Annotated in this window: 55 protein-coding genes and 1 tRNA gene (2 of these 56 running past the window's edge); 18 read left to right on the forward strand and 38 right to left on the reverse strand. The window is 70.6% G+C overall.

Going from position 1 to position 55,663, the window contains the following annotated elements; all coding sequences use genetic code 11:
• The 15 genes from MQN93_RS12515 to MQN93_RS12585 all read right to left on the reverse strand — a co-directional run.
• On the reverse strand, window positions 1-526 hold the 5' portion of the coding sequence (locus MQN93_RS12515; RefSeq protein WP_242709534.1) for a Uma2 family endonuclease. The gene continues 77 nt to the left of window position 1, outside the view; only the first 526 of its 603 coding nucleotides appear in the window; it begins with the start codon at window positions 524-526; its stop codon lies beyond the left edge, outside the window.
• Window positions 527-612: 86 nt separating this feature from the next.
• On the reverse strand, window positions 613-1,833 hold the full coding sequence (locus tag MQN93_RS12520; protein WP_242709535.1) for a cytochrome P450: 1,221 nt from the start codon (window positions 1,831-1,833) through the stop codon (window positions 613-615).
• Between the two features lie 19 nt (window positions 1,834-1,852).
• Window positions 1,853-2,518 carry a response regulator gene (locus MQN93_RS12525; RefSeq protein WP_016437240.1) on the reverse strand — a complete coding sequence of 222 codons (666 nt, stop codon included), beginning with the start codon at window positions 2,516-2,518 and terminating at the stop codon, window positions 1,853-1,855.
• Entirely contained in the window at window positions 2,515-3,909 is a 1,395-nt protein-coding gene (locus MQN93_RS12530; protein ID WP_037783395.1) for a sensor histidine kinase, read from the reverse strand. The genes MQN93_RS12525 and MQN93_RS12530 overlap by 4 nt, the downstream gene beginning before the upstream one ends.
• A 96-nt stretch (window positions 3,910-4,005) precedes the next feature.
• Complete coding sequence (locus tag MQN93_RS12535; protein WP_016437238.1) at window positions 4,006-4,890, reverse strand: alpha/beta hydrolase family protein; 885 nt, start codon at window positions 4,888-4,890, stop codon at window positions 4,006-4,008.
• Between the two features lie 189 nt (window positions 4,891-5,079).
• Entirely contained in the window at window positions 5,080-6,327 is a 1,248-nt protein-coding gene (gene kynU, locus MQN93_RS12540) for a kynureninase (RefSeq protein ID WP_016437237.1), read from the reverse strand.
• Window positions 6,320-7,150 carry a tryptophan 2,3-dioxygenase family protein gene (locus MQN93_RS12545; RefSeq protein ID WP_016437236.1) on the reverse strand — a complete coding sequence of 277 codons (831 nt, stop codon included), beginning with the start codon at window positions 7,148-7,150 and terminating at the stop codon, window positions 6,320-6,322. Before MQN93_RS12545 ends, kynU begins: the two co-directional genes overlap by 8 nt.
• A gap of 152 nt (window positions 7,151-7,302) precedes the next feature.
• Window positions 7,303-7,716: a DUF3151 domain-containing protein gene (locus MQN93_RS12550; protein ID WP_037783394.1), complete on the reverse strand. Its 414-nt coding sequence runs from the start codon at window positions 7,714-7,716 to the stop codon at window positions 7,303-7,305.
• 109 nt (window positions 7,717-7,825) lie between these two features.
• Window positions 7,826-9,292, reverse strand: coding sequence for an MFS transporter (locus tag MQN93_RS12555; protein WP_242709536.1), 1,467 nt, complete (start codon window positions 9,290-9,292; stop codon window positions 7,826-7,828).
• Window positions 9,293-9,368: 76 nt separating this feature from the next.
• Window positions 9,369-10,391: a class II fructose-bisphosphate aldolase gene (fbaA, locus tag MQN93_RS12560; protein WP_016437233.1), complete on the reverse strand. Its 1,023-nt coding sequence runs from the start codon at window positions 10,389-10,391 to the stop codon at window positions 9,369-9,371.
• Window positions 10,392-10,530: 139 nt separating this feature from the next.
• A complete protein-coding gene (gene pyrE, locus MQN93_RS12565) occupies window positions 10,531-11,079 on the reverse strand; it encodes an orotate phosphoribosyltransferase (protein ID WP_242709537.1) in 549 nt (182 codons plus the stop codon).
• Window positions 11,080-11,089: 10 nt separating this feature from the next.
• Complete coding sequence (locus tag MQN93_RS12570) at window positions 11,090-11,896, reverse strand: aldose epimerase family protein (protein ID WP_242709538.1); 807 nt, start codon at window positions 11,894-11,896, stop codon at window positions 11,090-11,092.
• A 61-nt stretch (window positions 11,897-11,957) separates the two neighbouring features.
• Window positions 11,958-12,839 carry an SRPBCC domain-containing protein gene (locus MQN93_RS12575; RefSeq protein ID WP_242709539.1) on the reverse strand — a complete coding sequence of 294 codons (882 nt, stop codon included), beginning with the start codon at window positions 12,837-12,839 and terminating at the stop codon, window positions 11,958-11,960.
• 105 nt (window positions 12,840-12,944) lie between these two features.
• Window positions 12,945-14,576 (reverse strand): polyamine aminopropyltransferase, encoded by a 1,632-nt coding sequence (locus MQN93_RS12580; RefSeq protein WP_242709540.1) that lies wholly within the window; start codon window positions 14,574-14,576, stop codon window positions 12,945-12,947.
• A 98-nt stretch (window positions 14,577-14,674) separates the two neighbouring features.
• The gene (locus MQN93_RS12585) at window positions 14,675-15,211 is read right to left on the reverse strand and encodes a DUF2617 family protein (protein ID WP_016437228.1); all 537 of its coding nucleotides are present in this window, start codon (window positions 15,209-15,211) and stop codon (window positions 14,675-14,677) included.
• Between the two features lie 728 nt (window positions 15,212-15,939).
• On the opposite strand from MQN93_RS12585, the gene MQN93_RS12590 reads away from it, so the two are divergent.
• Window positions 15,940-17,142, forward strand: a complete 1,203-nt coding sequence (locus MQN93_RS12590) for a pyridoxal phosphate-dependent aminotransferase (RefSeq protein ID WP_242709541.1) — start codon at window positions 15,940-15,942, stop codon at window positions 17,140-17,142.
• A gap of 74 nt (window positions 17,143-17,216) precedes the next feature.
• On the opposite strand, the gene MQN93_RS12595 is transcribed toward MQN93_RS12590, so the two are convergent.
• Window positions 17,217-17,753, reverse strand: a complete 537-nt coding sequence (locus tag MQN93_RS12595; RefSeq protein WP_016437226.1) for a YbjN domain-containing protein — start codon at window positions 17,751-17,753, stop codon at window positions 17,217-17,219.
• A gap of 141 nt (window positions 17,754-17,894) precedes the next feature.
• Between MQN93_RS12595 and MQN93_RS12600 the strand changes: the two genes are divergently transcribed.
• Complete coding sequence (locus MQN93_RS12600) at window positions 17,895-18,401, forward strand: hypothetical protein (RefSeq protein WP_016437225.1); 507 nt, start codon at window positions 17,895-17,897, stop codon at window positions 18,399-18,401.
• Window positions 18,402-18,506: 105 nt separating this feature from the next.
• On the opposite strand, the gene clpB is transcribed toward MQN93_RS12600, so the two are convergent.
• Entirely contained in the window at window positions 18,507-21,104 is a 2,598-nt protein-coding gene (clpB, locus tag MQN93_RS12605; protein ID WP_016437224.1) for an ATP-dependent chaperone ClpB, read from the reverse strand.
• Window positions 21,105-21,239: 135 nt separating this feature from the next.
• Here clpB and MQN93_RS12610 point away from each other — a divergent pair, with 135 nt between their 5' ends.
• On the forward strand, window positions 21,240-21,653 hold the full coding sequence (locus MQN93_RS12610; protein WP_242709542.1) for a pyridoxamine 5'-phosphate oxidase family protein: 414 nt from the start codon (window positions 21,240-21,242) through the stop codon (window positions 21,651-21,653).
• A gap of 148 nt (window positions 21,654-21,801) precedes the next feature.
• On the opposite strand, the gene MQN93_RS12615 is transcribed toward MQN93_RS12610, so the two are convergent.
• Window positions 21,802-22,137, reverse strand: coding sequence for a Rieske (2Fe-2S) protein (locus tag MQN93_RS12615; RefSeq protein WP_016437222.1), 336 nt, complete (start codon window positions 22,135-22,137; stop codon window positions 21,802-21,804).
• A 421-nt stretch (window positions 22,138-22,558) separates the two neighbouring features.
• Between MQN93_RS12615 and MQN93_RS12620 the strand changes: the two genes are divergently transcribed.
• Window positions 22,559-23,503 (forward strand): helix-turn-helix domain-containing protein, encoded by a 945-nt coding sequence (locus tag MQN93_RS12620; protein WP_242709798.1) that lies wholly within the window; start codon window positions 22,559-22,561, stop codon window positions 23,501-23,503.
• 4 nt (window positions 23,504-23,507) lie between these two features.
• Window positions 23,508-24,509 (forward strand): helix-turn-helix transcriptional regulator, encoded by a 1,002-nt coding sequence (locus tag MQN93_RS12625; RefSeq protein ID WP_242709543.1) that lies wholly within the window; start codon window positions 23,508-23,510, stop codon window positions 24,507-24,509.
• On the opposite strand, the gene MQN93_RS12630 is transcribed toward MQN93_RS12625, so the two are convergent.
• From MQN93_RS12630 to MQN93_RS12660, 7 genes are all read right to left on the reverse strand, one after another.
• Window positions 24,472-25,515, reverse strand: coding sequence for a helix-turn-helix transcriptional regulator (locus tag MQN93_RS12630; RefSeq protein WP_016437218.1), 1,044 nt, complete (start codon window positions 25,513-25,515; stop codon window positions 24,472-24,474). The genes MQN93_RS12625 and MQN93_RS12630 overlap by 38 nt on opposite strands.
• Window positions 25,516-25,892: 377 nt before the next feature.
• Window positions 25,893-27,011, reverse strand: a complete 1,119-nt coding sequence (locus MQN93_RS12635) for a sugar ABC transporter substrate-binding protein (protein ID WP_242709544.1) — start codon at window positions 27,009-27,011, stop codon at window positions 25,893-25,895.
• A gap of 207 nt (window positions 27,012-27,218) precedes the next feature.
• Window positions 27,219-27,668: a heat shock protein transcriptional repressor HspR gene (locus MQN93_RS12640; protein WP_016437216.1), complete on the reverse strand. Its 450-nt coding sequence runs from the start codon at window positions 27,666-27,668 to the stop codon at window positions 27,219-27,221.
• 5 nt (window positions 27,669-27,673) lie between these two features.
• Window positions 27,674-28,855, reverse strand: a complete 1,182-nt coding sequence (dnaJ, locus tag MQN93_RS12645) for a molecular chaperone DnaJ (RefSeq protein ID WP_016437215.1) — start codon at window positions 28,853-28,855, stop codon at window positions 27,674-27,676.
• Window positions 28,856-28,888: 33 nt separating this feature from the next.
• Entirely contained in the window at window positions 28,889-29,536 is a 648-nt protein-coding gene (gene grpE / locus MQN93_RS12650; protein ID WP_016437214.1) for a nucleotide exchange factor GrpE, read from the reverse strand.
• A complete protein-coding gene (gene dnaK, locus MQN93_RS12655) occupies window positions 29,533-31,380 on the reverse strand; it encodes a molecular chaperone DnaK (protein WP_016437213.1) in 1,848 nt (615 codons plus the stop codon). Before dnaK ends, grpE begins: the two co-directional genes overlap by 4 nt.
• 94 nt (window positions 31,381-31,474) lie before the next feature.
• A complete protein-coding gene (locus MQN93_RS12660; RefSeq protein ID WP_242709545.1) occupies window positions 31,475-32,590 on the reverse strand; it encodes an MraY family glycosyltransferase in 1,116 nt (371 codons plus the stop codon).
• 215 nt (window positions 32,591-32,805) lie between these two features.
• On the opposite strand from MQN93_RS12660, the gene MQN93_RS12665 reads away from it, so the two are divergent.
• A complete protein-coding gene (locus tag MQN93_RS12665) occupies window positions 32,806-35,088 on the forward strand; it encodes a heterodisulfide reductase-related iron-sulfur binding cluster (protein WP_242709546.1) in 2,283 nt (760 codons plus the stop codon).
• Window positions 35,089-35,181: 93 nt separating this feature from the next.
• Here the strand turns inward: MQN93_RS12665 and MQN93_RS12670 are convergent, their stop codons facing one another.
• On the reverse strand, window positions 35,182-35,463 hold the full coding sequence (locus tag MQN93_RS12670) for a hypothetical protein (RefSeq protein ID WP_242709547.1): 282 nt from the start codon (window positions 35,461-35,463) through the stop codon (window positions 35,182-35,184).
• Entirely contained in the window at window positions 35,463-35,756 is a 294-nt protein-coding gene (locus MQN93_RS12675) for a hypothetical protein (protein WP_242709548.1), read from the reverse strand. The genes MQN93_RS12670 and MQN93_RS12675 overlap by 1 nt, the downstream gene beginning before the upstream one ends.
• A 164-nt stretch (window positions 35,757-35,920) precedes the next feature.
• Here MQN93_RS12675 and MQN93_RS12680 point away from each other — a divergent pair, with 164 nt between their 5' ends.
• Window positions 35,921-36,175, forward strand: a complete 255-nt coding sequence (locus MQN93_RS12680) for a GntR family transcriptional regulator (protein ID WP_242709549.1) — start codon at window positions 35,921-35,923, stop codon at window positions 36,173-36,175.
• Between the two features lie 37 nt (window positions 36,176-36,212).
• On the opposite strand, the gene MQN93_RS12685 is transcribed toward MQN93_RS12680, so the two are convergent.
• The 3 genes from MQN93_RS12685 to MQN93_RS12695 are packed head-to-tail and all read right to left on the reverse strand — an operon-like array spanning window position 36,213 to window position 38,310.
• Window positions 36,213-36,539, reverse strand: a complete 327-nt coding sequence (locus MQN93_RS12685; RefSeq protein WP_242709550.1) for an antibiotic biosynthesis monooxygenase family protein — start codon at window positions 36,537-36,539, stop codon at window positions 36,213-36,215.
• A 20-nt stretch (window positions 36,540-36,559) separates the two neighbouring features.
• Window positions 36,560-37,384: an ABC transporter permease subunit gene (locus MQN93_RS12690; RefSeq protein WP_242709551.1), complete on the reverse strand. Its 825-nt coding sequence runs from the start codon at window positions 37,382-37,384 to the stop codon at window positions 36,560-36,562.
• A complete protein-coding gene (locus tag MQN93_RS12695; RefSeq protein WP_242709799.1) occupies window positions 37,381-38,310 on the reverse strand; it encodes an ABC transporter ATP-binding protein in 930 nt (309 codons plus the stop codon). Before MQN93_RS12695 ends, MQN93_RS12690 begins: the two co-directional genes overlap by 4 nt.
• Window positions 38,311-38,491: 181 nt before the next feature.
• Between MQN93_RS12695 and MQN93_RS12700 the strand changes: the two genes are divergently transcribed.
• The 6 genes from MQN93_RS12700 (at window position 38,492) to MQN93_RS12725 (ending at window position 44,617) form a co-directional block, all read left to right on the forward strand.
• Window positions 38,492-39,466 carry a sensor histidine kinase gene (locus MQN93_RS12700; RefSeq protein WP_242709552.1) on the forward strand — a complete coding sequence of 325 codons (975 nt, stop codon included), beginning with the start codon at window positions 38,492-38,494 and terminating at the stop codon, window positions 39,464-39,466.
• Complete coding sequence (locus MQN93_RS12705; RefSeq protein WP_242709553.1) at window positions 39,382-39,732, forward strand: sensor histidine kinase; 351 nt, start codon at window positions 39,382-39,384, stop codon at window positions 39,730-39,732. Before MQN93_RS12700 ends, MQN93_RS12705 begins: the two co-directional genes overlap by 85 nt.
• Window positions 39,729-40,406, forward strand: coding sequence for a response regulator (locus tag MQN93_RS12710; protein ID WP_242709554.1), 678 nt, complete (start codon window positions 39,729-39,731; stop codon window positions 40,404-40,406). The genes MQN93_RS12705 and MQN93_RS12710 overlap by 4 nt, the downstream gene beginning before the upstream one ends.
• Window positions 40,407-40,548: 142 nt before the next feature.
• Complete coding sequence (locus tag MQN93_RS12715; RefSeq protein WP_242709555.1) at window positions 40,549-41,811, forward strand: FG-GAP repeat domain-containing protein; 1,263 nt, start codon at window positions 40,549-40,551, stop codon at window positions 41,809-41,811.
• 225 nt (window positions 41,812-42,036) lie between these two features.
• The gene (locus MQN93_RS12720) at window positions 42,037-43,515 is read left to right on the forward strand and encodes an FG-GAP and VCBS repeat-containing protein (RefSeq protein WP_242709556.1); all 1,479 of its coding nucleotides are present in this window, start codon (window positions 42,037-42,039) and stop codon (window positions 43,513-43,515) included.
• 130 nt (window positions 43,516-43,645) lie between these two features.
• Window positions 43,646-44,617 (forward strand): Yip1 family protein, encoded by a 972-nt coding sequence (locus MQN93_RS12725; protein WP_242709557.1) that lies wholly within the window; start codon window positions 43,646-43,648, stop codon window positions 44,615-44,617.
• Window positions 44,618-44,687: 70 nt separating this feature from the next.
• Here MQN93_RS12725 and MQN93_RS12730 read toward each other — a convergent pair whose 3' ends face one another.
• Window positions 44,688-45,185: a phosphoribosyltransferase gene (locus MQN93_RS12730; RefSeq protein ID WP_242709558.1), complete on the reverse strand. Its 498-nt coding sequence runs from the start codon at window positions 45,183-45,185 to the stop codon at window positions 44,688-44,690.
• A 12-nt stretch (window positions 45,186-45,197) separates the two neighbouring features.
• The gene (gene dcd / locus MQN93_RS12735; protein ID WP_016437198.1) at window positions 45,198-45,773 is read right to left on the reverse strand and encodes a dCTP deaminase; all 576 of its coding nucleotides are present in this window, start codon (window positions 45,771-45,773) and stop codon (window positions 45,198-45,200) included.
• A 525-nt stretch (window positions 45,774-46,298) separates the two neighbouring features.
• Between dcd and MQN93_RS12740 the strand changes: the two genes are divergently transcribed.
• Window positions 46,299-46,372: transfer RNA gene (locus tag MQN93_RS12740), tRNA-Gly, on the forward strand.
• Window positions 46,373-46,764: 392 nt separating this feature from the next.
• Here the strand turns inward: MQN93_RS12740 and MQN93_RS12745 are convergent.
• The 5 genes from MQN93_RS12745 to MQN93_RS12765 all read right to left on the reverse strand — a co-directional run bounded on the left by MQN93_RS12745 (window position 46,765) and on the right by MQN93_RS12765 (window position 50,569).
• The gene (locus MQN93_RS12745) at window positions 46,765-47,919 is read right to left on the reverse strand and encodes a helix-turn-helix domain-containing protein (RefSeq protein WP_242709559.1); all 1,155 of its coding nucleotides are present in this window, start codon (window positions 47,917-47,919) and stop codon (window positions 46,765-46,767) included.
• A gap of 35 nt (window positions 47,920-47,954) precedes the next feature.
• On the reverse strand, window positions 47,955-48,605 hold the full coding sequence (locus tag MQN93_RS12750) for a hypothetical protein (RefSeq protein WP_242709560.1): 651 nt from the start codon (window positions 48,603-48,605) through the stop codon (window positions 47,955-47,957).
• Window positions 48,606-48,805: 200 nt separating this feature from the next.
• Window positions 48,806-49,957 carry a tyrosine-type recombinase/integrase gene (locus tag MQN93_RS12755; RefSeq protein ID WP_242709561.1) on the reverse strand — a complete coding sequence of 384 codons (1,152 nt, stop codon included), beginning with the start codon at window positions 49,955-49,957 and terminating at the stop codon, window positions 48,806-48,808.
• Complete coding sequence (locus MQN93_RS12760) at window positions 49,957-50,169, reverse strand: helix-turn-helix domain-containing protein (protein WP_242709562.1); 213 nt, start codon at window positions 50,167-50,169, stop codon at window positions 49,957-49,959. The genes MQN93_RS12755 and MQN93_RS12760 overlap by 1 nt, the downstream gene beginning before the upstream one ends.
• A gap of 142 nt (window positions 50,170-50,311) precedes the next feature.
• Window positions 50,312-50,569 carry a helix-turn-helix domain-containing protein gene (locus MQN93_RS12765; RefSeq protein ID WP_242709563.1) on the reverse strand — a complete coding sequence of 86 codons (258 nt, stop codon included), beginning with the start codon at window positions 50,567-50,569 and terminating at the stop codon, window positions 50,312-50,314.
• A gap of 477 nt (window positions 50,570-51,046) precedes the next feature.
• Here MQN93_RS12765 and MQN93_RS12770 point away from each other — a divergent pair, with 477 nt between their 5' ends.
• The 4 genes from MQN93_RS12770 to MQN93_RS12785 all read left to right on the forward strand — a co-directional run bounded on the left by MQN93_RS12770 (window position 51,047) and on the right by MQN93_RS12785 (window position 55,426).
• Complete coding sequence (locus tag MQN93_RS12770) at window positions 51,047-51,892, forward strand: helix-turn-helix domain-containing protein (RefSeq protein ID WP_242709564.1); 846 nt, start codon at window positions 51,047-51,049, stop codon at window positions 51,890-51,892.
• 7 nt (window positions 51,893-51,899) lie between these two features.
• Entirely contained in the window at window positions 51,900-52,589 is a 690-nt protein-coding gene (locus tag MQN93_RS12775) for a zinc finger domain-containing protein (protein ID WP_242709565.1), read from the forward strand.
• Between the two features lie 786 nt (window positions 52,590-53,375).
• Window positions 53,376-53,717, forward strand: a complete 342-nt coding sequence (locus MQN93_RS12780; RefSeq protein ID WP_242709566.1) for a plasmid mobilization relaxosome protein MobC — start codon at window positions 53,376-53,378, stop codon at window positions 53,715-53,717.
• Window positions 53,714-55,426: a relaxase/mobilization nuclease domain-containing protein gene (locus tag MQN93_RS12785; RefSeq protein ID WP_242709567.1), complete on the forward strand. Its 1,713-nt coding sequence runs from the start codon at window positions 53,714-53,716 to the stop codon at window positions 55,424-55,426. Before MQN93_RS12780 ends, MQN93_RS12785 begins: the two co-directional genes overlap by 4 nt.
• A 22-nt stretch (window positions 55,427-55,448) precedes the next feature.
• On the opposite strand, the gene MQN93_RS12790 is transcribed toward MQN93_RS12785, so the two are convergent.
• Window positions 55,449-55,663, reverse strand: partial view of a hypothetical protein gene (locus tag MQN93_RS12790; RefSeq protein ID WP_242709568.1) — the 3' portion only. Its footprint extends 124 nt past the window's final position; 215 of the gene's 339 nt are visible here — the last part of the coding sequence; its start codon lies beyond the right edge, outside the window; its stop codon occupies window positions 55,449-55,451.

The raw sequence follows: 55,663 nt of genomic DNA on the forward strand, positions 1-55,663 counted from the left end.
AGGGTGCCCTGCGGCAGTGGCTGTACCCCACATCCGGGTTCGGGTCGCTGTAGAGATCGACAGTGCAGGTGTCGCGGTCGATGAGCAGATAGAACGGGATGCCCGCCATGCCGTACGCCACCAGCTTCTTCTGTCGGTGGCGTCGGTCGGTGTCCGAGTCGCACGAGGTGACCTCGACGACCAGCAGGACGCCACTCGGGTCCGCCCATTCACCGTGCCCCGCGAAGTGCCCCTCCGGTACAAGTACTGCGTCCGGACGAGCACGGCCCTCTCGGTACTTTTCGACGCGCAGCCCTCGGCCTTGGTAGAGGTCAAGGTCAGGTCGCGCCTGCATACAGCGCTTGCCGATCCACACGATGATGGTGTCGTGGTCCCCATCGGCCACTTGCTTGACCCCGATCCGTCCGTTGATGAACTCGAACCTGACGGCGTCGTCGGTCTCCTTGGCCGCGAACTCGGCGATCCTCTCGAACACCTCCACCGACATCTGGGACGTCTGCGAGGCGTGTTCTGCCGAAACCGTCATGGTGCCCCCTTCGCAGGCGGGCACCAGCTTGGCCAGGCAAGCGCGACGGTCGCCCGGGTTCGCCACATGATCATCCGAACGGGTGATCACCCCACGTCGACGGTCAGCCCCTCCAGCCCCCGGATCACGAAGTTCGGCTTCCTCTTCGGCTCCGCCGTCAGGCGCAGTCCCGGGGCCTTCTGCAGCAGGGCCGTCATCGATGCCGCCAGTTCGATACGGGCCAGGGGGGCGCCGATGCAGTAGTGGATGCCGGCGCTGAAGGAGATGTGGGGGTTGTCGCGGCGGGTGAGGTCGAGGCGCCCGGGGTCCCGGAACACCTCGGGGTCGTGGTTGGCGGAGCCGAAGAGCATGGCGATCTCCGCACCCCGCGGGATCGTGGTCCCGGCGATCTCGATCTCGTCCAGCACCCAGCGCTCGAAGAGCTGGAGCGGGGTGTCGTAGCGCATCAGCTCCTCGACGGCGGAGGGGATGAGGGAGTGGTCGGCGCGCAGGGCGGCCAGCTGGCCGGGGTTGCGGAACAGGGCGTACCAGCCGTTGACGGTGGCGTTGACCGTCGCCTCGTGACCGGCGTTGAGGAGCAGCACGCAGGTCGAGATCATCTCCTGCTCGGTGAGCCGGTCGCCCTCCTCGTACGCGGCGATCAGCCCCGAGATCAGATCCTCGCCGGGCTGCTTGCGCCGCTCGGCGATCAGTTCGCGCAAGTAGTCGCTGAACTCGACCGAGGCACGGACCGCCTTGCGTGCGGTCTCCTCCGGGGGGTTCAGCTCGTACATCCCGCAGATGTCGGCCGACCAGGGCCGCAGCGGGGCCCGGTCGGACTCGGGGATCCCCAGCATCTCGGCGATGACGGCGACGGGCAGCGGCTCGGCGACGTCGGTGAGCAGGTCGCCGCCACCGTTCTCGACGAGCCGGTCCACCAGTTCCCCGGCCAGCCGGGTCACGTACGGCCGCAGCTGCTCGACCGTCCGCGGCGTGAACGCCTTCGACACCAGCCGCCGGATCCGGGTGTGGTCCGGCGGCTCCAGGTCCAGCATCCCGTGGTCGTTGAGCGTGTGGAACGGCTCGTGTTCCGGGGGCGGCGCGGTCCGCCCGAAGTCCTCGTGCGTGAACCGGTGCTGATACGTCCGCCCCAGGCGCCGGTCGCGCAGCAGCGCCGAGACGTCGGCGTGGTGCGCGACGAGCCACTGGTTCGTGGGCTCGTAGTAGTGCACACGTCCCGCGGCACGCAGCTCGGCGTAGGCGGGATACGGGTCGGCGACGAACGCCGGGTCCCACGGGTCGAAGGCGAGGTCGAAGGCAGCTCCCATGCCGGGACGCTAGCCCGGCTCACCCCGGCGTGACCAGCCTCGCCTCGTACGCGAACACCGCCGCCTGGGTGCGGTCCCGCAGGCCCAGCTTCACCAGGATGCGGCTGACGTGGGTCTTGATCGTCGACTCGGCGACGACCAGGCGGCCGGCGATCTCGGCGTTGGACAGGCCCTGGGCGATGAGGACGAGGACCTCGGTCTCGCGTTCGGTCAGGTCGCCGTAGGCCGCCTGGGCGGATGCCAGGTGGCGTGGTGCTTCCGCCAGCTTCGAGAACTCCGTGATCAGCCGCTTCGTCACGGTCGGCGCGAGGAGTGCCTCGCCCGCGGCCACCACCCGTACGCCGTCGGCCAGTTGGCGCGCGGAGGCGTCCTTGAGCAGGAAGCCGGAGGCGCCCGCGCGCAGGGCCTGGTACACGTACTCGTCGAGGTCGAAGGTGGTCAGGACGAGGACCTTGGCCGTGGTGTCGGCGGCGACGATCTCCCTCGTCGCCTCGATGCCGTTCAGTTCGGGCATGCGGATGTCCATCAGGACGACGTCGGGGGCGAGTTCGCGGACCCGGTCGATCGCCTGGCGGCCGTTGACCGCCTCGCCGACGACCTCGATGTCCGGCATCGCGTTCAGCAGGACGGAGAAGCCCTCACGCACCATCATCTGATCGTCCGCGATCAGGACGCGGATGGTCATGCGTCACCTTCCCTGACCTCGGCGACCGCGACCGGCAGGAACACCGCCACCTCGTAGCCTCCGTCGTCGGTCCGGCCCGCGGTCATCTCGCCGCTCAGCATCGAGACGCGCTCCCGCATGCCGGTGATGCCGTGTCCCGCGCCCGGCGAGGGCTTGATCAGGCTCGGCTCGGGCGGCGGGCCGTTGACGACGCGCACGCCCAGGCCGCCGAGGACGTAGCCGATCTCGACCCGGGCGTCGGCGCCGGGCGCGTGGCGCAGGCTGTTGCTGAGCGCCTCCTGGACGATGCGGTACGCCGACAGCTCCACGCCCTGCGGCAGCTCGCGGACCGCTCCGGTCACCACCTTGTCGACGCTCAGGCCCGCCTCGCGGACGTTGGCCAGCAGCGCGTCGAGGTCCGCGAGCGTGGGCTGCGGGGCGTCCGGGGCCTCGTAGTCCTCGGCGCGTACGACACCGAGGACGCGGCGCAGCTCGGTGAGCGCGGCGACCGCGTTCTCCCGGATGGTGGCGAAGGCGCGCTCCAGCTCCGGCGGCGGGTTCTCCACGCGGTAGGGGGCGGCCTCCGCCTGGATGGCGACGACCGACATGTGGTGGGCGACCACGTCGTGCAGTTCGCGGGCGATGGTGGTGCGCTCCTCCAGGAGGGTGCGCCTGGACCGCTCGTGCGCGGTCACCGTCCGCTGGGCGGTGACCTCCTGGCGGGCGTCGCGGCGGATGTGCCAGACCGTGACGGCGAGCAGGGCGATGGCGGAGACGAACAGCATCTCCACGGTGTTGGGGCCGAAGTAGTGGCCGTAGCCGTCGTAGTTTCCGTAGCCGCCGAGGATGCTCTCGGCGACGAGGCCGTACACCCCCGTGAGCAGCCACATCCAGGCGGTCGCCCGCGGCCGGGTGCGTATCGCCACGATCGTCAGCACGAACAGCTGGCAGGCGAAGGCGCCGGCCGGCCACGGCCACTCGGAGTCGCCGCTGCTGTCGAGCGCGGCGGCGAGCGGGGTCGCGGCCATCGACAGCCAGAACGCGCCGACGGGGCGGGCCATGGTCAGCAGGACCGGGGCCAGGGCCAGCAGACCGACGACCAGACTGACGCCGGCGTCGAGGAACCCGCTGGTCGCGATCAGCATCGCGAGCAGACCGGCCGCCGTGATCAGGGCGTGCGGGGTCCAGGTCGCGTACTCCCGCATCCGCCCCGACATCCGGCGCGCGAGCGGGCCGTCGCCGCTCGCGCGGGGCAGGGGGCGATAGGCGAAGGCGTCGTGGAACAGGTCCTGCCGCAGCCCGCGCAGGGCGTCCATGGCCGCCCGGAACTCGGGGCTGCGCGGTTTGTACGGCTCGTACGCGCCCTCCGGCGGCTCGGGGGGCGTCGACTGCGTCTGGGTCGTGTCGGTCACGGGTAAGACGGTAGGCGCAGGCGGGTCTGCGGGCGTCACCAGTGAGAAGGGTCCTGCGGTCTCCCTCTCAGGTACTACGGCCGCCGGGGCCCGGTGTCACCACGCCAGCTGGGCGATCTCCTCGGCGACCACCGCGCACGCGTCGGCGGCCGGGTCGATCAGGGGGAAGTGGCCGACGTCCTCCAGGAGCGTGAGGCCCACCACCTCGCCGGCCTTCGCGGCGGCGTCGGCGTACGACTCGGCCACCGCCTGCGGGACCGTGAGGTCGGTGCGGCCCTGGACGAGGGTGGTCGCGATGCCGGTGGGCAGCAGCAGGGAGGGGTCGGCGTACGGGCGGCGCTCGGCGAACTTCTCGTCGCCGCCCAGGAGTTGACGTGTGGCGCCGGCGCACACGTCGAGCTTGTCGGCGACCTCGAAGTCGGCGATCGGCGCCAGCGCGACGACTCCGCGCAGGGGCGAGGGACGGTCGAGGTGCCAGGGGGCGTCGGCGGGCAGCAGATGGCGGGCCGCCGCCCACAGGGCGAGATGGCCGCCGGCCGAGTGCCCGGTGACCACCGTGCGGCGCACGTCGGCCTGCACGGGGGTCTCGCGCACCAGCCGGGGCAGCGCGTCCAGCGCGGCCGCGACGTCGTCGAAGGTCTCCGGCCACCGGCCCGCGACGGGACCGCTCCCGCCCTGGGCCGGGATCGCGCTCCCCCGCCGGTACTCGACACTGGCCACGGCGAAGCCCCGCCGGGCCAGGAAGTCCGCGAACGGAGAGATGTGCCGCCGGTCGTACGCCGCCCGCCACGCACCCCCGTGCACGACGACCACCAGCGGCGCGAGGGCGCCCGGGATCACCTCGACGCGCGGCGTGTAGAAGTCGACCAGCTGGTCGGGATGGTCGCCGTACGCCACGGTCAGGTCGGGATCGACCACCGGGTGCGAGAAGACCGACTCCTCCTCGGCGGCGGCCCGCGCTGCTGCGACGTCGTCCGGCATGCTCCAACCTCTCAGCGTCGTAACCTGCTTGGCGGACCAGATCCGATCCGGGCCGTTGGCGGGGACGGTACCAGCCCGGTGACGTGCACGGACACGGGGATGTGACGCTCGGTGAGGGGGGAACGGTTCTGTAGCCGTGCAAGCCGGGCGGTCCGCGGGACCACCCGGCCGTGCGGCGGGGCGCTGGGGCTACCCGGCGAGCGTCCCGGCCAGTACCCGCGCCGCCCGTTCCACGTCCGTGAAGCCGATGTACAGGGGGGTGAAGCCGAAGCGGAGGACGTCGGGGTTGCGGTAGTCGCCGACGACGCCCTGGGCGATGAGGCGTTTCATCACCTCGCCCGCGTCCGGGCAGCGCAGGGCCACCTGGCTGCCGCGTTGGGCGTGGGCCGCCGGGGTCAGGGACTCGACGCGGCCCGGTGGGACGTACTCCGCCACGCAGTCCAGGAAGAAGTCCGTCAGGGCCAGGGACTTGGTGCGTACGGTCTCGACCGTGACGCCGTCCCAGACCTCGAGGGCCGCCTCCAGGGCGAGCATCGAGAGGATGTCCGGTGTGCCGACGCGACCGCGCAGTGCGCCCGCCGCAGGCTCGTACTCCGACCGCATTCCGAAGGGCTCCGCGTGGGAGTTCCAGCCGGGCAGCGGGGAGTCGAAGCGGTCCTGGAGGTCGCGGCGCACATAGAGGTACGCCGGTGAACCCGGGCCGCCGTTCAGGTACTTGTAGGTGCAGCCGACCGCGAGGTCCACGCCGTGCTCGTCCAGGCCGACCGGCAGGGCGCCCGCGCTGTGGCACAGGTCCCAGACGGCCACCGCGCCCGCGGCGTGGATCGCGGCCGTGAGGGAGGGCAGGTCGTGCAGTCGGCCGGTGCGGTAGTCGACGTGGTTGAGCAGGACCGCGGCCGTACGGTCGGACAGGACGTCAGGGACCTCGGACGGGGTGACCGGGCGCAGGGTGCGGCCCGTCATACGGGCCGCGGACTCGGCGATGTAGCCGTCGGTGGGGAAGGTCGTCGCGTCCACGACGATCTCGTCCCGGCCGTCCCCCGCGAGCCGTACCGCGGCCACAAGTGCCTTGAAGACGTTGACACTTGTCGAGTCGCCGACGACGATCTGCCCCGGCGCCGCCCCGACCAGCGGCGCGATACGGTCGCCGATCCGCTCGGGCGCCGTCCACCAGCCGCTCTCGTCCCAGGACCGGATGCGCAGCTCGCCCCACTGGCGCCGTACGACGTCGTCCACCCGGCCCGGCACCGCCACGGGCAGCGCGCCGAGGGAGTTGCCGTCCAGGTACACCACCTCGTCGAGCACGAACTTCGCGCGTACGGCGGCCAGTTCGTCGGAGGCGTCCGCCTTCGCGGCCCGGGCCGCGAGGGATCGTGTGATGGCAGGGGTGGTGTCGGGGGTGGTATCGGGGGTGGTGTCGGGGGTGGTGTCAGACATGCGACCTCGCCGTCCACAGCTCGGGAAAGACGTTCTTCTGCGCCCGCTTCTCCAGCCAGGCCACTCCGGCCGAGCCGCCCGTGCCCGCCTTGGCGCCCATCGCACGGCGGGTGGCGACGAGATGGTCGTTGCGCCATCGCCACACCAGCTCGGCGACGTCCGTCAACGCCTCGCCCAGGCGGGCGAGTTCGCCGTGCTCGTCACCGGAGTAGATCGCGGTCCAGGCGGCCTCGACGGCCGGTGAGGGCTCGTAGCGCTGGGACACGTCGCGCCGCAGGACGGAGGCGGGGATCGGGTGGCCGCGGCGGGCGAGCAGGGCCAGCACCTCGTCGTACAGGCTCGGCTCGTGCAGCGCCTTCTCCAACTCGGCGTGCACGCGCGGGGCGCCGCGGTGCGGGACCAGCATGGACGCGGACTTCTCGCCGAGCAGGAACTCCATGCGCCGGTACATCGCCGACTGGAAGCCGGAGCCCTCGCCGAGGGCCGAGCGGTAGGAGTTGAACTGGGCCGGGGTGAGCTGCCCGAGGGGCCGCCAGGAGGCGTTCAACGCCTCCAGCTCGCGCACCGAGCGCTTCAGAGCGGCCACGGCCGTCGGCACGTCGTCGGACCGCAGGGCGTGCGCGGCGGTCTCCCACTCGTGGACGACGACGGTGAACCACAGCTCCATGACCTGGGTCGTGACCAGGAAGACCATCTCTCCGGGGTCGTCGGAGAGGGTGTGCTGGAGGTGGGTGAGCACGTCCGCCTTGACGTAGTCCTCGTACGGCGTGGTGCCCTGGAAATCGAGATGCGGGGTCTCCGGCTCGGAAGCCTGGTGGGACATCGCTGTCTCCTGATGTGTACTCCGGGTAGCGGTCCGCCCCTGCCGTTACCGGCACGGGGGCCCCGGTCCCCACGGGCATCCTCCGCAATCACTCCGGCCCGCCGCAAGGCCCGCCCGGTCGGACCGGGCGGACCCGCGGAGCACCGTACGCGCTAACCCAGCGTCTGGGCTGCGGTCGGCGAGGAGTCCTTCAGGAACTGGGAGCAGCGCTCGTACTCCTCCTGCTCGCCGATCGCCTGTGCGGCGCGGGCGAGGGCGTGCAGGGCGCGCAGGAAGCCGCGGTTGGGCTCGTGCTCCCAGGGCACCGGGCCGTGCCCCTTCCAGCCGTTGCGGCGCAGGGCGTCCAGGCCCCGGTGGTAGCCCGTGCGGGCGTAGGCGTACGACTCCACGACGCTGCCCCGCTCGAACGCCTCGTCGGCCAGCTGCGCCCAGGCCAGCGAGGACGTGGGGTACTTGGCGGCGACGTCCGCGGGCGCCGTGCCGTTCGCCAGCAGCTCTCGGGGCGCGGGGTCGTCGGGCAGATGGGTCGGGGGCGGGCCCCCCAGAAGGTTCTCGTGAATCGACATGCCCCAAGTCTGCGCCATCCCCCCACCCCCGGCTCCCACGGCGCCCCTCGACTACGGGGCCGGCACTACGGCACAGATCAACGAAGCTCACCGTGCCCCACACCCAGGCCTACGCGATCCGCCGCCCCGCGCGCTCCCCCTCCAGGGGTGGTGCGGTGATTGAGGCGTGGGTGAGGCATTCCGGGCGGCGGCAGTCGGGGGGTAGGGCGCGGACCGTTGCGTAGGCGACCGCCGAGCCGACGACGAGTACGGCGGCGCAGATGAGCATGGCCCGGTGGAAGGCGTCGTTGAAGGCGTCGGGGGAGAGGTACGCCTCGGGGCCCATGCCGGCCACCAGCGGCAGCGCGGCCACCGCGATCAGGCCGGCCGCGCGGGCCGCCGCGTTGTTGATGCCGCTGGCCAGGCCCGCCCTGGCGGTGTCCACCGAGGCGAGGACGGTGGAGGTCAGCGGGGCGACCAGGGTGACCATGCCGGTGCCGAGGACGAGGAGCGCGGGCAGCACGTCGGCGGCGTAGGAGGCGCCGGGGCCCACCCGCAGCATCAGCAGCATTCCCGCGGCGCACAGCAGCGGGCCCGCGGTGAGCGGGATGCGGGGGCCGATACGGTCGGCCAGGGCGCCCGAGCGGGCGGAGAACAGCAGCATCAGGGCGGTCGTCGGCAGCAGGGACGTACCGGCGGTCAGCGGCGACCAGCCGACGGCGACCTGGAGCTGCAGGGCCGTGAGGAAGAAGAACCCGCCGAACGCCGCGTACACGCACAGCGTGACCAGGTTGACCGCCGTGAACTGGCGGGAGGCGAAGATGTCGAGCGGCATCATCGGGTCCGGGTTGCGCTGCTCGACCCGGACGAAGGCCACGCCCGCGACCAGCCCGGCCACCGCGGTGATCACGACCACCAGCGAGCCCTGGCGGGCCTCGATCAGGGCGTAGGTGATCAGGGCGAGGGACAGGGCACCGAGCGCCGCGCCCAGGACGTCGAAGCGGCCGTGGGAGCGGCCGTCCGCCGACTCGGGGACATGGCGCAGGGCGATCGGCGCGCACAGCAGGGCCAGCGGGACGTTGAGCAGGAAGACCCAGCGCCAGCCGGGCCCGTCCACCAGCCACCCTCCCAGGAACGGTCCGACGGCCGCGCCGATGCCCCCGAACCCGGACCACAGACCGACCGCTCTGCCCCGGTCGTCGGGGTGGAAGGACGCCTGGATCAGCGCCAGTGAGCCCGGCGTGAGGAGCGCCCCGCCGATCCCCTGCAGGGCGCGGGCCGCGACGAGGACGCCGGAGGTCGGCGCGAGACCGCACAGCAGGGACGCGGCGGCGAACCAGACGACGCCGATGACGAAGATCTTGCGGCGGCCGTAGTGGTCGCCGAGGGAGCCGCCGAGCAGGATCAGCCCGGCCAGCGTCAGCATGTACGCGTTGACCGTCCACTGCAGCACGGCGAGATCGGCGTCCAGGTCGCTGCCGATGCGCGGCAGGGCGACATTGACGACGGTGGAGTCCAGCATCGCCATGCTGGAGCCGAGCACAGTGGTCAGCAGGATCCACTTGCCCCGGGGAGAGGCGATCCGGACGTCGGGCATGACCCCAGGTATACAACGAGCCCGGTGCCGTAGCACCGGGCTCGTCCGAGAGAGACGGCCAACCGCCGTCCCCCGGTTACTTGATCTTCGTGCCCGTCGAGCGCAGGTGACCGCAGGCCTCGGTCACGCGCGCGGCCATGCTCGCCTCGGCCAGCTTGCCCCAGGTGCGCGGGTCGTAGGTCTTCTTGGAGCCGACCTCGCCGTCGACCTTCAGCACACCGTCGTAGTTCTTCAGCATGTGGTCGGCGACCGGACGCGTGAAGGCGTACTGGGTGTCGGTGTCGATGTTCATCTTGACCACGCCGTTCTCCAGCGCGGTGCGGATCTCCTGCTCGGTGGAGCCGGAGCCGCCGTGGAAGACGAAGTCGAACGGGGACTGCTTGCCGAACTTCGCGCCCACGCCCTCGTTCAGCTCCTTCAGGAGCTCGGGGCGCAGCACGACGTTGCCCGGCTTGTACACACCGTGGACGTTGCCGAAGGAGGCGGCCAGCAGATAGCGGCCCTTCTCGCCCAGGCCCAAGGCCTCGGCGGTGCGGATGGCGTCGTCGACCGTCGTGTACAGCGAGTCGTTGATCTCGTGCGAGACGCCGTCCTCCTCGCCGCCGGTCGGGGTGATCTCGACCTCGAGGATGATCTTGGCGGCGCGGGTGCGCTCGAGCAGCTCCTGCGCGATGGCCAGGTTGTCGGCGAGGGTCTCCGCCGAGCCGTCCCACATGTGCGACTGGAAGAGCGGGTTGCGGCCGGCCTTCACGCGCTCCTCGGAGACGGCCAGCAGCGGGCGGACATAGCCGTCGAGCTTGTCCTTCGGGCAGTGGTCGGTGTGCAGCGCGACCGTGACCGGGTACTTCTCGGCGACGATGTGCGCGTACTCGGCGAGGGCCACCGCGCCGGTGACCATCTCCTTGCTGTACTGGCCGCCCAGGAACTCGGCGCCACCCGTGGAGATCTGGACGATGCCGTCGCTCTCCGCCTCGGCGAAGCCGCGCAGCGCCGCGTGCAGGGTCTGGCTCGAGGTCACGTTGATGGCCGGGTAGGCGAACTTGCCTGCCTTCGCCCGGTCCAGCATCTCGTTGTAGACCTCGGGAGTTGCGATGGGCATCTGTCCGCTCCTTGGTATGTGCGGTTGGCGTTCTGCGTGCTGCGGCCCTGACCTAGACCTTGGGGATGACGTCGTCGTCGGCCCCATCTTTCCAGACTCGGCCGGATGCTTTGCCCGTCCTGTCCACCCTGTGGATAACTCAGTCGAGACCCAGGTCGTCCTTGGAGTAGGCGAACAGGTACGGCACTCCCGCGCCCTCCTGGATCTTCTCCGCGGCGCCGGTCGCACGGTCGACGATGGTCGCCACGGCGACCACCTCCGCACCCGCCTCGCGCACCGCCTCGACGGCGGTCAGCGGGGAGCCGCCGGTGGTGGAGGTGTCCTCGACGACCAGCACCCGGCGGCCCGCGATGTCCGGGCCCTCGACGCGGCGCTGCAGCCCGTGCGCCTTGGCGGCCTTGCGCACCACGAAGGCGTCGAGCCGGCTGCCGCGCGCGGCGGCCGCGTGCAGCATGGCGGCCGCGACCGGGTCGGCGCCCATGGTCAGACCGCCCACGGCGTCGAAGTCCAGATCGGCGGTGAGATCGAGGAGCACCTGGCCCACCAGCGGGGCCGCCTCACCGTCCAGGGTGATCCGGCGCAGGTCGACGTAGTAGTCCGCCTCCAGCCCCGACGACAGGGTCACCTTGCCGTGCACCACGGCCTTGTTCTTGATCTGCTGCAGCAGCTCGCCTCGTACGTCCGTCATGCCAGTCAGCTTAAAGGCGGCGCCAGGTCCAGGTGGCCGTCGCTTCCAGCGGCTCCAGCAGGGTGACCTGGCGCGGCATGGTGTTCAGGCCGTTGGGCGGGCCGGTCTGCGGCTCCACGCACACGGCCTCGCGCTGCTCGTCGTAGACGACGACCCACTCCTCGCGGCTGGTCACCTTCAGCTCCAGCTGCCCGGGCCAGGTCAGGGTGACGTCGACGCCGCCGGGCATGCCGAAGCAGTCGTCCCAGGGTCCGGGCTTCGGCTCGACGCGGTGGCCGGTGGGCAGGTGGTCCTCGCCGCGCTCCTCCTGCCAGGCGGGCGTGAAGTCGATCCGTACGTCCTCGCCGACGGAACCGTCCGCGCGTACGAGGGCACGGTTGAACCACGGGTGCCAGCCGACCTGGGCCGGGAAGGACGAGTCGTGCGCCTCCACGGACAGCGTCAGCGTCAGGGAGTCGGGGGTCAGGGCGAACTCCTGCGTGACACGGCCGGCGTAGGGCCAGGGCTCCACCAGGGGGTACGTGATGACCGCCCCGTCGGTGTCCGCGCGCACGACGCTCCAGGCGCCGTCGCGGGCGGTGCCGTGGATGGCGTGCGGCGGGGAGTTGAGCGGCATCTGGTGCAGGGTCGCACCGTCCAGGAAGCGGCCGTTCCTGATCCGCCCGCACCAGGGGGCCATCGGGAAGCAGCCGAACCGTTCGCCCTGGCGCAGCAGTTCGGTCCCGCCGACGCGCAGCCCCGAGACCCGCCCGCCGTTGCCCGGCCGTACGGTCACCTCCGCGTCGCCCGCGGTCAGCGTGATGTCTTCGTCACTCACGCCGACGACCCTACTGGGGCGATCAGGACCGCGTACGCCGCCGTCACGCACGCGGCGGTGCTCAGCGGCGCTTGCGCAGCGCCCGGGTGACGACGATCGCGGACGCGAGGGCGAGGGCCGCCGCGGGGGCCGCCCAGCGCAGGGGTGAGCCCGCGGCGGCCGACTGGGGCGCGGGGACCGGGGCGTAGCGGCCGCGGGGCGGGGCGTGGTCGACCTCCTCCGCGCTGCGGCCGATCATCGTGCGGCGGGCGTGGGCCGCCTCGGCGGGGGGCTCGGAGTCCTCGGTGAGGTCGCCGCCGCCCGCTCCCTTCGCAGCCCCGGCCCCGGCCTCGTGGTCGTCCTCGTCCTCGTCCTGTGCGAGCGGGTCCAGGGAGGGCGGGGGGACCTCGGTGTCGAAGACGGAGGTGTGCCCGGCGTCGGCCGCCTCCACTTCCTCTTCCGCGGCCGCGTCCTTCGACGCCTCCGGCGCCGAGTCCTTCGCGGCTTCCTGCTCCTTCGCGGCCTCCTGCGCGGGCTGTTCCGCCGCCAGCGCCCCGAGGCTCTCCGCGAAACGGTTCAGCAGGCGCGTCGCGGCGGAGGCGACCTGCTCGGCCGGCATCTCGGTGAGACGGCCGTCCGCGGATGCCGTGCCCCCGAAGACCAGCCGGGAGCCGTCCTCCGTCTCCTCGACGCGCAGCGTGAGGGCGAGCTTGACCGAGCCGGTGCCGCGGGTCTCGGCGACATCGCCCTCGGCGGTGTACGAACCGTCCTCCCGCGCCACGACCCGCACGGTGCCCCGATAGGTGACGGAGTGGCTCCCGACGCGCACTTTCAGCCGCCCGGTGACGGGCTCCGCGCCCGCGTCCTGCTGGAGCCCGGGAACCGCACGCGCGACCTTTGCCTGGTCGGCGAGTGTCTCCTTCAGCCGCTGGGCCGGAACCGGAACGAACACCTCATGCTCCATGTCACGCGAGCCTACCCACGAGGCCGGATCCTGCACCCCCGTTGGTCGAAAGTGACCGCGCGTCGGCCCGCCGGGGGCGTGTGCGTCGGCACGCCGGGGGCGTGTTCAGTACCGCGGGTGCACCAGGGTCGACGCCGGCAGGCCTGCGATGCGGGTGGCCCGCACGGCTGCGGCGTCGGCCGTCAGGCCCGGCTGGGTGAGGGTGCGCAGGCGCGGCTCGTGCGGATCCAGGCCGAGCCGGGGCGTGCGGTCCGCGGAGGCCAGGACGAAGCCCCAGTCGCGCGGGGCGCTGGACGCACCGGCGCTGCGGTCGGGCCCCGCGGCGAAGCCGGCCTCCCGGCCGCCGACGCGATAGGGCGCGGTGTGCAGGCCCGCGGCCCGCAGCGTCGCCTCGACCGTCCAGAACACCCGCGGCCGGTCGGCGCACGGGCCCGCGTGCACCACCAGCCGGCCGCCGGGCGCGAGGGCGCGGCGGGCGAGGCCGTAGAACTCCTGGGAGTACAGCTTCGTGCTGGCCGTGATGCCCGGGTCGGGCAGGTCGGAGATCACCACGTCGTACGAGGAGGGGGGCATCGTGCGCAGCCGCCTGAAGGCGTCGTCGGTCGTCACGCGCACGCGTGGGTCGTCGTAGACCCGGCCGTTCAGCTTCGACAGGGCCGGGTCGTGGCGGGCCAACCGCACGACCGCCGGGTCGAGTTCGACGATGTCCACGCTCTGCACGCCGGTGTGGCGCAGCACTTGGCGTGCGGCCAGTCCGTCGCCGCCGCCGAGGATCAGCACGCGCGCGTGCGGGCCGTTCATCGCGGGGTGCACCAGTGCTTCGTGGTACCGCAGTTCGTCGTGTCCGCTGACCCTGAGGCGGCCGTCGAGGAAGAGTTCGAGGGGGCGGCCGTGGGTGCCGCCGGTGAGGACGACCTCCTGGATGCCGGTCTGCAGCGCCACCCGCACGTCGTTGCCGTACACCGCGTGCCGTGCGGCCCGTTCGAAGTCGTCGACGAGGACGGCCGCGGCGGCGAGGAGGCCGAGGACGGTGAGGTTGGCGATCAGCAGCAGCCGGCGGGCGCGGCGGCTGAGGTCGCGGCGGAACAGGCCGAGGACGAGGGTGGCGCCCGCGAGCGCGTTGACCGCGCCGGTGATCAGGGCGCCGGTCAACTGGCCCAGGAGGGGCAGCAGAAGGAAGGGAAAGGCGAGTCCGCCGACGAGTGCGCCGACGTAGTCCGCCGCGAACAGGTCGGCGACCGCGCCGCCCGCGTCCTGGCGCCGGATGCGCTGGATCAGCTCCATGAGGAGGGGGACCTCGGCGCCGATCAGCAGGCCGATCGTCAGGGAGAAGGCGACCAGCAGCCAGCGCGGACCCCACAGACCGCCCCAGTCGCCGGTCCAGGCGAAGACGGCGTACAGGGCCATCGCGCTGCAGCCGCCGACGAGCGCGAGGATCGTCTCGATCGCGCCGAAGCCGGCCGCGGCCCGCCAGCGCAGCCGCTTCGCGGCGAGCGATCCGATGCCCATCGCGAAGACCATGACCGACAGCACGACCGAGGCCTGGGTGACCGAGTCGCCGATCAAGTACGAGGCGAGGGCGACGAGTTCGAGTTCGTACACCAGTCCGCAGGCCGCGCAGACGAAGACGCACGACAGTACGAGGAACCGGCCGGTGTCCGGCTGCACGGGCAGCCGGGCCGGGCTCGCCCAGTCGGGCGGGGAGCCGGGTGGTGCCGGTGCGTGCGGTTCGATCACGGTGCGACGTTACGTCACGGATGAGTCACGCCTCGTCACCCACACGTGTGGAACTGTTCGCCCGTTGGGTGCCCCGTGTTTGAGGTCCCGGCCTCGGGTCAGGCGTCCGCCGGACTGAGCCGTGCCGCCGGCACCCGCACTCCCACCCGGGTCCGCGTCGCCACCAGCTGCCCGTCCTGCGGGTAGGCGTGCCAGGTCCGCCAGTGGACCTGGCCCTCGTGCCGCTGCACCAGCAGTGCGGTGAAGGCGTGCGGGCTGCCGGGGAAGACGCCCGCCAGGCCGTGCGGATGGTCGGAGACCAGCGCGAGCAGCTCCTGTGCACGGCCCGCGAACGACCCCGGTGAGAGCACCTCCACGCGGGCCGCGAACTCGTACTCCCAGTCACCCACCCGCTTGGCGACGCCGAGCGGGAGCGGGGTGCTGCTGCCGGAGATGCACGCCACCGTCTCCGAACACACGCCCCGCTCCTCCTCCAGGAGCACCTGGTGGGAGGCGCCGAGCAGTCTCAACTGCAGCTTTGCTCCGGCCAGTTCCAGATCGAGCGTGGCCAGTGCCGGAAGCGCCTCACGCCCGAGTGTCCAGGCGAGGTCGGCCGCGCGCGTGTCGGTGTACGAGGTGTTCAGGGTCGTGAGCATGGGTCGGCTCTCCGCTGGCACACAAAGAAAAGGAAGAGGTGTGGGGGTCCGGCACACCCCGGTGACTCCGGGGCGATCACCCGGGTCAGCCCAGTCGGGAGGTCAGAAGCACTGCGTGGGACGACCGAGGGGCTGTGCCGGTGATTTAGAGGGAATCATGAACGGTGGCGCCACCACAGCCTTTTTACCCAACTTCGTAGGGTTTCCATCCCTCAGAGGGCTTCACTGCTCAATTGTTCAACCACGGCGTGCGCCACGACCGCGTGGCGCACGCCGGTGTACCGGGCGGAGCTCAGCTGCCCCGTGTCAGCTGCCTCCGCCACCGCATCCGCCGCCACCCCCGCAGGAGGAACCGCCCCCGCAGGACGAGCCGCCGCCGCAGGAGTGGTGACCCCCTCCGTGGTGCCCCCCGTCCCCGCCCGACGATCCGCCGTCACCGGCCCACCAGCTGCCGCTGCCACCCGCGACGTACGATCCCCGCCGCCCCGCCGAACGGGACCTGCCCGAACCACCCTTGCGCACTGCTGACACGACGACCGCCACGAACACGATCACGACCGCCGCCACGATGAAGCCGGTCATGGCGTCACCGTCCTTTCGGTAGAACCGAAGCAGCCCCCCGTGGGCGCCTTGGTTGTTTGCGTGAGCTGTTTCTTGCGTGCCCGGGGGATTCCCGAACGCCGTCACGCCCAAAGCAGAGTTGAGGAAGTCCAGAGCTTCGGCGCAGGATGGCCCGCATGACCTCCAGTAGCCGCCCCCTTCTCAACCGTCGACTCGCCGAGTTCGGGACGACGATCTTCGCCGAGATGTCGGCGCTGGCCGTGCGGACCGGTGCGATCAATCTGGGTCAGGGCTTTCCCGACACGGACGGGCCCGAGGAGGTCCGGGAGGCGGCGGTGCGGGCGCTGCGCGACGGGCGCGGCAACCAGTACCCGCCGGGCCCCGGCATCCCCGAGCTGCGCACCGCGATCGCCGCGCACCAGGAGCGGCGCTACGCGCTGGCGTACGACCCGGACACGGAGGTCCTGGTCACCGCGGGCGCCACCGAGGCCATCGCCGCGGCCCTGCTCGCGCTGGTGGAGCCCGGCGACGAGGTGATCGCCCTGGAGCCGTACTACGACTCGTACGCGGCCTGTATCGCGATGGCGGGCGGCACCCGTGTCCCGGTCACCCTGCGCCCGCACGTCGGCGAGGGCGCGAGCTCCTTCCGGCTGGATCTCGACGAACTGCGCGCCGCGGTGACGGACCGCACCCGGCTCCTGCTGCTCAACACCCCGCACAACCCCACCGGCACGGTCCTCAACCGCACCGAGCTCGCCGCGATCGCCGAGCTGGCCGTCGAGCGCGACCTGCTCGTCGTCACGGACGAGGTCTACGAGCATCTGGTCTTCGACGGCGAGCACGTGCCGCTCGCGACGTTCCCGGGCATGCGGGAGCGCACGGTCACCATCGGGTCGGCCGGCAAGACCTTCTCCTTCACCGGCTGGAAGGTGGGCTGGGTGACGGCCGCCCCGGCGCTGGTCACGGCCGTGCGCTCGGCGAAGCAGTTCCTGACCTATGTCTCGGCCGGGCCCTTTCAGTACGCCGTCGCCGAGGCGCTGGCGCTGCCCGACACGTACTTCACCGCCTTCCGCGAGGACATGCGGGCCAAGCGCGACGTGCTGGCCAAGGGCCTGACGGAAGCGGGCTTCGAGGTCTTCAGGACCGCGGGCACGTACTTCATCACCACCGACATCCGCCCGCTCGGCGTAAGCGACGGCTTCGCCTTCTGCCGCGCCCTGCCCGAGCGGGCCGGCGTCGTCGCCATCCCGAACGCCGTGTTCTACGACCACCGCGACGAGGGCGCGCCCTTCGTACGGTTCGCGTTCTGCAAGCAGACCGGGGTGCTGGAGGAGGCGGCAGAACGGCTCCGCAGCGCATTCACGCGCTGACGGCCCCGCACGGCAAGAGCCCGGCCCCGGCACGCGACCGTGATGGTCGGTGCCCCGGCCGGGCTCTCGTTCGGCTACGCCTCGTCGTCGCCCTCGGGCTTCTCGTCCGCTTCGTTGACCTCCTGTTCGAGGCCGAGCTGCTCGACGAGCCACCGGTCGAACTCGATGGCCGCACGGACCCAGCTGACCGTGGAGGAGACGAAGTGCTCCAGGCTGACACCGGTGCCGATCAGCATCTGCGCCTCGCCGATCAGGCGGACGGTGCCGTCGTCGTGGGTGTGGCTGTAGACCTTGGGCCACAGCGTCCGCCGGTTCCAGTCGTCGATGGACTCCAGCAGCTGCGGCTTCTCGTCGATCTGGTGGGGCCGGTCGTAGAACGTCCGCACCGAGAAGACCTGCTGGTCACCCTCACCACGGAACATGAAGTACGTACGGAACTGCTCCCACGGCGCCGCGAGGTCACCCTCGTCGTCGACGACGTACTTGAGCTCCATCTGGTCCAGGAGCTGCTTCACGAGGTCCTGATCCGGGACGACGGGGCCCGCCGGTCCGCCGGGCTGCGGCTCGGGCTGGCCCCCGAAGTTCGGAATCGAGGACGGGTCGATGCTCACCGTGATTTTCCCTTCGTACGGATTCAGTCATCCTCCCTCATCCGGGGAGGGGGGTGGCAAGCCCCGACGGCGCCTGTCGGCCCGGTCCTGGCATGATCCGGTCAGCAGTGAAGGACGAGGTGTGCGACAAAGGGGGACCACATGAGCCGTTCACCGGACGAGCAGGTGGAGGAACCGGAGGCCGAGGGGAACGTCCGCGGCGGGACCAGATGGGGCGTGGTGCTCGGCATCCTCGTCCTGCCGACGCTGGTGGCGGCCGGTGCGCTGGTACTGCTGGGCCTGTGGCTGTTCACGGACGACTCGGTCAGCACGGGCGTCGCCAAGGCCCCGTGCAAGCAGGCGCTGGCCTACGGCGGCGCGAAGGTGCCCAAGGGGGCGTACGACACCCTGTGCGAGGTCCGGTCGGACTCCGGCACGCGTTACACGGCCAGTTTCCGGATGCCGAGCGACGAGGTGGGCGGCTGGCTCACGACCACCTATCCGGGTGCACCCGAGCCGCGCGACCGGCACTGCTCCGAGTCGGTGATCGACCGCTGCCTCGACCTGGACCCGGGCGACATCTTTGGAGTCGATGCCGCCGTACGGCTGGAGTTCAGGGACGACGGGCCGGGCTGGACCCAGGTGCGGTTCTCGGCGAGCAGCGTGTAGCGGCGACAGCACGCCATGGCGGCGACGTGGCTGCGGGCGGGGTACGCACCCCGCCCGCAGCCACGTCACGTCACCTCACAGCACGGCTCGGCTTCACAGCACGGCTCAGAGCGTCTTGCCCGTCGCCGGGCCCACGATCAGACCGTCCCCGAAGGCGTCCACGCGGACCGTGTCGCCGTCCTTGACCTCGCCCGCGAGGATCTCCTTGGCGAGGCGGTCGCCGATGGCCGTCTGGACCAGGCGGCGCAGCGGTCGGGCGCCGTAGGCCGGGTCGTTGCCCTCGTCGGCGAGCCAGGCCAGCGCCTCGTCGGTGACCTCCAGGGTCAGCCGGCGCTCCGCCAGGCGCGCCGCGAGACGGCCGATCTGCAGCCGGGCGATCCGGCTCAGCTCGTCCTTCGTGAGCGCCGAGAAGACGACCAGGTCGTCGAGGCGGTTGAGGAACTCCGGCTTGAAGGACGTCCGGACGACCTCCAGGACCTGTTCCTTCTTCTCCTCCTCGCCGGTGAGCGGGTCGACCAGGAACTGACTGCCCAGGTTGGAGGTCAGCACCAGGATCGTGTTGCGGAAGTCGACCGTGCGGCCCTGGCCGTCGGTGAGGCGGCCGTCGTCCAGCACCTGCAGCAGGACGTCGAAGACCTCGGGATGGGCCTTCTCCACCTCGTCGAGCAGGACGACGCTGTACGGGCGCCTGCGCACGGCCTCGGTGAGCTGGCCGCCCTCCTCGTAGCCGACGTAGCCGGGCGGGGCGCCGACCAGGCGGGCCACGCTGTGCTTCTCGCCGTACTCCGACATGTCGATGCGGACCATCGCCCGCTCGTCGTCGAAGAGGAAGTCGGCGAGCGCCTTGGCCAGTTCGGTCTTGCCGACGCCCGTCGGGCCGAGGAAGAGGAAGGAGCCGGTCGGGCGGTCGGGGTCGGCGATGCCGGCCCGCGTGCGCCGCACCGCGTCGGACACCGCCTGCACGGCCTCCGACTGCCCGATCAGGCGCTTGCCGAGCTCCTCCTCCATCCGCAGCAGCTTCTGCGTCTCGCCCTCCATCAGGCGTCCGGCGGGGATGCCGGTCCAGGCGGCGACGACGTCCGCGATGTCGTCGGAGCCGACCTCCTCCTTGACCATGGTGTCCCGGGAGACCTCCTCCTCGGCCGCCGAGGCCTCCTCCAAATCCCTTTCCAGGGCCGGGATCTCGCCGTACAGCAGCTTGGAGGCGGTGTCGAAGTCGCCCTCGCGCTGGGCCCGTTCGGCCGTGCCGCGCAACTCGTCGAGCTTCTCCTTCAGTTCACCGACGCGGTTGAGGGACTGCTTCTCCTTCTCCCAGCGGGCGGTCAGGCCGCGCAGCTCCTCCTCCTTGTCGGCGCGGTCGCGGCGCAGCTTCTCCAGGCGGTCGCGGGAGGCCGGGTCGGTCTCCTTCTCCAGCGCCAGCTCCTCCATCCTGAACCGGTCGACGGCACGCTGGAGTTCGTCGATCTCGACGGGCGAGGAGTCGATCTCCATACGGAGCCGGGAGGCCGCCTCGTCGACCAGGTCGATGGCCTTGTCGGGCAGGAAGCGGGAGGTGATGTAGCGGTCGGAGAGGGTCGCGGAGGCCACCAGCGCGCTGTCGGCGATCTGCACCTTGTGGTGGGCCTCGTAGCGGCCCTTGAGCCCGCGCAGGATCGCGATGGTGTCCTCGACGCTCGGCTCGGCCACCAGCACCTGTTGGAAGCGGCGCTCCAGCGCCGGGTCCTTCTCGATGCGCTCGCGGTACTCGTCCAGCGTCGTCGCGCCGACCATGCGCAGCTCGCCGCGGGCCAGCATGGGCTTGAGCATGTTGCCCGCGTCCATGGCGGAGTCGCCGCCGGCGCCCGCGCCCACGACGGTGTGCAGCTCGTCGATGAAGGTGATGATCTGGCCGTCGGAGTCCTTGATCTCGGCCAGGACCGTCTTCAGGCGCTCCTCGAACTCGCCGCGGTACTTCGCGCCCGCGACCATCGCGCCGAGGTCCAGGGCGACCAGCCGCTTGTCGCGCAGGGACTCCGGCACGTCGCCCTTGACGATGCGCTGGGCCAGGCCCTCGACGACGGCGGTCTTGCCGACGCCGGGCTCGCCGATGAGGACGGGGTTGTTCTTGGTGCGGCGCGAGAGCACCTGCACGACGCGGCGGATCTCCTGGTCCCGGCCGATGACCGGGTCGAGCCGGCCCTCGCGCGCCGCGGCCGTGAAGTCCGTGCCGAACTTCTCCAGGGCCTTGTACTGGCCCTCCGGATCGGGTGTGGTCACCCGGCGTCCTCCCCTCGCCTTCTGGAAGGCCTCCTGCAGCTTCTTCGCACCGGCCCCCTGCCCGGACAGTACGTCACCGGCGGCGCCGCCCTTCGCGGCGATGCCGAGGAGCAGATGCTCGGTGGAGAGGTACTCGTCGCCGAGGTCCTTCGCGCGCTCACCGGCGTCCGCGATCACGGCGAGCAGCTCGCGGCTCGGCTGCGGGGGCGCGACGGTCGAGCCGGTCACGCTGGGCAGCCCGGCGAGGATCTTCTCCGCACCGGCGCGCACGGCCGCCTGGTCGGCGTCGACGGCGGCCAGCAGGTCGGTGATGTTCTCGTTGTCCTGGCCCTGCAGCAGGGCCAGGAGCAGATGGGCGGGGGTGAGATCGGGGTGGCCCTCGGTCACGGCCCGCTGCTCGGCCGCCCTGATCGCGTCCCGGCTCCGGTTGGTCAGCTCGGCTTCCACTGTCGCGTTCTCCTCCTGCTGATGTCAGCCGTCGGCCTCTAGTCTCCCAGTGCTGACTCAGTCAGCGTACACAAAGTTGAGTCTATTCCACTCAAGTCGACGCCCGCGAGGCCTCAGGGGCTAAGTTCCGGACTCATGGCGAGCTATCCGCAGGATCCTGGTGCCCCCGACGCCGCATACCTCGGCTTCTGGCAGGAACGGCACCTGTGCACGCTGACGACTCCGCGCCCGGACGGCAGCCCGCACGTCGTACCCGTCGGCGTCACCTATGACCCCGGGGCCCGGCTGGCCCGGGTGATCGCGGACAAGGCCAGCACGAAGGTGCAGAACGTGCTGGCGGCCGGAGCCGAGGGGGCGAGGGTCGCCGTGTGCCAGGTGGAGGGGCGGCGCTGGGCGACGCTGGAGGGCCGGGCGGTCGTACGGACGGACCGGGACCGGGTCGCGGAGGCCGAGCGGCGCTACGCCGAGCGCTACGGACGCACCCCGAGACCCAATCCGTCGCGCGTGGTGATCGAGATCGGACTGACCCGGGCAATGGGGCGCGGATGACTGTTTCCAGCCAGGAAACGACCATGCCCGATTGCGTCGATACCCGGAAATGTCCCCCAAAACTGCAGCGGCGTCACCGTGTTCAGGTCACGGTGACGCCGCTGCGGGGGGAAGCACCTGAGCGAACTGTTACGACGGGGGATTCGCGTCAGGCACTGCGGGGGGTGGCTGAGATGGTCCGAACATCGGGGGTTTCCGGTTCCACCAGCCGGTGGTCTCGCTGGTCCAGGTTCACAAAGATCATTCCGTACCGGATGGCACATCGCACGGGCTGCGGCGCGCCCCGGGGCCGCCGCAGACACCGGTACGCCCGTACGTCCTCGTCCTCGTCGCGCGTGACGACGACCGGCTCACCGAAGACGGTCACCATCAGCGAGTCACCGGAGTGGGGGATCGCGGTGACCAGGTCGATGAAGTGCCAGCCGGAGCGGTAGGCCGTGGCCATTTCGCGACGGAAGGAGCGGTCGTCGGGTGGAGTGGTCATGACGGAACGGCCCAGCTGCTGTCGGTCGGGGCCAGCCAGCTGCTGTCCTCCGGGGCAACCCAGGAGCTGTCCCCGGGGACATCGTCCGCAACGATCACCCAACTGCTGTCACCGGGAGGGGCGGCAGTGGTGCTCCAGCTGCTGTCCCCCGCGACATCACCCTTCGTCCCCGAGAGGCCGCTCAGCGCTCCGAGGGCCACGGCGGCGGAGAAGGCGGCGACAAGCGCCGAGCGAAGCATTCTCTTATGCATAGTCGGCTTCGTCCTCATTTGAAGGTCACCTCTCCCCCGTCCGAATAAGACGATGGCCCATTCCGGCACGTCATGGCCACACAAACGATGCATCATGTTCCTGCACGTTCAGGACCCTGGGGGGTGGAGATCTGGTGATAAATGAGACTAAGCGGACACATCCCCATGGGTTGACCGACCTGTGCGAGGATGGACGCCGCCTCTACGGCAACGCTCTCCGGACGGGCCGGATAGCCCGTACGGATGTGGAACCCGCGCCGTGCCTGATGGAGTTCGCCCTACTTCATCCCGATCCCGACGACCCGAACTGGCTGCGCCCGGTACCCCCTTCGGTCGCCCTCGCCCAGCGCCTCACCCCGATCGAGAACGAGATCACCCAGCGCAGGCGGATGTCCATCGAACTCGCGGACGCTTTCGAGCCGTTCATGACGCTCAGCGCCCAGTCGACGGGCACCACCCACTCCATCACGGTGCTGGAGGGCCTCGACCGGATCAACGCCGCCCTCGACCTGGCCACGGCCCAGTGCCAGACCGAGATGCTCACCGTCCAGCCCAGCCGCCGGCGCCTGGAGCACACCCTCACCAAGGCCCTGGAACGCGACCGCCCGCTGATCGAACGCGGCTGCCGCATCCGCACGCTCTACCAGCACCCCGCCCGCTACAGCCCCGAAACCCTGGCCTACGTCGCCCAGTTCACCGACGGCAAGGTGGAGTACCGCACCATCGACGAGCTCGTCGAGCGGCTGATCATCTGCGACGAGACGGTGGCCTTCATCCCGACCCGCGACGACGGCACGATCGCCCTCGAACTCCGGCATCCGGGGCTCGTCCGCTATCTGATCAAGGTCTTCGAGTTCATGTGGACCCGCGCCGTCCCGCTGAGCGCGGGCGCCCCCTACGAGACCGCCCCCGACGGCATCACGGAGATCCAGCACTCCATCGCCAAGCTGCTCGTCGAGGGCCATGTCGACGAGGCGATCGCACGGCGCCTGGGCATGAACGTACGCACCTGCCGGGCCCACATCGCCAAGCTCGCCACGGCTCTGGGCAGCGGCAGCCGGGCCCAACTCGGCTTCCTCATCGCGCAGTCGGGACTGCTGGAGCAGGACGTCTGAGCCCGTGGGGAGGGACACGACGGGCCCGGCGACCCATCCGGACCACGGACCGGACGAGCTGTGCCAGGAGGGAACGGCGCTCTACGAGCGCGCCCTGCGCGAGGGCCACGTACCCGACGAGGACGCCGCCGCGGCGCCCTGCCTGGTCGACCTCGGGCTGCTGCACCCCTCGATCGAGGATGCGGCGCGCCTGGAGCCCGTCGCACCCGCCGTCGCCCTGCACCGCCTGCTGCGCGCCTCGGAGAACCGGATAGCGCAGGAGCGGCGCCGCGAGGCCCGTCTCGCCGACCTGTTCGAACCCCTGATGCGGATCGACGGCGGGCGCACCGCGGGCGGCGGCTCCTCGGCCGTCGGGGTGCTGAGCGGATCCGAGCGCATCGGCCGGGCCATCACCGAGGCCATGGCCGACGGCAGCGAGGAACTGCTGGCCGTCCAGCCGCACATCAGCCACACCCGCACGCCGCTGGCGGCGCGCGCCGAGGCCCTCGTGCGCGACCAGGACTTCCTCGACCGCGGCGGCCGTATCCGCACGCTCTACCAGCACACGCTGCGGCACGCGCCGTCGGTGGTCGCCCGCTACGAGCAGCTCAGCGGGGACGCGCAGGCCCGCACGCTCGACGAGATCACCGACCGCCTGCTGGTCGTGGACCGCGCGGTCGCCTTCATCCCCGCCAACGCCGACCGCACGCTCGCCCTCGAGATCCGGCACCCGGTCATCGCCGGCTTCCTCGCCACCGCCTTCGACCGCCTGTGGCGCCTGGCCACGCCCCTGTACCCGCTGGCCGCCCGACCGGCCGCACAGGGCGGCTTCACACCCCGCCAACGCGCCATAGCCGCCCTCCTCGTCGAGGGCCACACCGACACCGACATCGCGGAGCGGCTCGGCATGAACGTGCGGACCGCGCGCGTGCACATCGCCAAGCTGGCGGCCACGCTGGGCAGTGAGAGCCGGGCCCAGCTCGGCTATCTCATCGGACGGTCCGGGATTCTTGACCGGGAAGGGTGAGAGGGCCGGCGTCGGCGTGCCGGCGCGGGGCGTCCAGGCCCACCTGGGCGATGCGGACGCCGAGTTGGGTGCGGCTGGCCGCGCCGAGGGTCTCCGAGAGGCGGGCGATGTGGGCGCGGCAGGTGCGGACGCTTATGCCGAGCCGCTCCGCGATCACCGCGTCCTGGTGGCCCTCCGCCAGCAGCGCCGCGATGGACTGCTCGCGGTGCGAGATGCCCTCGATGCCGGTGTCGGGCAGCGGGGCGGTCAGCGGGATCGCCAGGCGCCAGAGCCGCTCGAAGACCGTGACCAGGTACTCGACCAGGGCCGGGTGGCGCAGTTCCAGGGCGAGCGTGCGGTCGGCGTTGGCGGGGATGAAGGCGACCCTGCGGTCGAACAGGATCAGCCGGTCGATGACCTCGTCCAGGGTGCGCGCCTCGACCGAACCACCCATCAGCTCGAGGTAGTTGAGCAGCCCCTGGCCGTGCCGGGCCACATGGGTGTACAGGTCGCGCATCCGTACGCCCCGCCCGCGCAGGGCGAGCGCCCGGTGCAGCCCCTCGGTCAGCTCGTCCTCGGGGCGGATGCCGCCGGGCTGGACGGTGAGGACCTCGGTCGTGCACGCCTCGGTCGCCTCGTCCATCGCGGCCTGGATGCGCGAGAGCCCGTCCAGGACACGGATCGCGGTGCCCTCCGCGACGCCGGGTCCGGTCTGTGTCTCGGGGCCCAGGCCCGCGTAGCGCTCCACGGCGGCGACCGCGGCGCCCACTTTGCGCTGGCTCGCGCTGACCTCGTCGTAGACCCCGCGCAGGAGCCGGGTCATGACCTCCTGCGGGGACGTCGGGACCAGCCAGTCCATGTCGTCGGGGTCCGGATGCAGCAGGGCGAGCTCCAGCAGACACGGCACCGGTCCGGCGTCCGGGCGGGGCACACGGCCCCGCCGTACGGCCCGGGAGTACACGCGCTCCCCGGCCTCGCACAGTCGGTCAGCACCGTGTGGATGCCCGTCCGTCCCGTGCCCGGCCATCGCCCATCCCACCCCCGATATCGCCGCCCTTCGCAGCGCAACTATGCGCGGACGGGACCGGCTCCGCAACACGGCTCGACACCGAGTCGGGGGCGTTAAAGACCCGTAACTCCCGTTTTATACGGTCCTCATCCCGTCACCTTGCAACAAGCTGACGGTGCCTGGGGGCAAGGTGGGGCGCGGGAGCCGGCGCACGGGCCGGCGATGGCGCGATACGGTCCGGGCCGGGGGTGAAGTCAGGGCCTTCGGCCGGACGTCAGAGGCGGTCGCGCAACGTCGCGTCCGCAAACACGACAGGGCCGCCGAACGGCGTGCGGCAGTACCGCGAGGGCCGTCGGCGGCAACGTCGTGCAGGGGTCACCGGGAGGCGGGAGCGATCACTTCAAGCCGATCGCCGCACACTCCGAGGCGTACTTCGAGGTGCAGATCTGCGAGACCTTGTAGATGCCGTCCGCGACCACCGTCGACTTGATGTTCTTGCGCGTCAGCGCGGTCACGGTGACCAGCTGCGCCCGGATGTCCTTGTTCGTGGGGCTGTCGACCGTGTCCTGGGTCAGCGCGTCGAACTCGATGTCCTTGCCCTGCACCTTGGCGATGGCCATCTGAGCGGCCGCCTGCGCCTCCTGCGGGTACGACTTGTAGACGCTCATGTACTGCTCGCCGGCGACGATCCGCTGCACGGCCGTCAGCTCCGCGTCCTGTCCGGTCAGCGGCGGCATCTTGCTGACGCCCGCGTTCTGCAGGGCCGCGACGATGCCGCCCGCCATGCCGTCGTTGGCGGACAGGACGCCCGCGATGTCGTCCTTGCCGACCGCCTTGATCGCCTCGGACATGTTGGCCTGGGCGTTCTTCGGGTCCCAGTCCTTGGTGTCGTAGGACTCGGCGATCGTCACCTTGCCCTTGAGCTCGGAGAGCGCGCCCGCCTTGAACTGCTTGGCGTTCGGGTCGGTGGGCGAGCCGTTCATCATCACGATCTTGTCGGAGGTGCTGACGTCGCTGCCCAGCGCGTCGAGCAGCGAGCGGCCCTGGACCTCGCCGACGAGCTCGTTGTCGAAGGAGACGTAGGCGTCGATGGGGCCCTCGGCCAGGCGGTCGTAGGCGATGACCGGGATGCCGGCGTCCTTGGCCTTCTGCACCTCGCCCGCGATGGCGTGCGCGTCCACGGCGTCCAGCACGATGATGTCGACCTTGTTGTCGATCATCTCCTGCATCTGGCTCGCCTGCTTGTCCGCGTCCTGGTCCGCGTTCTTGTAGTCGACCTTGCCCTGCTGCTTGGTCAGCGAGGCGACCTGCTTCTTGATGATGGGGTAGTCGAAGTCCTCGTACCGTGTGTTGGCGGTCTCCGGCAGCAGCAGGCCGATGGTGACGTCGTTGCCCTTGGTCGGGCTGGCCGAACTGCTGTCCCCCGACACGTTCAGCACGCCGCAGGAGGCGAGAGACAGGCTGGTCGCGGCTACTGCTGTGCACAGGGCGATACGACGGGTGCGGGTGTTCACTGCGTTGACCTTCCGGACAAGGGTGCTTGGGGCGGCCCAGGTGAACGAAGCCAACGCTTTCTTCACACGATCGTCAAGGAATAACCAGGTAATGAGATGTCAACGTTAGAGTCCGGCCAGGTTCTTGACCCGAGACGGACGGCCCCCGGCACATGACACAGGGGCCCGGAATGTCTCCGGACCCCTGCCCCTATGTGCCGGAATGTGTCAGTCCGACTGCTGCCGCTTGGGCCGCCACACCACCAGCGCGCTGGTCTGCTGCACCTCCTGGTACGGCACCAGGTCACGGCGGTACGACGCGTGCACCGCCGCCTCGCGCTGCTGCATCGCCGCGGCCGCGCCCTCGACCGCCGACTGGAGCTCGGCGACGCGCTGCTGGAGCGCGGCGACCTGGTTCTCCAGCTCGATGATCCGCTTGATGCCGGCCAGGTTGATGCCCTCGTCCTGCGACAACTGCTGCACCGTGCGCAGCAGTTCGATGTCGCGAGCCGAGTAACGGCGGCCGCGGCCCGCGGTGCGGTCGGGAGAGACCAGGCCGAGCCGGTCGTACTGGCGCAGGGTCTGCGGGTGCAGGCCGGAGAGCTGGGCCGCCACCGAGATGACGTAGACCGGGGTCTCCTCGGTCAGTTCGTACGGATTGCGTCGACGGCCGTCCATCTCTCTCAAGCTCCCTTCGCGGCCTTGAACAGCTCCGCCCGCGGATCCTCACCCGCGGTTGCCTCGCGATACGCCTCGAGCGCGTCACGAGCCTTCCCCGTCACGTCCGCGGGGACACTCACCTCGACGGTGACCAGGAGGTCGCCGCGGGTGCCGTCCTTGCGGACCGCGCCCTTGCCACGGGCGCGCATGGTGCGGCCGTTGGGCGTGCCCGGCGGCAGCTTCAGGGTGACGGACGGGCCACCCAGGGTGGGCACCCTGACCTCGCCGCCGAGCGCCGCCTCCGCGAACGTCACCGGGACGGTGACGGTGAGGTTGTCGCCCTTGCGGCCGAAGACCGGGTGCGCGGAGACATGCACCGTGACGTACAGGTCGCCCGCGGGGCCGCCCCGCTCGCCCGGTGCGCCCTTGCCGCGCAGCCGGATGCGCTGGCCGTCCGAGACCCCGGCCGGGATACGGACCTGCATGGTCCGGGACGACTTGGCGCGGCCCGAGCCCTTGCAGACCTCGCAGGGGTTCTCCGCGATCAGGCCGCGGCCCTTGCAGTCCGGGCAGGGGTCGGTGAGGGAGAAGCCCCCGCCGGAGCCCCGCGCCACCTGTCCGGTGCCGACGCACGTCGGGCACACCCGCGGGTTGCCGTTCGCGTCGCCGGTGCCGGAGCAGGCCTTGCAGGGCGCCTGCGAGGACATGCGCAGCGGGACCGTCGCCCCCTCGATCGCCTCGGTGAAGCTGAGGCTGACCTCGGTGTCGATGTCCTGACCGCGTCTGGGCTGCACCCGGGTGGTGCCGGAGCTGCCGCGGTTGAACAGGCCCCCGAAGACGTCACCGATCCCGCCGCCGAAGCCGCCGGAACCCCCGCCCGAGCCCTGGGCGCCGCCTCCGAAGAGGTCGCTCAGGTCGAAGTTGAACGAACCGCCGCCCGCGCCCGGCCCCGGGCGGAAGCCGCCGTTGCCGAACAGCGCGCGGGCCTCGTCGTACTCCTTGCGCTTCTTGGGGTCACCGAGGACGTCGTTCGCCTCGGAGATCTCCTTGAAGCGCTCCTCGGCCTTGGCGTTGCCCTTGTTGGCGTCCGGGTGGTTCTCGCGGGCGAGCTTGCGGTACGCCTTCTTGATCTCGGCCTCGGTGGCGTCCTTGGGGACGCCGAGGACCTTGTAGTAGTCCTTCTCGATGAAGTCCTTGGTGCTCATCCTCGACGCCCCTCCTTTCTCATCGGTTCAAGCTCAGCCCTCGTCCGGGCCACCGCTCTCCTTGTCGTCGGCCGCCTCCGTCGCCTCTTCGGCCTTGACGGTCTGCGCACCGGGCTGCGGTTCGGCGACGGCCACCCGCGCGGGGCGGATGGTGCGCTCGCCGAAGCGATACCCGGGCTGCAGAATCGCCACGCAGGTCGTCTCGGTGACGTCCGGTGCGTAGCTGTGCATCAGGGCCTCGTGGATCGTCGGGTCGAAGGGCTCGCCCTCCTTGCCGAACTGCTGCAGACCCATCTTCGCCGCGACCGTCTCCAGCGACTCCGCGACGGACTTGAATCCGCCGACGAGTTCGCCGTGATCCCGCGCGCGGCCGATGTCGTCGAGCACGGGCAGGAGCTCGGTCAGAAGGTTCGCGATGGCGATCTCCTTGACCGTGATCCGGTCCCGCTCCACACGGCGGCGGTAGTTCTGGAACTCGGCCTGCAGCCGCTGGAGGTCCCCGGTGCGCTCCTCGAGCGCCTTGCGGGTCTGGTCCAGCTGGGCCGTCAGGCCTGCGATCTGTGCTGCGTCCCCGCCCGGGACCGCCCCCTCGGGGGAGGCGGCCTTCGGTTCGGCGTCGTCAGGTGTGGCGCCGGAGGGGACGTCGGGCTTCTCTTCGAAGCCCGGGGTCTCCTCCGTCACGCGGCACCGTCCTTGCGCTCGTCGTCCACGATCTCGGCGTCCACGACGTCGTCGTCGGCCTTCGGGGCCTCGGCGCCGGCGGACTCGCCGCCCGCGGCGGCCTGCTGGGCCTGGGCGTCGGCGTACATGGCCTGGCCGAGCTTCTGCGAGACGGCCGCGACCTTCTCGGTGGCGGTGCGGATCTCGGCGGTGTCCTCGCCCTTGAGCGCGGACTTCAGCTCCTCGACGGACGCCTCGACCTCGGTCTTGATGTCGCCGGGGACCTTGTCCTCGTTGTCCTTGAGGAACTTCTCCGTCTGGTAGACCAGCTGCTCGCCCTGGTTGCGGGACTCGGCGGCCTCGCGGCGGGCATGGTCCTCCTCCGCGTACTTCTCGGCCTCCTGGCGCATCCGGTCGACCTCGTCCTTCGGCAGCGAGGAGCCGCCGGTGACGGTCATCTTCTGCTCCTTGCCCGTGCCCAGGTCCTTCGCGGTCACGTGCATGATGCCGTTGGCGTCGATGTCGAAGGCGACCTCGATCTGCGGGACGCCGCGCGGGGCCGGCGGCAGACCGGTCAGCTCGAACATCCCGAGCTTCTTGTTGTACGCCGCAATCTCGCGCTCGCCCTGGTAGACCTGGATCTGCACGGAGGGCTGGTTGTCCTCGGCGGTGGTGAAGATCTCGGACCGCTTGGTCGGGATCGTCGTGTTCCGCTCGATGAGCTTGGTCATGATGCCGCCCTTGGTCTCGATGCCGAGGGACAGCGGGGTCACGTCGAGGAGCAGGACGTCCTTGACCTCACCCTTGAGCACACCGGCCTGCAGGGCGGCGCCGATGGCGACGACCTCGTCCGGGTTGACGCCCTTGTTGGCGTCCTTGCCGCCGGTCAGCTCCTTGACGAGCTCGGCGACGGCCGGCATGCGGGTGGAGCCGCCGACGAGGACGACGTGGTCGATCTCGGAGAGCTGGATGCCCGCGTCCTTGATGACGTTGTGGAACGGCGTCTTGCAGCGCTCCAGCAGGTCCGCGGTCAGCTGCTGGAACTGGGCCCGGGTGAGCTTCTCGTCCAGGTGCAGCGGGCCCTCGGCGGAGGCGGTGATGTAGGGCAGGTTGATCGAGGTCTCGGTGGACGAGGACAGCTCGATCTTCGCCTTCTCGGCGGCCTCGCGCAGACGCTGCAGCGCCATCTTGTCCTTGGCGAGGTCCACGCCGTGGCCCGACTTGAACTGCTGCACCAGGTAGTCGACGACGCGCTGGTCCCAGTCGTCACCACCGAGGTGGTTGTCGCCGTTGGTGGCCTTCACCTCGACGACGCCGTCGCCGATCTCCAGGAGGGACACGTCGAAGGTGCCGCCACCGAGGTCGAAGACGAGGATCGTCTGGTCGTCCTTGTCGAGGCCGTACGCGAGCGCGGCCGCGGTGGGCTCGTTGACGATGCGCAGGACGTTCAGACCGGCGATCTCGCCGGCCTCCTTCGTCGCCTGGCGCTCGGAGTCGTTGAAGTACGCCGGGACGGTGATGACCGCGTCGGTCACCTTCTCGCCCAGGTAGGCCTCGGCGTCCCGCTTCAGCTTCTGGAGGATGAACGCGGAGATCTGCTGCGGGTTGAAGGGCTTCCCGTCCAGCTCCATCTTCCAGTCGGTGCCCATGTGACGCTTCACGGACCGGATGGTCCGGTCCACGTTGGTGACCGCCTGGCGCTTGGCCACCTCGCCGACGAGCACTTCGCCGTTCTTCGCGAAGGCGACGACGGACGGCGTGGTCCTGGCACCCTCGGCGTTGGTGATGACGGTGGGCTCGCCGCCCTCCAGAACGCTGACGACGGAGTTAGTCGTGCCCAGGTCGATGCCGACCGCACGTGCCATGGTGATTTCCTCCAGCTGACTTGAGTGGAACGGACTCAAGTGTGCACGACACCCGGCGATGGGTCAACAGACCTGAGTCTGGGGCACTCAACTCTTATCCGTTCCTTACACGCAAGTGGCCGCTGACCTGCGACGACACCGATCTGCCGACCTGAGTGGACACCGGCTTCCCGGCTTGCGTGGGCGGTCCGCCCGCCTGTGTGGACAACGGCCGACCCGCCTGGGTGGGCACGGGCCGGCGGGCTCCGTACACCGGCACCCGCAACAGCAGGAGTACGACGACGAGTGTTCCCGCGGCGACCCAGAACACCCCGGACTGTGCTGTCCAGCCGATGTGCATGAGCACCGCGACGAGCACCCCGGCGAAGGCGCCGATGGCGGGCAGGACGATCGCGCCCTGCGGGGTGAGCCCCAACCGCCGCAGCCGGTGGGCGAGATGGTCGGGTCCGCCCCGCAGCAGCGGCCGCCCGGCCAGCCGCCGCGACAGGACCACCAGGAGCACGTCGGCGCTCGCCACCGCGGTCAGCGGGAACAGCACGCCCGCGCTGTCCCCGAGCCCGTAGCCGGCCCGGGTGGTCACGGCTGACGCTGCGAGCACGAACCCGGTGAACAGCGATCCGCAGGCACCGAGGCCCACGCGCGCGGGAGGCCAGTTGTGCATGAGGAACCCGGTCAGCGCGGCGGCCAGCACGCTCAGCAGCACCGCGTGCCCGTCCATCACCTCGGCGGCTGCACATGCGCCGACCCCGAAGGCGGTGACCACGCCGATGGTCCCGGCGAGCGAGTCGGCGTGGTCGAGCGTCTTGAAGGCGACGGCGACGAAGACGATCCAGCCGATGGCGAGCAGCCCCGCGGGCACCCCGGTCTCCTCGTACGGCACCACACTGGCCGCCGCCACCGTCGTACCGCCGACGATGACCCGGGCCTTGACCCGCCGCAGGTCCGCGACGAGCCCCAGCAGGGCGACGGCGCCCGCGGCCACCAGGAGCCGTCCGACGCCCTCCCCGACGGGGGCCACGCCCGTGCGCTCCCCGGCGATCACCACCACGCCGGTGGCGAGGACCACGGCGACTCCGCCGATCAGCGGCACGGGCCGCTGCCGTCGTCTGCGGTCGAGGATCCCCAGGCGCAGCGCGGGCACCCGCAGCAGCGCGGTGAGCACTGCGGCGAGCAGCAGGGCGGTGGTGGCAGCGGCGATCCCGTATAGCACGGATCTAAGTTAGGGGCGAATGTACCAATTTGGCATGAATAACACGATCGCATCGTCACCAACCTTTAAGGCAACCCTCAGCGACACAGATCACCGAGCCGCTGGCTACAGTGCGACGGAAGATGGGGGTAGTCTCAGACGGACTGCATAAGTTACCGCTTAGTAATGTCGAGGATCACCTCGAAGAACCCCTCGCAGGCCCGAGGAGCCCCGAAATGCAACTCGCCGCGATCATCGTGTCGATGGTCCTGATCGTGGTTGGTGTGGCCCTGTTCGCCCGCGCCATCCTGCAGATCTACAACTTCATGCGGCTCGGCCAGAGCGTGCCCGCCGGTACCCGTACCGACGAGCCCGTGCAGCGCACCGTCACGGTGGTCAAGGAGTTCCTCGGCCACACCCGGATGAACCGCTGGGGGATCGTCGGCGCCGCGCACTGGTTCGTGGCGGTGGGCTTCTTCACCCTGCTGCTGACGATCGTCAACGCCATCGGCCAGCTCTTCCAGGCCGACTGGATCCTGCCGGTGATCGGTGACTGGGCGCCGTACAACGTCTTCGTCGAGTTCATCGGCACGATGACCGTGCTCGGCATCCTGGTCCTGATCGGCATCCGTCAGCTCAGCCACCCGCGCAGGCCGGGCCGCAAGTCCCGGTTCGCCGGCTCCAACTTCGGCCAGGCGTACTTCGTCGAGGCGGTCATCCTCATCGTCGGCGTGTGCATCTTCATGCTGCACGCGCTGGAGGGCGCCCAGCACCACGTGGAGGGCTACGAGGCCTCGTTCTTCGTCTCGTACCCGGTGGTGTCGTGGCTGCGGGGCATGGACGTCTCCACGCTGCAGAACCTCACGTACTTCTTCGCGGGCCTGAAGATCGCGACCTCGTTCATCTGGATGATCGTGGTCGGCCTGAAGACCGACATGGGTGTGGCCTGGCACCGCTTCCTCGCCTTCCCCAACATCTGGTTCAAGCGGGACGCCGCGGGCGGCACGGCCCTCGGCCCGCTGCTGCCGATGACCTCGGGCGGCGAGCCGATCGACTTCACCGACCCCGGCGAGGACGACGTCTTCGGCGTCTCGCAGGTCGAGCAGTTCTCCTGGAAGGGCCTGCTGGACTTCTCCACCTGCACCGAGTGCGGCCGCTGCCAGTCGCAGTGCCCGGCCTGGAACACCGGCAAGCCGCTCTCCCCGAAGCTGCTGATCATGTCGCTGCGCGACCACGCGCACGCCAAGGCGCCGTACCTGCTCGCGGGTGGCGGCAAGTCCATGGAGGGCGAGGAGAAGGCGTCCGAGGAGCAGCTGGCGGGCGTTCCCGCCGCCGCGCTCGCGGAGGCCGAGCGCCCGCTGATCGGCACGGCGGAGGAGAACGGCGTCATCGACCCGGACGTCCTGTGGTCCTGCACCACCTGCGGCGCCTGTGTCGAGCAGTGCCCGGTGGACATCGAGCACGTCGACCACATCGTCGACATGCGCCGCTACCAGGTGATGATCGAGTCCGCGTTCCCGTCCGAGGCGGGCACGATGCTCAAGAACCTGGAGAAGAAGGGCAACCCCTGGGGGCTGGCGAAGAAGCAGCGCCTGGAGTGGCTCAAGGAGGTCGACTTCGAGGTCCCGGTCGTCGGCCAGGACATCGAGGACCTCACCGAGGTCGAGTACCTCTACTGGGTCGGCTGCGCCGGCTCCCTGGAGGACCGCGCCAAGAAGACGACGAAGGCCTTCGCCGAGCTCCTCCACATCGCGGGCGTCAAGTTCGCGATCATGGGCGGCGACGAGAAGTGCACCGGCGACTCCGCCCGCCGCCTCGGCAACGAGCCCCTCTTCCAGGAGCTCGGCATGGAGAACGTCATGGCGCTGAACATGGCGTTCGGCGAGGAGCTGGACGACGACGGCAAGGTCGTCGCGGAGTCCGCGAAGCCGAAGTCCGCGAAGAAGATCGTCGCGACCTGCCCGCACTGCCTGAACACGATCGGCAACGAGTACCCGCAGCTCGGCGGCGACTACGAGGTCATCCACCACACCCAGCTGCTGCAGCACCTGGTCGACGAGGGCAAGCTGATCCCCGTCACCCCGGTCGAGGGCATCATCACCTACCACGACCCCTGCTACCTGGGCCGCCACAACAAGATCTACACGCCCCCGCGCGAGATCATCGCGAACGTCCCGGGCCTCCGGAACGAGGAGATGCACCGCCACAAGGAGCGCGGCTTCTGCTGCGGCGCGGGCGGTGCGCGCATGTGGATGGAGGAGCGGATCGGCAAGCGCATCAACAACGAGCGCGTCGACGAGGCCCTGTCGCTGAACCCCGACATCGTCTCCACGGCCTGCCCGTTCTGCCTGGTCATGCTCACGGACTCGATGAACGGCAAGAAGAACGACGGCAAGGCCAAGGAGTCCATCCAGGTGGTGGACGTGGCCCAGCTGCTCCTCGACTCGGTCAAGACCCCGGTGGACCCGGCGGGCGAACCGGAGTCGGAGAACGAACCGGAGCCGGAGCCGGTGAAGTAGTCGGCTCTACGGCGCTATCTCTACGGCGCTATTGACGCCCCCATGTCCTACGCGGACGTGGGGGCGTCGGCGTTTTGCCGCTCCCGGGGGGGCTCAGTTCAAGCGCCCCAGCCGCAGGCCACGGCTCTCGGCGACGCGCAGGGCGTCCCGGAGCGCCTCCGCCAGCCGCTCGGCAAGGAACCGGAGTTCACCAGGGGGCGCGCAGGGGAGCAGGTCCCCGGCGTGAGCGAGCAGTTCTGCACCCATCCCGAGCTGAATGGACTCGGTGGCGTCGGCGAGCCGGGAGAGGGGCCCGCCGACGTCGTCACTGATCAGATAACAGGGCTTGCCCTCTTCACCGGCCCAGGGAAGGAGGCGGGGCGCAGTCGGCTCCATCAGGCGACCTCCGTTCCGTGAATCCAGTACGGCCCCGGCATGTCCAACCCCAGTGCGGCGAGGGCGAGTTCACGCCGCCGTAGCCGCTGCTCGTGGGCGATGAGGTAGGGGCGTACGGCGATGGTTGCGGTGCCGTCGAGCGGGAGGTGGAGGCCGTACGGGCTGCGGTGGGCCGGGAGAGGGTGAAGCAGCGGCTCCCGGTGTTGGGCAGGGGACTGCGGTGCGGGTTGGGTTGGGCGCGGGATGAGCAGGAGTCGCGTCCAGGCGGCGAGTCGGTGGATAAGGTCGGTCACGTCATCAGCTCCGTTGTAGCTGGCGGCCACGCCCCCGGACGGCGCCAACCGTCGCGGGGGTCTGTTCGTGGTCCTACCGTAACGGAGGGAGTCCAGGCATGCTAGGTATCACAGGTATTGCGTGAATCGCACGGGTGTCCAGGTATGCGAAAGATAGAGGGGTGATGGAATTCGCTCCTGACATCCCCCGCTGGCGCCAGGTCGCCGAGATCATCCGACGCCGAATCGCGGACGGTACGTACGCCCCGCGCTCCAGAGTGCCGTCCGTCGTCCAACTGACGTCGGAATTCGGGATCGCCAACGCCACGGCCCACAAGGTCCTGCGCGCCCTGCGCGAAGAAGGGCTGACCTACACCGAGCCCGGCCTCGGCTCCTTCGTGGCGAAGCGCCCCGCCGAGGACGGCGACGCGTCCGAGTAGGACCGTCCGCCCGGCGGGGCGCTCACGAGGTCGGGGGCTACTCGCTCTTCGGCCCCGCCGACTGTGCCACCTCGAACGACCACAGCGTCGACCCCGTGGCCGCAGGCTTCGGGCGCTCGCCGCCCTCGCCGGCGCCTCCGTGGGCGGTCTTCATCGTGCCCTCCATCCAGGCCTGGAAGGATTCCTCGTCGCGCCAGCGCGTGTACACCAGGTACTGGTCGGTCCCCTCGACGGGGCGGAGGAGTTCGAACCATTCGAAGCCGTCGGAGCCCTCCCCGGCGGAGGCCCGCGCCGCGAACCGCTTCTCCAGGACCTCGCGCTGCTCGGCCGGGACGGTCAGTACGTTGATCTTGACTACGCTCATGCCCCCATCCTCGCGCACGGTTATTTCGGGAGCGCGTCGCGTCGGGGGAGGACGTACAGGGCGGCCGTGAAGGCTAGGGCGGCGTAGGCGCAGAAGGCCGCGAAACCGGTCCAGGGAGCGGCAGCGTTCGCCATCGGCACCGCGTGCAGGATGGCGAGCCCGGCGTTGCCCGGGAAGTACGGCACGGCGGTGTCCTGCCAGGAGGGCGGGAGGATGGCGCCGATCGCGGGGAGTACGTAGAGCAGTCCGAGGACGGTGGCGATGGCGCCCGCGCTGTGGCGGACGAGGGCCCCGAGGCTGAGCGCGAGGACGGCCAGCACGGCGAGGTAGAGCCCACCGCCGGTGACGGCGCGCAGGACGCCCGGGTCATCGAGGTCGGCCTTGATGTGCTTGCCGGAGAGCACAGACTGCCCGAGGAGGAACGCGCCGAGGCTGCTCACCGTCCCGACGACCAGGGTGACTGCGGATACGACGACCGCCTTGGCGACGAGGACGGTGCGCCGTTGGGGGACCGCGGTGAAGGTCGTGCTGATCAGGCCGGTGCCGTACTCACCGCTCATGGTGAGCACGCCGAGGACGGCGACGGCGAGCTGGGCGAAGATCAGCCCGGTCAGGCTCCAGTAGGCCGGGTCGATGGTGTGCCGGGCCGCGAAGTCCTGGTCGTACTGGGAGGCGTAGACGCTGGTGACGACGGCGCTGACCACGAGGGCGAGCAGCACGGTGAGCAGCAGGAGCCACCGGGTGGAACGGAGCGAGGTCAGCTTGGTCCACTCCGCGCGCAGGACTCCGGGCGTGATCGCGCCGGTGGGGGCGGCCATGCGCTGAAGGTGTTCGGTCGTGGTCATCGGGCAGCTCCGTCCACGTTCCCGGAGTCGGCCGTGTGGTCCGCGCTGTCGCGGGTCAGTTCCATGAACGACTCCTCCAACGAGGCGGACTGCGCTGCCAGTTCCAGCAGCACGATCCGGTGGGCCGCCGCCAGGCGTCCCACCGTGGAGACGTCCGTACCGGTGACGACGAGCCGCTGACCGTCCACCGCCTGGACATGCGCGCCCTGGCCGGTGAGCAACCCGGCCAGTTCGGTGGCCTGCGGGGTGACGACGCGTACCTCGTCGCGGGAGGTGCGGCCGACGAAGTCCTCGACGCTCGTGTCGGCGAGCAGCCGGCCGCGGCCGATGACGACGAGATGGTCCGCCGTCTGCGCCATCTCGCTCATCAGATGGCTGGAGACGAACACCGTGCGGCCCTCGGCGGCGAGGGACTTCAGCAGCGTACGGATCCAGACGATGCCCTCGGGATCGAGCCCGTTGACCGGTTCGTCGAGGATCAGCACCGGTGGGTCGCCGAGCAGCGCGGCGGCGATCCCGAGCCGCTGGCGCATGCCGAGCGAGAACCCGCCCGCGCGCCGCCCGGCGACGTCACCCAGTCCGACCTGCTCCAGTACCTCGTGCACGCGGCGCCGGGGGATGCCGTTGCTGTGCGCCAGCGCGAGCAGGTGCTGCGCGGCGGAGCGTCCGCCGTGGAACGCCTGGGCGTCGATCAGCGCCCCGACCTCGAACAGCGGGCGCCGGTGCGCGCCGTACGGACGGCCGCCGATGGTCACCCGTCCCGCGGTCGGTGCGTCCAGGCCCAGCACCATCCGCAGGGTGGTGGTCTTGCCCGCCCCGTTCGGCCCCAGGAAGCCGGTCACCCGGCCCGGGAGCACGTCGAACGACAGGTCGTCCACGGCGGTGACCGAGCCGTACTTCTTGGTCAGCCCCTCGGCAGCAATCATCATGCGCACCAGAATCCGCGGCCATGAGGCGCCGGGGCGTCGGCCCGCACGCCGGTTCTGCAGGCCGTCCGGCAGATGTACGGGGCCGGTGTCCGCGGCGGATGTACATCCGCAGGCGTACGGATCCGGTCGGCCGCCGGGCCGACGCCGGGCGACCCCGCCCTGGCTAGCCTTGGGCGATATGCCCGACGACCTCCCGGAGCGGCCGGCGCGTCCGCTGAGCCGCCGCCTCACCGCACGGCACTGGACGCTCCTCGACGGGGCGATCGCCACCGCGGCCGCCGCGAACGCGGCAGCCCTCGCGGCCACCCGCCACCCGGAGCCGAGGGGCCTGACCTGGGACCTCGTCCGCTACGCGGCCATCGCCGCAGTCTGCCTGCCGCTGCCGTGGCGGCGACGCCGCCCGCTCGCCGTACTGACCGTGATCAGCGGGGCGGTCGGCGTCTCGATGGCGCTGCATTCCAACGCCTGGCTGGTACAGCTCGCGACGCTCGCCATGTACTCCATGGCGGCGGTCACCCCGCGCCGCCGCTCCCTCACCGCGCTCGCCGCCGGTGTGCTCGTGGTGTTCGGCGGCGCCCTCGCCGGCGCGTCCGGCAGCCTGTCCGGCGCGCTGGGCTCGGGGGTGCTCCTGCTGGCCGGCGGCTGGCTGGTCGGGGAGAACACCCGCCGCCGACGCGCGTACGAGAAGACGCTGGCCGAACGCGCCATGGAGCGCGAGGCCCAACGCGAGCAGCGGATCCGGCAGGCGGCCGTGGAGGAGCGCATCCACATCGCCCGTGAGCTGCACGACTCACTCGCCCACGCGATGAGCGTGATCACCGTGCGCTCCGGCATCGCGCGCATGCTCATCGAGAGCCGCCCCGACGAGGCCCGCAACGCGCTGGGCATCATCGAGAGCACCAGCCGCGGCATCATGCAGGAGATGAGACTGCTGCTGGGCGTCCTGCGCACTCCGCACGCCGAGGCCGACGCCCCCGAGGCCGACGCCCCCGTAGCCCCTGTCGCCCGGCACCCGGCCTCGACCACCTCGACGAGCTGCTCGCCCGGGTCCAGCAGGCCGGTGTCCGGGTGGACCTCCGAGCGGAGGGCGCTCCGCGGGCGCTGCCCGACAGCATCGGCCGCTCCGCCTACCGCATCATCCAGGAGGCGCTGACGAACGTCGTCCGGCACGCGGGAGCCACGAGCGCCCGGCTGCGCGTCAGTTACCACCCCGAGGACCTGGCGATCGAGATAGTCGACCACGGCACCGGCGGCACCCGCCCCGCCGACGCCGTCGCCCCGCCCGGCACCGCGGCCCACGGTCTGGTCGGCATGCGCGAACGCGTCCACCTGTTCGGCGGCGAGTTCAGCGCCGGGCCGCTGCCCGAGGGCGGGTTCCGCGTCCTCGCCCGTATCCCCACCGACGAGGACACGGCATGACGATCCGCGTGGTGGTCGCCGACGACCAGCCCCTGCTCCGCGGTGGGTTCAGGCTCCTGATCGACTCCGCGCCCGACATGCGGGTCGTCGCGGAGGCCGACGACGGCGCGCAGGCCCTGGCCCTGACCCGTGAACACCGCCCGGACGTCGTCCTCATGGACATCCGGATGCCGCACACCGACGGCCTCGTGGCCACCCGCCGCATCTGCACCGACCCCGGCCTGGAGGGCTCCCGCGTCCTCATCCTGACCACCTTCGACCTCGACGAGTACGTCTATACGGCCCTGCGCGCCGGCGCCAGCGGCTTCGTCCTCAAGGACACCACCCCCGAGGACCTCCTGGCCGCCGTCCGTGTCGTCGCCGCCGGCGACGGCCTGCTGGCACCGCGCATCACCCGGCGCCTGATCGCGGAGTTCGCCCGACGGCCCCAGTCCGCCCGGGCCCTCGAGACCACCCCCGCCGCCCTGAGCACCGTCACCGACCGCGAACGCGAAGTCCTCAGGGAAGTCGCCCGCGGCCTGTCCAACGCCGAGATCGCCGTCCGCCTGCACATCAGCGCCGCCACGGCGAAGACGCACGTCAGCCGACTCCTCACGAAACTGGACGCCCGGGACCGCGCACAACTCGTCGTCATCGCCTACGAGTCCGGCCTCGTCACTCCAGGCACGCCATAGTCCGGGACGGTGCAGGTGTCGCCGCAGCCGGAACGCCGTGCGGCCGAACCCGGACTGTCCTCCCGGCTCGAACGCGTGCATCATTGCCCAGGCGTTGTCGACGGGGCTGACGAGGTGAGCGGTGCGCGTGCGAAGAGGTGGGATGTGTACGGCGGTCGTCTGCACCGCGCTTCTGCTCGCCGCCTGCGGTCCGGGTGGTGACACCAAGGCCGCCCGCCCCACCCCCGTACGCATCGCCGACGCCCCCGCCAAGCTGCCCGTCCCGCACGGCAAGGGCAGCAGGACCCCCGACGACTTCAACGGCGACGGACACCGCGACCTCGTCCTGGACGCCCTCGTCAAGGCGCAGAGCCACGCCGACGACGCGGGCATCGGCGTCGTCTACGGCGGAACGCACGGACTCGCCCCGGGCGCACGGCAGTTGATCGCCCCCGCGAAGTACGCCGCCCGCACCAAGGGCCAACTGCCCGCCGTCTTCGACGCGGAGGCGAGCTGCGACCTGGACAAGGACGGCTTCACCGACCTCATCGTCTCGACCGACCCGCCCTACGACGGCCAGGGCATGCCCCCGGTCCCGCTCCAGGTCCTCTTCGGCTCCCCCGGCGGCCTGACCCGCGCGGTCACCCTCACCGTCCCCGCCGCCGCCCGCTTCGGCAACGACTGGCCCGACCAGCCGGTGTGCGGCGACTTCGACGGCGACGGCGCCGAGGACCTCGTCCTGCACGCGTCGGGGCAGCGCCTCAGCTTCCTGCGCGGCCCGTTCACCCGCAAGGGCGCTCCTCGCGCGGCCGGCGCCCCCGTTCCCTCGCCCGGCGAGGTCCCGACCGGCCCGGCGGCCGACGTGAACCGCGACGGATACGACGACCTGGTGGTCCGTACGACGGACGGACCGGGCAAGGCGTACGTCGTCCTCGGCGGACCCGACGGACCGACCCGCACCGGCACCACCCTGCCCGAGGGCATCGACGTCGCCCTCGGCCGCTTCGGCAAGGGGGCGGCCCTGGACGCGGCGGTCGGCGCGATGGGAAAAACGTCCCTGCGCTACGACCTCCCGGCCCCGGCCCGCGCCACCCTCGCCTCCCCCGGCTCCATGCTCGACGCCGCCGACTTCGACGGCGACGGCCTCACCGACCTGGTCTCCAGCGGCACGCGGCTGCGGGTCTTCCGCGGCCGTACGACGGGCCTGACCACGACCGGCACGGTCACCGTCGCACCCCCGGCCCGGGGTACCACCAGGGTGCTCGCCGTGGGCGACTTCGACGGCGACGGCCGGGCGGACCTGGCGGTGCGCACGTACCGCGGCGAGACGAAGGACACCGTCGCGGTCTACCCGGGGGTGAAGAAGGGGCTGCTGGCGGCCGAGCCGTCGGTCACCTTCTCCAGCTCGGAGTTCCTCGCGGACTGACGGACGCGTGCGGAGACGCATGCGGAGGCGGGTGCGGAGAGGCTTCACAGCAGCCTCAAAAAATAACCGAACTCACGTACAACCCTTCACCACCGTCGTGGGTCTCCTGATCGCCGACCGAACGGTTAACGCCAAGTCAACTTCCGGCCAACACCATTCGTCGCGCACCCCATCGACTGTGGACGCCCGCCAGGCGTCCCCCGCATGCAGCAGGAGAAAACCCGCATGCACAGACCTCTGCGACTCGCCCTCGCCACCGCCACCGCGGCCGCGCTGACGGGCGGTCTGCTCACGTTCTCGGCCGTCACCGCTACGGCCGCGGACTCCACCACCGTCCCGCAGGCCGACTTCAACGGCGACGGGATCGGCGACACGGCCTTCTCGGCCGACGGCGCCTACGTCAGCGGCAAGGCCGAGGCCGGACAGCTGGTCGTCCTCTACGGCACCAAGTCCGGCGTGTCCTCCGCCAAGCGCTCCACCATCAGCCAGAACACCACGGGCAACCCCGGTACCGCCGAGACCGGCGACCACTTCGGTGCCGAGTCGGCGTACGCCGACTTCAACGGCGACGGCTACGACGACATCGCCGTGGGCTCCCCCGGCGAGGACGTCGGCAGCGACAAGGACGGCGGCGGCCTCGCGATCCTGTGGGGCTCGGCCTCCGGCATCACCGGCAAGGGCGTCACGGTCTCCGACCCGTCCCCCTCCGGCCACGACTACTGGGGCAAGAACCTCGCTGCCGGCGACTTCGACGGCGACGGCAAGGCCGACCTGGCCGTCGGCAGCTCCAACGCCACCATCTACGTCCTCAAGGGCGGCATAAGCTCCACCGGCAAGCCCGGCGGCACGTACACGATCAAGCCGCCGATCCAGGGCACGGACGCGAACGGCCCGCTCAACCTGACCGCCGGCAACATCAACGGCGGCCCCGAGACCGACCTGGTCATCGACGGCTACGAGACCCAGACCGACTACGGCTGGAACAAGAACTACTACGTCCCCGGCACCCCGAGCGGCCTGAACATGGGCGCCTCGGAGGTGCTCAAGCCCGGCGTGATCACCGCGATCGGCGACATCGACCACGACGGCTACGGCGACATCGTCTCCGGCGCCTACTGGAACACCACCACCGAGGACGGGACGACCGTCCCCGACTCCGGCAAGGGCGGCAAGGTCTGGGTCACCCACGGCTCCGACGGCGGCCCGCTCACCACCAGCGCCACCGGCATCACCCAGGACACCGGGAACGTTCCCGGCACCGCCGAGGGCAACGACTTCTTCGGCTACGAGCTCGACCTGGGCGACGTCAACGGCGACGGCTACCTGGACCTCGCGATCGGCGTGGCCGGCGAGAACATCGGCAGCGCCACGAACACCGGCGCCGTCGACGTCCTCTACGGCACCGCGAACGGCCTGAACACCGCCTCCGGCGCCCAGTCCTTCGCGCAGTCCACGGCGGGCGTGCCCGGCAACGACGAGAAGAACGACTACTTCGGCACGGACGTCAAGCTCGACGACGTCACCGGCGACGGCAAGGCCGACCTGCTCGTCGGCTCCCAGGAGAACGCCGGCAACGGCGGCGTGACCTACCTGCCCTCGAACGGCACGAAGATCACCACCACGGGCTCGCGCTCCATCGCCCCGAGCACCTCGGGCGTCTCGACGACGGGCTATCCGTACTTCGGCGCCAACTTCGCGGACTGACCGGCTCGTAGCCGATCACCGCACCTGAACGAGGAGCCGGACCCTCACCCTCGGGCCCGGCTCCTCCTCTTCTTCCCCCGACAACCCCCTTACGGGTCCCGGCGCGCCCGCCCCGCCCGTCCCTTAGGGGATGTCACAGCTCGGCCGCAAAGCCGGGCCCGAACCGCCGGGCCCGCCACGCCGCTCCGCGGGATCGGTTACGTTCGATGACGTGGCTGGATTCAGGATCGGACGCGGCGCCCGGAACAACGGAGCTCCGCCCAGGCAACCGCAACAACCCCCGTACGGCCGGCAGGCCCCGCAGGGCCCGTCGTACGGCTACCCTTCTGCGCCGCAGCAGCCGTACGCACACGGCGGCGGCCAGTGGCAGCAGGGCGGCAACGCCGGGGGATACGACGAGCCGGAGTACTTCGGCGGCCCGGGCGGACCCGCGCCGCAGGGCCACCACGACCCGTACGCGGCCAACAACCCCGGTCACACCCAGGCGTTCTCGGTCGGCGAGGACCCGTACAGCCAGGGCGACACCTACCGCGCGGGCTCGGCCGCGGCCGGCCCCGTGGGACCGCGGCTGCACTGGAAGGACCTGCTGAGGGGCATCGTCCTGTCGCCCACCCAGACCTTCCTGCAGATGCGCGACTACACGATGTGGGGCCCGGCCCTGATCGTGACGTTCCTCTACGGCCTGCTCGCGGTCTTCGGCTTCGACGGCGCCCGCAAGGACGCGATCGAGGCCACCCTCTCGAACGCGGTCCCGATCGTCCTGACGACGGCCGTGGCGATGGTGCTGTCGGCCTTCATCCTGGGCGTGGTCACCCACACCCTGGCCCGCCAGCTCGGCGGCGACGGCGCCTGGCAGCCCACGGTCGGCCTCTCCATGCTGATCATGTCCCTCACCGACGCCCCGCGTCTGGTCGTCGCCATGTTCTTCGGCGGCGACGCCTCCTTCGTCCAGCTCCTGGGCTGGGCGACCTGGGTGGCGGCCGGCGCCCTCCTGACCCTGATGGTCAGCCGCTCCCACGACCTCCCCTGGCCAAGGGCCCTCGGCGCCAGCGCCATCCAGCTGATCGCCCTGCTGTCGATCGTGAAGCTGGGCACGTTCTGAGGCCCTGAACAGCAAAGGGCTCCCGGTGCAGCACCGGGAGCCCTCTTTCATTTCCGCACTTGCAGTCCCGTCAGGCGTCGAGAACCTGCCCGGAACGGGTGACGACCGGCGGCATCACGCTCCACGGAAAGTTGATCCACTCGTCCGTCCGCTTCCACACGTAGTCGCACTTCACCAGTGACTGCGACTTCTCGTAGATGACGGCGGAGCGGACCTCGGCGACGGTGTCGAGGCAGAAGTCCCGTACGAGCTTCAGGGTCTTGCCCGTGTCGGCGACGTCGTCGGTGATGAGGACCTTCTTGTCGGAGAAGTCGATGACGTTGGGCACGGGGGCGAGCATGACGGGCATGTCGAGGGTGGTGCCCACGCCCGTGTAGAACTCGACGTTCACGAGATGGATGTTCTTGCAGTCGAGGGCGTAGGCGAGGCCGCCGGCGACGAAGACGCCGCCGCGGGCGATGCTGAGCACGATGTCCGGCTCGTACCCGTCGTCGGCGATGGTCTGCGCGAGGTCGCGCACGGCGGTGCCGAACGCCTCGTAGGTCAGGTTCTCCCGTACGTCACTCATGCCGCCCCGCCCTCAGACCTGGGTCCGGTGGAAGTTGAGGTAGGACCGGGAGGCGGTGGGTCCGCGCTGGCCCTGGTAGCGGGAGCCGTAGCGCTCGCTGCCGTAGGGGAACTCGGAGGGCGAGCTGAGCCGGAACAGGCACAGCTGGCCGATCTTCATGCCGGGCCAGAGCTTGATGGGCAGGGTGGCGAGGTTGGAGAGCTCCAGCGTCACATGCCCGGAGAAGCCGGGGTCGATGAACCCGGCGGTGGAGTGCGTGACCAGCCCGAGCCGCCCGAGCGAGCTCTTGCCCTCCAGCCGGGAGGCCAGGTCGACGGGGAGCGTGATGACCTCGTACGTGCTGGCGAGGACGAACTCCCCGGGGTGCAGGATGAACGGCTCGTCGCCCTCCGGCTCCACGAGCCGGGTGAGATCCACCTGCTCGACGGAGGGATCGATGTGCGGGTACTTGTGGTTCTCGAACACCCGGAAGTACCGGTCCAGGCGCACGTCGACACTCGACGGCTGCACCATGGATTGGTCGTAGGGATCGATCACCACTCGCCCGGCGTCGATCTCGGCCCGGATGTCCTTGTCTGAGAGAAGCACGCCCCGAGGATACGCAAGGCGCGCGGTACGGCCACAACCGAGCCGCCCCGCGCGCCTGCACACCACGTATGCCGCTCATGCTGCTGGTTCCGCTAGTGCTGCTTTTGCAGGCTGACCGGCACCGCACTGCGGAGCCGGGCACACCGTGGACACCGGACGAGCCGGCCGGGGCCGAGTCGCTCGGCCTGCTGCATCGGGAACGTAGCGGTGCTGAACACGTGCCCATCGGCACAACGGACGACGGTGCGCTCCATCAAGTCCAAGAGTCCCTTCCCCAAGAGCCGCGTCTGGCTATTGCTCACCAGACGACAAATGCCACGTTACGGGATCAAAGAAACGACTCCGCACGCGGCACTCCGGCCCTGCCCGGACCCTCTCCCACCCCTCCACCGTACGCCCCAACTCCCGCCCCCCGCAGCCTCATAGCCCCCACAAACACAGCACGGCCCCACGGCTTCAGCGCCGGGGGCCGGGGATGAGGTAAGGTGACGTTGCATTCGACACCGGCCTCGGTCGGCGTCTTACGCGGGTGTAGTTTAATGGTAGAACATCAGCTTCCCAAGCTGAGAGCGCGAGTTCGATTCTCGTCACCCGCTCCAGAATGAAACCCCAGGTCAGCGACCTGGGGTTTGTTTGTTGTCTAGACCAATTTGGGGGTGGCGTGCCCTTCGCGTGCCCTAAGTCGAGGTCAAGTGGCCATTTCAGGGCCGCCCAGGTGTCACTTTGAGCGGCTCCGCCGCTGGCGTCTCAAATGGCGAGACGCATTTTGTGTGACCTGCGCCACTACAGCCCATCAGGCTAGCGAAGTCGCTTACGCAAAGCGGCAGTTCACGAATGAAGGGATGCGCAGCCCTTCACCAGCGGCTCCCCCGCACACCACTTGGCTCCCAGGCCGCGTCGGGGGACCCACAGCCGTAGCAGCTGCCACGTACTGGGCCCACGCCGAGGTCGGTGAGCAGGCCCCGGTCCGGTCCTCGATCGCCGGACGATGTCAGCGGACCACAGACAGGTGCGGCCGGTTGTGCGCACCGCCGCGCCCTTGCCCCTCTCCCTCCTGCGCGGTCACAACGAGCCCAAAGATCAGGTCGTTGAGGTCGGCAGGCCGGAGATGAAGTTCGCGGGCCACGTCCGCAGGCCGCGTCCCCTCACTGCGCAGAGCAGTGAACACCTTGCCCAGCACCTGGGAGGTCTCACGGGCGACGCCGCTCCCAGGTTCCGACTTGCGGTAGCCGAGACGGCCGAGTTCCACGCAGTGGGTTCGGTACTGCCATTCGGTGGTCAGGCCCAGTTCGTGCAGCCGGTGTGCAAGCGCCATGGCGGCGACCTTCCAGCGGCGTTTGGCCTGGAGGATCCAGCTCGTGCTCGCGCCATGCGGGGCGTGGGCCAGAACGTCTGCCCGCGGCATGAGGAATGCGGCTGCGAAGCGGTGCGCTTCCGCCTCGGCCTGTGGGCCGTGCGGCATCTGCTCCTCGCCGTGCAGGACGAGATGTCCAAGTTCGTGAGCGGCGTCGAAGCGCCCACGTTCCGCCGTCTTCTCGGTGCTCAGCAGCACGAACGGGATCCCCCGGTCCCAGAAGGAAAACGCGTCTACTTCAGGACAGGCCCTGGAAAGGGAGAAGACGCGAACGCCATGCGCCTCCAACAGGTGCACCACATTCGGGATCGGCGCGTTCCCGAGCCCCCAGCGTGCGCGCACCAGGGAGGCGGCTTCCTCCGCTGGGACGTCCGTGCCGGCCGCCTCCCCGGGACGGGGGATCTGATCCTCGTCCGAGCGCAGGCGGCTGAACGAGGTCAGAGACGGGATGTCGGGGGCAGGCAGGCGGAAGTGCGCGCCCATCCAGTCCTGCAGAGCGCGCGCCAACCGTCCGGAGCTGAGGGCGATGTCCCGCTGGGAGGCGGTCATCTTGCTCAGGGCACGGAAGCTGACCGAGTCGACGGTCAGCTCGGCGACCTCCTCGGCGCTGAAGAAGGAAGAAGGGAACTCCAGAGCTGTCGCGATCGCCTCAAGCGACGGAGGGCTTGGAGTGGCCCGTCCGTTCTCGAAGTCGGACAGCCTGCGTGGCGTCAGGCCGGCCATCTGGGCGAGTCGGGTGACGGTCAGCCCTCGGCGCTTGCGCGCCAGGACTAGCCGGGATGCGGTGGTCATGGGAGGAGCCAAGTGGGGAGGTCTGGGCGGGACGGTCAGGGCAGGCGCTCAATCGGGATGTCGATGCCGCCCTGGTCATCGGCATCGTCGACGAACGGAGTGAAGCCCTCGAAGTCGATCCAGGGGAGGATGATCCGCTCGTTCCAGCTGCTGATCTTGCCACGGCTTCCCGGGTCGTTCGGAAACGAAAGCTCGGCGTGCAGCCGCGTCCCCTGATCGGTCTTCAAGTGGTGGTAGAGCAGGAACCATGTCGGGATGCCGTTACCGGCTTCCTGCTGCTCGGGCTCCACCTCGGTCCCACCGAAAAGCAGCAGCTGCCGATTGGCCTCCACCCGCTTCATCACCGCATTCCCCTTCGGGTAGCGGGTGGATGGCGTGAGGGCTGCATATCCGGTCTCCGAGCTGCCGCTGGAGGCCGCGATGGCGAAGTCCCCGGAGGGCGAGACGAGCAGTGGAACGTTGCTGGGGCTGGCGCTGGTCCAACCCTCCGGGATGTACGTCTCCCGCAGGAATCGAATCGTCCGACCCCAGAAGATGTTGCCGGGCAGTGAGACAGGATCCAGCGGCGTGCAGAAGTTGCGCTCCGATTCGGCCCGACGCAGGGCGGCGTCGATCCCCTGGACCGACAGACCCAGTTCGGCGAGCCGGTCACGGACCTGGCGGTCCTCCGCATGCACGACGGTCATGCCCTACCTCCCGACACACCCCACTCGACTTCCGGAAATCCTCCCTCAAATGAGGCGGGAAATCAAGAAATGATCCTGTTCAGTGCCGTAGAGGTTGGGGTGCGCCGCCTAAAGCCAGCGTCCCCTTCTCCGAAACTGGCAGCTCAGAGGACAGGACCCGGCCGGTTTGACCGGACGGGCCCCGTACGGACACCAGGGTGTTACGCCTCGCGGGCACTCTGCCGGTCTCCATCTGCCTCACGGAGCTGTGCGCGTACCTCGGTGTCGATCCCCTGCGCGAGCCTCCGCTGATGCTTCGCCGTCGAGTGCTGGTAGATCAGCTGGGCCCGCTCCGAGGACTGGCCGGCGCGGACCATGAGGTCCTTCAGCTTGGCACCCGTGTCGGCGGCCAGGGTGTTGCCGGTGTGCCGCAGGTCGTAGAAGCGGAAGTTGTCCGGCATCCCGACCTTGGTCCTCGCCTTGCGCCACTTGCGGCCGAAGGTCGAGCGGCGGAAGGGGGCGCCCTTCTCGCCGACGAAGAGGAGGCCGTCCCGTTCCTTCTCCGCGAACCACTGGAGGTGACGACGCAGTTCCGGGAGCAGGAAGTCGGGCAGGTACACGGTGCGCTTGCCCGCCCGTGTCTTGGGGTCTCCGGTGACCCGCCTGCCGTTGGTCAGCTCCGGCGAAGCCTGCGTGATGCGCAGGGAACATTCGTCGAGATCGACACTGTGACGGCGCAGTTCCGCCAGTTCTTCCGGGCGGAGGGAGGCGAAGGCGCCGAGCAGGACCATCAGGCGCCAGCGCGGGCCCATCGCGTCGGCGAGGTCGAAGACCTGCTCAATGGTCGCGGTGGGGCGTTCGTCAGCCTCCTCCTTGCCCGCGCCCTTGATACGGCATGGGTTGCTGCGTAGGAGGTCGTCGTCGACCGCCGTCTGCAAGATGCCCTTCAGCAGGCGGTACGACTTGGCGACCCTTGTGGCGCCGGTCGCCTTCAGGCGCTCGGCGCGCCATGTGCGGACGGAGGGCGGAGTGATCTCGTCCAGGTCCTTGTCCCCGAAGGTCGGCAGGAGGTGCAGACGCAGCAGGCCGTCGTAGCGGTCGACGGTGGTGAGGGCCAGGCCGCGCTCCTCCATCCAACGGAGTGCGTACTTCTCGAAGTTGACCGCGCCGGCGTCCGGGTCGCGCCATACGTTGCGCTCGATGTCGGCGCGGACGAGGTTGAGCCAGTCCTGGGCGTCGGACCTGGTCTCGAACGTCTCCGGCGCGGTGTACCGCCGGCCGTCGGGGCCGATGTAGCGGGCCTGCCACCGGCCGGAGGCCAGCTTGCGTACCGTGCCGAACTCGCGCCGCCGCTGCGGCTTGCGTCCTGCCATCAGGCCGCCTTCCCGTAGCGGGCACGGGTGCGCCGGACCGGCTCGACGGTGCGCGCATCGACGTACTCGGCGACCGCGCTCTCGGGGATGCGGACCGGGCGGCCGAGCTTGACATAGCGGATACGCCGTTCGGCGATCAGACGGCGGACGAAACGCTCGCCCGTGCCGAGCATTTCGCCGGCCTCGGCCACTGTCAGGAGGCGGTCAGCCATTCGCAGTCACCTCCTGTGCGGCACGAGCAGTGCGAGGTGAGCGGGGAAGGGCAGGGGGCATTGCGGGTCGGCGCAAGGGCGAGGGGTCCTTTACTCGGGGTGGTTCGGGGCGGCAGGCCGTTCCTGCAGGCAGTGCTTGCAGTTACACGGCGCGGATCCCTTGGAGGAGGGCCAGGGGCGAGACCCGGAGGGCCTGGGAGAGGGCGACGAGGTCGTCGATGTCGCAGCGGCGCTGGGCGCGCTCGATACGGGACAGCATCGTGTTGGTCATCGGCCGGCCGAGAGCGCTGACGCGGGCGGCGAGCTCGCGCTGGGCGAGGCCGCGTTCGGTGCGGAGGATTTCGATGGTGCGGGCGGTCCGTATTCCGGCCGGACCTATTTCCAGAGATCGTGCTGCCATGGCTCCATTTGTAGCTTGCATTCGCCGGTTTGGTTAACCGGCGATCGTCGGCTATGTTGCGCCCGGCGCGCGGCCGGGGCTTACTTCTGGGCTGGGCTCCGGGTATCCGGTTGACGGTGTCTTCACCAGCCCGATGACGTGCTCTGACGTGGGGTGTTGTGTTGTAGCTTGCGCTCTCAGCGGGAGTCAACGGGTTCCCGATGTGATGCTTCTGGCTTCATCTGACGGTGCATTATTTCGGCAACCGGCGATCCAGGTTTATGCTTTTGGAGATGCCTCACAGCACGCGTTCGCCGTCAGCTGTCTGATTTCCCGGCGGAATGCTGGACTTGTGCGGCATCGATGTGGCTGTCTTGGCTATACGACGCCACCAGCCCTCCCGCTGCCTTCGGACCGGGGCTGTGAGCCGCCCTCCCCGTGCATCGCCCGACAAGGGCCGACCGCACCTCCACGCCCCGACCCAGGAGCCGCCGCCCGATGAGCCACGACGCCCGCGAATGGGTGTGGGACCACAGCCACAGCAAAGGCACCGCCCGCATGATCCTCACCCTGATCGCAGACCGGTGCCGCGACCGGCACTGCGTCGCATACGCGTCCGTACCGACCCTCATGAAACGCGCCAACGCCTCCCGCACCGCCGTACGCGACGCCCTGGCCAAACTGATCGCCGACGGTGAGCTGGTGCAGCTCACCGACCGCAAGGGCCCACGAGGAGAGACCTACTACTGCCTCCCGGTCGCCGCCCGATTCCTCACCGAACAAGCCCCCGAGGGGGAGCAGAATCCGACCCCTCAGGGGGATCAGATTTCGACCCCCTGGGGGTCGAAATCCGACCCTGTCACCCCCTTTGAAGGGGGGCCGGAATCCGGCCCCGGGGAACAGAATCCGGCCCCCAGGGGGTACGGATTCCGACCCGAGGGGGGTGCGGATTCCGACCCCCAGAACAGAAGAGAACCGAAGGTGAACGGTAAGAGCAGCAGCAGCTCTGCCCCGCTCATCTCCGCCGCCGAGTGGCAGATCGACGACGACGCCCGTGCCTGGCTGCGGCACCACGGCCACCTCGACCGACTTGGCGAGCACGCCCTGCACGCCGCCGACGAGAAGTGGCGCACCTACCGGGCCACCTGGGCGCCCCGCACCGCCGCCGCATGGGCCACCGACTGGCGCGCGTGGATCGCCCGCGAACACACCCCCACCCCTGGCCGCCCAAACCTCTACGCCCTGCCCGGCGGCACCCCCGCCCCGGCCACCGGCATGACGCGCACCGAGGCACACATGGCCGCCCTGCTCGCCGCCCTCGACGAACCGACCGGAACGGAGTAACCCGCCTTTGGACCGACGCGAAGCCGCCGCCGTCCTCGCCTACATCGGCCGCCTCGACCCCCGCACCATCCGCACCGGCACGGCCGAAGCCCGTGACCAGATCGCTCAGTGGCAGGAACTGCTCGACGACATACCCTTCGCCACCGACCACGGCTGGGACGTCCGCCAGGCGGTGCGGACTCACGTCCTCGACTCGCCGTACCCGATCCTGCCCGTGGACATCGCCCGCAGATGGCGTGCCCACCGACGCAACCGGCTCGACCGGCATACCGACCCCACTCCAGCCGCCGACCCAGATGATCCCGTCGCCTGGCGTGCCGAGCTGCTCCGCTCCCGCAACGCTGTCGCGACCGGCAGGGCCGCGCCGTCGACGCACCGGCAGATCACCGGCGGTGGCCAGCCTCGCGACGTCGAGGAGCGCCCGCGCGGGATCGGATCGTGCATCCCACCATCCGTACGCGCCGAGCTGGCCCGCTACCGCCCGACCCGCGCCGCGTGCGAGGCCGCCGTCGCCGACGGCGTCCCCGATGCGCTCGGTGTCCGGTGCGACTGGTGCCATGCACCCGTGGGCTCCCCGTGCCGTCAACGCAGGCCGAGCCCTGACGGAACCGTCCGGGGCAACGCCGTACGTGCGACGCCCCACCCGTCCCGCGTCGACCTCGCCACTGCCCGGACGGACCGAGACCGAGTCACGTGACGCGGTCCGGCTTCGCTCCTCGCGGCGGCCGTGTGGGACTACGAGCGTCGGTCCCCGAACCGGTCGTACACAGTTCCGACGAGCACTTCGGGGACCGCGTCTCGGGGACCGTGCCGACCGCCCCCGGGGACCGGTCCCCTCTGAATCCGCAGCTCAGAGCGCCTTTGAGTCGGTCCCGGAGCGTCCCCCGAAATGGGGACCGTCCCCGCAGCAGCCCCTTCGGTCCCCTCGGGGACGGGGACCGTGCAGTGGAAGGGGACGGTCCCCGTGACGACGCGTCAGGGGGACGGTCCCCGATGAGCGTCGCGTCGCCGTCCCCAAGCGTCTGGGGACCGTGCACACCGCAACGCTTCGGGGACCCCCTTGCTCTCCTCACAACGACAGCCCCACCCCTGACGGCGTCCGCCGTAATTCCCACCACCCTCGAATCGCCCCAGCCGCTGGCCTCACCTGCCTCGTTCGGCGCCTCGGCGACTCAGCTCCCCTACCAATCACGCCCCCGGAGAACCACACGTGCACGACCGAGACCACGAACACACCAATCAGCAGGAGACCACCGTCGCCCCAGACAACCGCGCAGCAAGTTGTACCGGGAGCAATGCTCCCGGGATTCCCGCCCCAGGGGTGGCGGGAACAGCCCGACGCCAGGGGGCACCGGAGCCTCAGGCTGCGACCGAGGGCGGACCGCAGCAGGGAGGGGAAAGACTGGCCGAGTCCGTCTCGAAGCGACGTCAGCGCACCCGTCAGCCGACGTCACGCAAGCGTCTGCACCAGCCCAGCTGCCGCATGAACGACGCCGAGTTCCAGCGATTCACCGAAGCAGCCGCCCACTGCCAGATGTCCAACGCCGCCTTCCTCGCCTACGCCGTCGACAAGGCCGCCCGCGACCTGACCCGCACCGCCGCCGAGATCGCCACCGAACGCCAGGTCATCGACGAGCTGTTCGCCGCCCGCCGACACCTCGGCCGCATCCACGGCCTGTTCAACCAGATCGCCAAGGCCCTCAACTCCGGCGCCGACGCACCCCATCTGGACACCGGTGCCAAGGCCGTGCGCAGCGCCGCCCGCCGCATGGAGGACGCCGCCGATGCCCTGCTCGCCCACCGCGACGGCGGTGCCGCTGAGTGATCCCCAGCATCCACGACCGCGGCAGCGAGACGATCGGGCTCATCAACTACCTCTACGGCCCCGGCACTGCAGAGGAGCACATCGACCCGCACCTGGTGGCCGCCTTCGACCCGCTCACCCCCGACCCCGGCCGCGACCCGAAGGCCACCCACGAACAGCTCCAGCGCCTGCTCGACCAGCCCGTCAACGTCCTGCCCGCCGGCAAGCGCCCCGAGAAGCACGTATGGCACCTGTCCGTGCGGGCCGCCCCGGAGGACCCGGTCCTGTCCGACGAGGACTGGACGGCCATCGCCCGCCGCATGGTCGCCGCCACCGGCATCGCCCCCGACGGCGACGAGCAAGCCTGCCGGTGGGCAGCCGTCCGGCACGCCGACGATCACATCCACATCATCGCCACCCTGGTCCGCGACGACGGCCGCCGCCCTCGCCTGCACAACGAGGCCCGCCGCGCCCAGGCCGAATGCCGCCGCATCGAAGTCGACTACGACCTGCGCCGCGTCGCATCCGGGGACGGCACCGCCGCCAAGCCTCCCACCAGCGCCGAACGCCACAAGGCGAAGCGAGAAGGCAGGGAGCAGGCGGCACGCGAGGAGCTACGGGAGACCGTACGGCGGGCAGTGGCGGGAGCCATGAGCGAGGAGGAGTTCTTCGACCGGCTGGCTGCCGCCGGCCTGCTGATCCACAAGCGCGTCGCACCCTCCGGCGACCTGCTCGGCTACAAGGTCGCCCTCCCGGACAACCGCAACGGCAAGCAGGAGCCGGTGTTCTACGCAGGCTCCACCCTCGCCCCCGACCTGTCCCTGCCCCGCATCCGCAAACGCTTCTCCGACGGCCCTCCGAGTCAGGGCACGGACACCCCCTCCGCCGAAGCCCCGAGCGGCCCCGCGACAGCGCGGCGCCGGACGGCCACGGCCGTGTGGCAGACGGTGCTGGTCCTCGACGACGGTGAGGACGCCCAGGTGGCCGCGCACATCGCGGCGACTGGGGAGGTCCTGGACGCACTCGCCAAGACCTCCGCCGCCCACACCCGCGCCGAACTGCGCGAGGCCGCCTTCGCGTTCGAGCGGGCCACCCGCTCCCACATCAAAGCCGAGCGCGGACACGACCAGGCCCTGCGCCAGGCCGCCCGCGACCTCATCCACAGCGGACCCGCGCTCGGACGCGGAGAAGACGGCGCCACCACCGCGATGGCCATCGACATGCTGTTCTTCCTCGTGACCGCCGCCGCCCACTGGCACGCGAAGAAGGACCACGCCCAGCAGGCAGCCGCCGCCCACCAGGCCGCAGAACACCTGCGCGCCGCCTACCGGGCCGCCGCCGACCTCCCGCTGGGAGTGCTGTACCAGCGGGGCCGACGCCTGCCCCAGTCCCTGCGCCAACAGCAGGCCACCTGCCTTCGGGCGGCCGTGCCGGAGCTGGCCGAGCAGATCCTGGCCGAGCCGGGCTGGCCCGCCCTGGCGGCCACCCTCGCCGATACCGCAAGGGCCGGCCACGACCCGGCCGCGCTGCTGACGGAGGCCGCCGGACGGCGGGAGCTGGGCACCGCCGACTCGATCAGTGACGTGCTGGTGTGGCGGCTGCGCCGCATGGCCGACCTGCCCGCCGACGCCACCCAGATGCCCGACCACACTCCCACCGCGGCCAGGGGCGGCGGGCGTTCCGTCTCGCCCGCCCCGAGCCGAGACGACCGGCCCCGCAAGACGCGGTAATGCGGTGCATATGCCGGGAAGGTCAGCAGGCAGCCTGGAGGCGCATCTCTTCCTCGATGGCACGGGCGATTTCTGGCCACGGTGCGCGCAGCGCACCGACGAGCGACCAGTAGCCGTACATGTCCCGGAGCAGAGCACCGACGCCAAGGCGTGCGGCATCTCGGTCGATGACGCCTATGACACGCCGGGTGGTTCCTCCCGCTCCTCGGGCAGCTGGGGTGATCCCGTTTCCGAGGA

The organism is Streptomyces spinosisporus, from assembly GCF_022698145.1.
GTDB classification, from domain to species: domain Bacteria; phylum Actinomycetota; class Actinomycetes; order Streptomycetales; family Streptomycetaceae; genus Streptomyces; species Streptomyces spinosisporus.

Excerpts from the sequence above, each read along its gene's own strand:
- MQN93_RS12520 (WP_242709535.1), bottom strand. The coding sequence starts at position 1,833 with ATGGGAGCTGCCTTCGACCTCGCCTTCGACCCGTGGGACCCGGCGTTC.
- MQN93_RS12525 (WP_016437240.1), bottom strand. The coding sequence starts at position 2,518 with ATGACCATCCGCGTCCTGATCGCGGACGATCAGATGATGGTGCGTGAG.
- MQN93_RS12535 (WP_016437238.1), bottom strand. The coding sequence starts at position 4,890 with ATGCCGGACGACGTCGCAGCAGCGCGGGCCGCCGCCGAGGAGGAGTCG.
- kynU (WP_016437237.1), bottom strand. The coding sequence starts at position 6,327 with ATGTCTGACACCACCCCCGACACCACCCCCGATACCACCCCCGACACC.
- MQN93_RS12545 (WP_016437236.1), bottom strand. The coding sequence starts at position 7,150 with ATGTCCCACCAGGCTTCCGAGCCGGAGACCCCGCATCTCGATTTCCAG.
- MQN93_RS12550 (WP_037783394.1), bottom strand. The coding sequence starts at position 7,716 with ATGTCGATTCACGAGAACCTTCTGGGGGGCCCGCCCCCGACCCATCTG.
- MQN93_RS12555 (WP_242709536.1), bottom strand. The coding sequence starts at position 9,292 with ATGCCCGACGTCCGGATCGCCTCTCCCCGGGGCAAGTGGATCCTGCTG.
- fbaA (WP_016437233.1), bottom strand. The coding sequence starts at position 10,391 with ATGCCCATCGCAACTCCCGAGGTCTACAACGAGATGCTGGACCGGGCG.
- pyrE (WP_242709537.1), bottom strand. The coding sequence starts at position 11,079 with ATGACGGACGTACGAGGCGAGCTGCTGCAGCAGATCAAGAACAAGGCC.
- MQN93_RS12575 (WP_242709539.1), bottom strand. The coding sequence starts at position 12,839 with ATGGAGCATGAGGTGTTCGTTCCGGTTCCGGCCCAGCGGCTGAAGGAG.
- MQN93_RS12585 (WP_016437228.1), bottom strand. The coding sequence starts at position 15,211 with ATGCTCACGACCCTGAACACCTCGTACACCGACACGCGCGCGGCCGAC.
- MQN93_RS12590 (WP_242709541.1), top strand. The coding sequence starts at position 15,940 with ATGGCCCGCATGACCTCCAGTAGCCGCCCCCTTCTCAACCGTCGACTC.
- MQN93_RS12600 (WP_016437225.1), top strand. The coding sequence starts at position 17,895 with ATGAGCCGTTCACCGGACGAGCAGGTGGAGGAACCGGAGGCCGAGGGG.
- MQN93_RS12610 (WP_242709542.1), top strand. The coding sequence starts at position 21,240 with ATGGCGAGCTATCCGCAGGATCCTGGTGCCCCCGACGCCGCATACCTC.
- MQN93_RS12615 (WP_016437222.1), bottom strand. The coding sequence starts at position 22,137 with ATGACCACTCCACCCGACGACCGCTCCTTCCGTCGCGAAATGGCCACG.
- MQN93_RS12630 (WP_016437218.1), bottom strand. The coding sequence starts at position 25,515 with ATGGCCGGGCACGGGACGGACGGGCATCCACACGGTGCTGACCGACTG.
- MQN93_RS12640 (WP_016437216.1), bottom strand. The coding sequence starts at position 27,668 with ATGGACGGCCGTCGACGCAATCCGTACGAACTGACCGAGGAGACCCCG.
- dnaJ (WP_016437215.1), bottom strand. The coding sequence starts at position 28,855 with ATGAGCACCAAGGACTTCATCGAGAAGGACTACTACAAGGTCCTCGGC.
- dnaK (WP_016437213.1), bottom strand. The coding sequence starts at position 31,380 with ATGGCACGTGCGGTCGGCATCGACCTGGGCACGACTAACTCCGTCGTC.
- MQN93_RS12665 (WP_242709546.1), top strand. The coding sequence starts at position 32,806 with ATGCAACTCGCCGCGATCATCGTGTCGATGGTCCTGATCGTGGTTGGT.
- MQN93_RS12670 (WP_242709547.1), bottom strand. The coding sequence starts at position 35,463 with ATGGAGCCGACTGCGCCCCGCCTCCTTCCCTGGGCCGGTGAAGAGGGC.
- MQN93_RS12680 (WP_242709549.1), top strand. The coding sequence starts at position 35,921 with ATGGAATTCGCTCCTGACATCCCCCGCTGGCGCCAGGTCGCCGAGATC.
- MQN93_RS12685 (WP_242709550.1), bottom strand. The coding sequence starts at position 36,539 with ATGAGCGTAGTCAAGATCAACGTACTGACCGTCCCGGCCGAGCAGCGC.
- MQN93_RS12690 (WP_242709551.1), bottom strand. The coding sequence starts at position 37,384 with ATGACCACGACCGAACACCTTCAGCGCATGGCCGCCCCCACCGGCGCG.
- MQN93_RS12695 (WP_242709799.1), bottom strand. The coding sequence starts at position 38,310 with ATGATTGCTGCCGAGGGGCTGACCAAGAAGTACGGCTCGGTCACCGCC.
- MQN93_RS12700 (WP_242709552.1), top strand. The coding sequence starts at position 38,492 with ATGCCCGACGACCTCCCGGAGCGGCCGGCGCGTCCGCTGAGCCGCCGC.
- MQN93_RS12710 (WP_242709554.1), top strand. The coding sequence starts at position 39,729 with ATGACGATCCGCGTGGTGGTCGCCGACGACCAGCCCCTGCTCCGCGGT.
- MQN93_RS12715 (WP_242709555.1), top strand. The coding sequence starts at position 40,549 with ATGTGTACGGCGGTCGTCTGCACCGCGCTTCTGCTCGCCGCCTGCGGT.
- MQN93_RS12720 (WP_242709556.1), top strand. The coding sequence starts at position 42,037 with ATGCACAGACCTCTGCGACTCGCCCTCGCCACCGCCACCGCGGCCGCG.
- MQN93_RS12725 (WP_242709557.1), top strand. The coding sequence starts at position 43,646 with ATGTCACAGCTCGGCCGCAAAGCCGGGCCCGAACCGCCGGGCCCGCCA.
- MQN93_RS12730 (WP_242709558.1), bottom strand. The coding sequence starts at position 45,185 with ATGAGTGACGTACGGGAGAACCTGACCTACGAGGCGTTCGGCACCGCC.
- MQN93_RS12745 (WP_242709559.1), bottom strand. The coding sequence starts at position 47,919 with ATGACCACCGCATCCCGGCTAGTCCTGGCGCGCAAGCGCCGAGGGCTG.
- MQN93_RS12750 (WP_242709560.1), bottom strand. The coding sequence starts at position 48,605 with ATGACCGTCGTGCATGCGGAGGACCGCCAGGTCCGTGACCGGCTCGCC.
- MQN93_RS12755 (WP_242709561.1), bottom strand. The coding sequence starts at position 49,957 with ATGGCAGGACGCAAGCCGCAGCGGCGGCGCGAGTTCGGCACGGTACGC.
- MQN93_RS12760 (WP_242709562.1), bottom strand. The coding sequence starts at position 50,169 with ATGGCTGACCGCCTCCTGACAGTGGCCGAGGCCGGCGAAATGCTCGGC.
- MQN93_RS12765 (WP_242709563.1), bottom strand. The coding sequence starts at position 50,569 with ATGGCAGCACGATCTCTGGAAATAGGTCCGGCCGGAATACGGACCGCC.
- MQN93_RS12770 (WP_242709564.1), top strand. The coding sequence starts at position 51,047 with ATGAGCCACGACGCCCGCGAATGGGTGTGGGACCACAGCCACAGCAAA.
- MQN93_RS12780 (WP_242709566.1), top strand. The coding sequence starts at position 53,376 with ATGAACGACGCCGAGTTCCAGCGATTCACCGAAGCAGCCGCCCACTGC.